Origin of the sequence: Cryobacterium sp. SO1 (genome assembly GCF_004210215.2) — a bacterium.
GTDB lineage: Bacteria > Actinomycetota > Actinomycetes > Actinomycetales > Microbacteriaceae > Cryobacterium.
This window is the reverse complement of sequence record NZ_CP067394.1, coordinates 2783063-2839728: the sequence shown is the minus strand read 5'-3', so window position 1 is coordinate 2839728 and position 56666 is coordinate 2783063. Positions and strand designations below refer to the sequence as shown.

The window sequence follows — 56666 nt, the reverse complement described above, 5'->3', positions numbered from 1 at the left end:
CCCTGCGCGCCCTGGCCCGCGCCACCGAGATCGACTTCGCCGAGCTCGCCGACAACGTGAACACCCTGTTGGCCGAGGTGGAGCACTGCACCGTGGGCGACGTGCTCGCGCGGCATCCGGCCAGCCAGGGTGTGGCCAGCGTCGTGGGTCTGCTCACCCTCGCCGCCACCCAGGGCGCCGCCGCCGACGGCATCGAGACCGTGCGCTGGCACGGCGCCGACGACGTCGCGCGGGCCGCCGACATTCCGACCTACCGTTTCACGGGGAGACTACTGTGACCGAGACCTTCAGCACCGCGACCGGCAGTGCGCCTACCACCGGCAGCGACACGGATGCCGCGCCCGGCCTCTGGACCGGCGACACCGGTGTGATCGGCGAGCAGGCCCGGCGGGCGCTGCTCGAACTGATCAAGGGCCCGTACCTCTCGGGGGTCAAGGCGCCCGCGCTCTGGTCGGCGCTCCTGGCCGACGAGGCCGGCATCCGGTCGAGGCTGCACGAGTTGTTCCTCGAGCTGATCGTGGACCGGGTGGGGGAGTTCGCGTTCGTACGCAACGTGAGCACCGACGAGCTGAAGGTGCCCAGCGCCGTGCGCACGGCCGCGCTCACCTTCCTGGACACCGCGATGCTGCTGGTGCTGCGGCAGATGCTGTTGGCCGGGGAGGGCGACGGCCGGGTGATCGTGGGCCGGGAGGACGTCTTCGAACAGCTGCGCGTCTACCGCACACCGGATCGCGACGAGAGCGACTTCAACAAACGGTTGAACGCCACCTGGCTCAAAATGAAGAACACCCTCCGCGTGATCCACCAGGCCGGCGCCGAGGACCGGGCCGAGATCTCCCCGGTGCTCAGACTCATCGTGGACGCCGACCAGATCGCAGCGGTCGGCGCTGAATACCGGCGCATCGCCGAGACCGGAGGCTCCGGTGTGCTCGGGGATGTCGGTGGTTCCGAGGATGCTGACCCCGCCGGCGCGGACAGCGCCGACACCGACCAGACCGAGGGGATGACCTCATGACGATGCTGGAGATGCCCGGCCTCGACGACACACCGGATACCGCGGAGCAGGGCTCCTCAAACGGCCCCGTCCACGTGGGCCAGTGGCGACTCGCGCGGGTGGAGCTGGTCAACTGGGGCACCTTCGACGGGCACCACCGCATCGACGTGGCCCGCAAGGGCCACCTGTTCACCGGGGCATCCGGCTCGGGCAAGTCCTCGCTGCTCGACGCCATCGGCACCGTGCTCACCCCCGACAAGTGGCTGCGCTTCAACGCCGCCGCGCAGGACTCCAGCAGCCGCAACGACGACCGCACCCTGGTGAGCTACGTGCGCGGCGCTTGGAGCAAGGAGGCCGATGAGAGCCTCGATCGCGCGGTGAGCACCTACCTGCGCACGCGCGCCACCTGGAGCGGCATCCTGCTGCGGTTCGAGAACGACCGGGACGCGCCGGTCACCCTGGTGCGCCTGTTCCACCTGCGGGGGTCCAGCGTCGACAAGGCCGACCTCAAGGACGCCTGCTTCATCGACCGGGTCGACGTGGGCCTGCTCGACTTCCGGGAGCACGTCGCATCCGGCATCGAAGCCCGTCGCATCAAGAGCGCCTGGCCCGACGCCGTGGTCACCACAACGGGCTCGCACGCTCCGTTCTACACCCGGTTGCGGCGTCTGCTCGGCATCGGCAGCCAGAACGCGCTGCAGCTGCTGCACAAGACCCAGTCGGCCAAGAACCTCGGCAGTCTCGATCAGCTGTTCCGCGACTTCATGCTCGACGAACCGGCCACCTTCGCCCGGGCGAAGAACGCCGTGGAACAGTTCGGTGAGCTCAACCAGGCCCACCAGCACGTGGTGGAGCTGCGGAAACAGGCCGAGCACCTCACCCGGCTCGACGCGTCGATCGTCGCCTACGAAGCCGCGGCGGCGAGTACCGCGGAGGCCGAACGGCTCAGCGCCCTGATCGACCCCTTCCAGACCCAGCTGACGTTGCGCCTCGCGTCCGACGAGCGCGGGCTGTTGCTCGCGCAGCAGGCCAGGGCCGCCGACGAATCCCGGCGAGCGGATGCGTCGCGTAACGAAGCCGACGAGACCCTGCGCGTCGCCGAACGGCGGTCGCTCCAGCTCGGCGGCAATGACGCCGCGCAGGCGCAGGAACGGGTCGCCGACGCCGTTTCCGCGGCCGAGCGCACCGCCAAGGACTTCGCCCGGTTCGCAGAGGAGCTGAAGGGGGTGGGCGTTGATCCGGCCCCGCAGACCGGCGAGGAGTTCGCCGAATTCCAGGAGTCGTCGCGGCGGGTGCTGGCGGAATCGCCCCCGGAAGCCGCCCACGACCACGACGACAACCAGCAGTACTTCGACGCGGGCACGGAGCTCGGCACCATCGACCGGGAGCTGACCGAGTTACGCAACCGGCGGAGCAACCTGCCGGCCGCGCTCCTGCAGGCCCGCAAACGCTTGGCCGAAGAACTCGGGGTCACCGAGACGGCCCTGCCCTTCGCGGGAGAACTCATCGAGGTGCTGCCCGCGTTCGCTAACTGGGGCGGTGCCATCGAACGGGTGCTCTTCCCGCTCGCCAGTGCGCTGCTGGTGCGGGACGACCACCTGCAGGAGGTACGCCGGCGCGTTGAAGCCCGCCACCTCGGGGCCCGACTGGTGTTCGAAGCCGTCCCGGCCATCGCCGACGCCCCACGGGCCGCTCGGTCCGAGAATTCTCTGCTGCACCGCATCCGGGTCAGCGACGGGCCCTTCCACGACTGGTTGCTGGCGCGGACCGCGGCCGAGTTCGACGTTTCCTGCGTGGACCACCCGGATGAGCTCAACCGGGTCGAGCGTGGGGTGACCATCGGCGGCCAGATCAAGAAGTCAGCCCGCCGTTACGAGAAGAACGACCGTCACCGCATCGACGACCGCTCCCAGTGGATTCTGGGCGCCGACAACGAGGCCAAGATCGAGCTGCTGCTGGAACGCCGACGCGCGGCGGAACAGCGACGGCTGGAGGCCGGCAGCCGCCTCACCGTGGCGCAGTCCGTGCGCGACGCCGCCACCAAGCGGCGCACCGTCTTCGAGCGTGCCCTGAGCCAGGACTGGACCGAACTCGACCGGGCCGCTGCCGACGAACTGGTGCGCGCGCGGCACCGCCAGTTGCGCGCCCTCACGACCGACAACGTGGAGCTGCAGCACGCACTCGGCGCCGAAGAACAGGCTCGTGAGCACTTCCGCGAGGCCGAGGCCCACGCGCGGACGACGGCGCTCGAACTCAGCCAGGGCGCCGCCACGCTGCGTGAGGTGACCGAGCTCATCCGTGATCTCGACGGCCGTGGTCAGGATGCCCTGCTTCACGAGGCGGATACCGCCGCGTTGGAGACGCGGTACCGCTCGGTGCAACGCAAGATCGACCGTCGCACCATCGGCGACATCGGTCGCAAGGTCAGCGAGGCGCTGTACAAGGAGGCGAACCTCGCCCAAACGATGCTGCGCCGAGCCGAATCGGAGTTCGTCGCCGGTGCCAGCGTTTTCAGGTCCACCTGGCCTGCGGCGACAGCTGACCTCACCACCTCCATTGACGACCGCGGCGGCTACACGGCGCTGCTCGCGGGCATCGTCGAGCGCGGTCTGCCCGAGCACGAGGGCAACTTCCTCAAACTGCTGCGGGACAAGTCACGGGACCTGATCGGACACCTGGCCTCGGACATCCGCGATGCCCCCAAACTCGTCGCCGACCGCATCGAACCGGTCAATTTCTCGCTCGGCCGGTCCCGCTTCGACGTGGAACGGTACCTGCGGATCGACGTGAAGATCCGGCGCGCGCCCGAGGTGCTGCAGTTCATGGCCGACCTCAAGACCGTCGTCGACGGCGCCTGGGGTGAAGACACCCTCGCCGCCGCCGAACAGCGTTTCGCCGTGCTCAACCGGCTGATGCAGCGTCTGGCGTCCACCGACCACGCCGACCTGGCCTGGAGCCGGCGCTGCCTGGACACGCGTCAGCACGTCACCTTCATGGCCAGTGAGATCGACCTGGCCGGCCGGGTCATGAACGTGCACGACTCCAGCGCCGGGCTTTCCGGCGGGCAGCGTCAGAAGCTGGTGATCTTCTGCCTGGCCGCGGCGCTGCGCTACCAGCTCGCCGCCGACGAAGACGATCTGCCCTCGTACGCCACGATCATCCTGGACGAAGCCTTCGACAAGGCCGACAGCAGGTACACCCGCATGGCGATGGACGTGTTCGTGGAGTTCGGCTTCCACATGATCCTGGCCACCCCGGAGAAGCTGCTGCAAACGATTGAACCGTATGTGGGCGGGCTCACCTCGATCACCAACACCACCAGACGGGACTCGCGCACGGCTGCCGTCGTGTACCGGCACGACGTGGGCGCGTGATGGCTGCCGCTCGGGGCATGGTGACCGTCGCCGAGGCTCGCCGGCGGGCTCTGAAAAAGGTGCTCGCGGAGCAACGGGACTGGGCGGCCGTCGGCGGCAGCGAAGCCCGGCTCGAGATCGTGCTGCATCCCCCCACCGAGCGGGCGGCGCTCGCCGACCAGGGCGGGGCCATCGAGTGGGTGCGCACGTGGCAGCAGGCGGATGCCGCCGACGCGGCCCTCAAGGTCGCCTGGGGCGGCCGACAGTGGTCACGGGTGGGCGCGCAGTCCGTGCCCGAACGATGCGTACTCCGGGGCGCGGATGCCATCGCGGCGTTCGCCGGCGGCTCAGCCGGGCGTGACTGGCGGCTGCTGCGCAACCGCGCGGCCGTGCTCCGCGGTGAGTTCTCCGATCGGGCCGCATCCACGGCTGCCCTGGCCGGCGCGGTGCGCACCCAGGCCCGAACCCTGCAGGGGCTCTCCGAGCCCGACTTCGCCACCCTGATCCAGGTGGTGGCCTGGCTCGCCGAGCACCCGGCATCCGGCTGGCGGATTCGGCAGCTGCCGATCCGCGGCATCGACACGAAATGGTTGGAGCGTCATCGGTCGGTGGTGGAGAGCCTGCACGCGGCGGTCAGCGGCCGGCTCTCGCTGGGGTTGCTCGACGCGCCCAACCTGGTGCGGGTGCGGTTTCTCGACCCGGCGCTCCGGCCCGGGGGACTGCGTGACGTGGTGTCGCCGGTCGATGAGCTGGCGGCACTGGATGTGGCGCCGAACGTTGTGTTCGTGTTCGAGAATCTCGAAACCATGTTCTCGATGCCCGACCTGCCGGGAGCCGTGGTCGTGCACGGGAGCGGCTACGGGGTGAACCGGCTCGCGCTGATCCCCTGGATCAGGCACGGTCGTGTGGTCTACTGGGGCGACCTGGACTCGGACGGTTTCTCGATTCTGCATGTCCTGCGCTCGGGCTGTGACGATGTGACGAGTGTGCTCATGGACGAGGACACGCTGCTGGCCTACCGGGACCTGTGGGTGCCGGAACCGAAGGCCGCCGCCGGGACCTATCCGACTCTGACGGACGAAGAGCAGCGTGCGCTCGGTCGCATCCGGTCGGAGGGCGATGTTCGGCTGGAGCAGGAGCGCATTGACTGGCGGTTTGCGTTGGAGCGACTACTCACGGCGGCAGCGGTCGAGCTAGGTGCGGCGACGGTGCGACGCCACTTACTATTGAATGCTCGTCTTACCGAGCGTAATTTGTAAGTCATGAAGACGGTTGTGACGCTCAGCAGCAAGGGCCAATTCACCCTGCCGGCCGCTATGCGGACCGCTCTGGGACTGGAGCGTGGCGCACGGATGGAGGTGACCGTGGACGAGTCCAACCGGTCCATAACCATCTCGCCAGTGCCGGACATCGAGCAGTTGAGTGCCCGTGTCACCGCGTACGCGCAACTCCGGGCGCCAGTGACAGAAGTCGACGCCTATTACCAAGAACACCGGGGGAAAGACACGAAGGCGTGACATTGTCGTCGGGCTCCGTGGACGCGAACATCCTCCTTCGGCTGCTCCTCAACGATGTTCCGGATCAGCACGAGATGGCGCTCCTGCTGCTTCGGGATGGCAACCAGCTGGTTGTGTCCGATACCGCGTTTGTCGAGACGATCTTCGTGTTGGGCCGCGCCTACGGCCTGACTCGGGAGCAGCAGTCGGAGGCTGTGCTTGGCCTGCTCCACCAGCCCGCCATCGGGGGCAACAAGGCACTCTTCGAGCTGGCGTTCGACGACTACGTGAAGCACCCGACACTCTCCTTCGAGGACTGCTACCTCGTCGCCGCCGCCCACATCTCCGGCAACGCGCCGCTGTGGACGTTCGACAAAAAACTGGCATCCCAGACCGACGCCCGGTTGCTCACGGCGGACAACCTGGCCTCAGAATAGTTCCCGCACGGCCCACTCTGCGGCTTACGGAACCACGGGAGTCGCGAACACCGCGAACACGATCGCGCCCGGCCAGCCGCCCACGATGCCCTAGAGGCCGGCCACCCACAGCGGGACCGGCCAGAGCATGATGGCCCCTCACGGCGGCAGCGGTCTTTTCTGTGCGGTGAGCCGCGCGGGCCCCGCACCAGGATCCTGGTGGCGCTGTTTACCCGGCCCATCCACGAGTCGATGAGCGGGGTGCGGTAGCCGGGCCACTACCCGCACCGAGCCAGCCCGCCCGGCGGGTGCATAACTCCTGCATTTTCGGGCCGGCGACCGGCGGATGCCGCGCAATTACGGGCATCCGCGGCTCGCGGCCGGAAAACTGCAGGAGTTGTGCGCGGCCGGGGCTATGACTGGGATCGGCGGGGTGCCGGCGGCGCGCATCCGCGCTGTGAGACTTCACAGAAACCCGCAAGGTGTGTGAGACTGGGCGACTTCTCTTGTCCGTTTACGCGGCATCCGCCTGCCCGCAGGCCGGAAACACGATCTAAAGGACACAATGTCAGACCAGACTTTTCAGCTCATAGCGATTGTTTTGTACTTCGTCGGGATGCTCGCCATCGGCTATTTCGCCTTCCGTCAAACCAAAGACCTCGACGACTACATGCTCGCCGGCCGTGGCCTGAAGCCCGGCACCGCGGCCCTCAGCGCCGGCGCCTCCGACATGTCGGGCTGGCTGCTGCTGGGCCTGCCCGGCGCCATCTACGTATCCGGCCTGGTGGAGGCGTGGATCGCCATCGGCCTCACCATCGGCGCCTGGCTGAACTGGAAGTTCGTGGCCCCCCGGCTGCGCTCGTACACGGCCGTGTCGAACAACTCCATCACCATCCCGAGCTTCTTCGAGAACCGGCTCAAAGACACTTCGAGGCTGCTGCGCGTGGTCTCCGGCGTGATCATCCTGGTGTTCTTCACGTTCTACGTCTCCTCCGGCATGGTCGCCGGCGGGGTGTTCTTTGAGAACTCGTTCGGCTCCACCTTCCTCGCCGGCATGCTCATCGTCGCCGGCGTCACCCTGCTCTACACGCTCTTCGGCGGCTTCCTCGGCGCCACCCTCACCGACGTGGCCCAGGGCCTGCTCATGCTCGCCGCTCTGGTCGTGGTGCCCGTGGTGGCCCTGGGCGAAACCGGCGGCCTCGGCGCCACCATCGACTCCATCCGCGAGGTCGACCCCGACCTGCTCTCCTTCACCGCCGGCGGCTCCGTGCTCGGCGTCATCTCCGCCGCCGCGTGGGGCCTGGGTTATGTGGGCCAGCCGCACATCCTGGTGCGCTTCATGGCGCTGCGCAGCCCCAAGGACGCCAAGGCCGGCCGTCGCATCGGCATCGGCTGGATGATCCTCACCGCGCTCGGCGCCGTCGCCACCGCGCTGATCGGCATCGCGTACTTCCAGCAGAACCCCGACGTCACTCTGGGGAACCCTGAGACGGTGTTCCTGCTGCTCTCGCAGATCCTGTTCCACCCGTTCGTGGCCGGCCTGGTGCTCGCCGCGGTGCTCGCCGCCATCATGAGCACCATCTCGTCGCAGCTGATCGTCTGCTCGTCGGCGCTGGTGGAGGACCTCTACAAGATCGTGGGCAAGAAGGATGCCAGCCCCAAGCAGATGGTCATGCTCGGCCGTCTCGGCGTGCTGCTGGTGGCCCTCGTGGCCGGGCTGATCGCACTCAACCGCGACGCCACCATCCTGGAGCTCGTCGGTTTCGCCTGGGCCGGCTTCGGCGCCGCGTTCGGCCCCGTCGTGCTGCTCTCGCTCTACTGGAAGAAGCTCTCCACCTGGGGCGCCCTGGCCGGCATGGTCACCGGTGCCGTGGTCGTGTTCATCTGGGGCAACTCCCCGCTGAGCGCAACCATGTACGAGATCGTGCCCGGCTTTGCGGCCAGCCTGCTCGTGGCCGTGGTGGTGTCCTTCGCCACCTACAAGCCGTCCGCCGAGATCGACACCGAGTTCGATGCCGCGGTGGAGCAGGCCCGGCAGGACTACACGGAGCCCGAGAAGGTCGCCGTCTAGTTCGGCAGGTGGGCCCCGGCCGGGTTGGCCGGGTTGCCCGGGTTGCCTGGGTTGCCCGCGTGGCCCGTCCGGCGGATGCGGCGTGCTGCGCGGGTCAGGCGCCGATAGGCGGGTGGCACGCCACCCGCGCAGCGGCGCGTTGCCCGCGTATCGCGTGAAAGCGCCACTGGGCGGCGGGCAGAGGTGGCATGCCACCCGGGCACTGCGGCAGCCGCCCGGGCCCAGCGGCAGCCGGATGCGACGTGCTGCGCGGGTCAGGCGCCGCTAGGAGGCCGCTGAACAACTTTGGGTGCGGGTGTCGCTTATTTAAGGCGCGCCTGCGGCGGGTCGGCTCTTGGTCGTTAAGACTGGGGTGATGCAGGGTTGTGATGATGGTCAGCGTGAGATTTACGATGTCGATGCCGTAGCGGGGCACTTGCTTCCGCCTGGATCGGTGTTCGCTTTCCTCGCAGCGCACCGTCGGGAGCTGTTTCCCGATGATGCGTTTGCGGACTTGTTTTCCTCGCAGAACGGCCGCCCGTCAATACCGGCGGACGTGATCGCGTCGGTGATGGTGTTGCAAACACTGCACAACCTTTCCGACAGGGAAGCGGCCGAGGCGTTGACGTATGACCTGCGGTGGAAAGCCGCCTGCGGGTTCGCGCTGACTGAAACCTCTTTCCACCCGACCGTGCTGGTCTATTGGCGCAAACGCTTGGCTGCCAGTGACCGGCCGCACCGCATTTTTGAGGCCGTGACCGCGGTCATTGCCCAGTCCGGAGCATTGTCGGGGCGCAAACGCCGGGCGTTGGACTCAACAATTTTGGAGGATGCGGTTGCCCGGCAGGACACCGTCACGCAGCTGGTCGGACAGATCCGCCGTGTTGGCCGGGAGATCCCCGGCGCGGACGTGAGCGTCGCCGGCTTGACCGGCCATGATTACTCCCAGCCGGGCAAGCCCGACATTGCGTGGGACGACCGCGACGCCCGCGACGAGCTCGTCTCCCGCCTGGTCACCGATGCTCTCGCTCTGCTGGGCAGCATCAACGTCCATATCCTCAACAAGAAGCAGCAGGAAACCGTCGCGCTGCTTGCCTTGGTCGCCGGCCAAGACGTGGAACCCGCCGACGGGTCCGACGGGACCGACGGGCGGTGGCGGATCGCCCGCCGGGTCGCTCCCGACCGGGTGATTTCCACCGTCGATCCTGATGCCCGCCATGCGCACAAGAGCCGCCAGAAAAAGATCGACGGCTATAAAGCCCACGTCAACGCGGAGCCCGACACCGGGTTGGTGACGGCGGCAATGCTCACGAAAGCCTCTGGTTCGCAAAACAGCGACGCGGCTCGCGGCGGCGAGCTGCTCGCGGCCGACGTCAGCATCGGTGAGCAAAACATTGACGTGCTGGGTGATTCGGCCTATGGCAGCGGCGGGCTCCTGACCGAGATTCATGCCGCTGGGCACCGGCCGATCATCAAGCCGATGCCGCTGGGCCGAGCCGTTCCGGGCGGATTCACCATCGATGACTTCACCGTGGATGAAACCCTGCAGACCGTGACCTGCCCGGCCGGGAACGTCCGGTCGCTCAGCCCGAAACGACGGGCCAGTTTTGGTAGTTCGTGCCAGGCCTGCCCGCTGATGGCGCAGTGCACCACCGCGAAGTCCGGCAAGAAGATGCAGATTCATCCGCTGGATCAGGTTCGCCGGGAGCACCGCGTCACCGCTCAGGACCCGGACTTTCAAGCCGTTTATCGCCAGCACCGTCCAATGATTGAACGGACGCTGGCGTGGATGACGCGCGGGGCCCGGCGGGTCCGCTACCGCGGCGTTGCCAAGAACAATGCGGGGTGGGTGATCCGTGCTGCCGCGATCAATCTCAAACGGCTCCTCAACCTCGGTTTGACCAGCCAGAACGGGGTTTGGGCCCTTGGATAACACCCCGACGCACGAGGACCACCTCGGCGCACGGTCCCAGGCGGCAGAGCCGCCCACTACGGCCCCATCGATCAGCCCCGACGCGAGATCCCACCATCGTGGCCGATCGCTCAGTCGACCGCACAAAGCCCCACAGCGGAGCAAAAAAACACTCTAAGAACTCGCCGAGGCAACTGGACCCCTAATATTCAGCGCCCTCCTAGGCGGGTGGCACGCCACCCGCGCAGCGGCGCGTTGCCCGCGTATCGCGTGAAAGCGCCACTGGGCGGCGGGCAGAGGTGGCATGCCACCCGAGCACTGCGGCAGCCGCCCGGGCCCAGCGGCAGCCGGATGCGATGTCCTACGCGGGGCAGGCGCCGCTACGCGGGTGGCGCGCCACCCGCGAAACGGCGCCTTGCCCGCATACCGGGTGAAGGCGCCGCAAGACGGCGGGCGCAGGTGGCACACCACGCCACACCCGCAACCCGCAACCCGCAACCCGCCACCCGACACCCGCGCCCGGGGCTCCGCCAGCCGGATGCGATGTCCTACGCGGGGCAGGCGCCGCTATGCGGGTGGCGCGCCACCCGCGAAACGGCGCCTTGCCCGCATACCGGGTGAAGGCGCCGCAAGACGGCGGGCGCAGGTGGCACACCACGCCACACCCGCAACCCGCAACCCGCCACCCGACACCCGCCACCCGCGCCCGGGGCTCCGGCCGCCGGGTGCGATGGGCTACGCGGGTCAGGCGCCGCTATGCGGGTGGCGCGCCACCCGCGCAACGGCGCCGTGCCCGCATTACGCGAGAAACCGCGCCGGGCGGCAGCTGGCTCAGAGGAGCGGGTGCTTGGTCCACTCCACGAACAGGGCGAACGCCGGGGTGGCGAACACCGCGAAGACGATGAGGTTCACGACCACGCTGCCCCAGAACGCCCGACGGAAGCTGGCCTTCTGCGTCTTGTGCCGCAGGGTCTGCTGGGCGACAATGCCGCCCGGCCAGCCGCCCACGACACCCCAGAGCAGCAGCGTCGTCTCCGAGACGCGCCAGCGGCCCGCGCCGGCCGCGGACTTGTCGGCCGCATAAACGAGGAAGCAGACCAGGCTCGCCACGAGGTAGATACTGGCGACCCACAACGGGATCGGCCAGAGCATGTTGACCACGAGGTAGCCGAGCACGAAGAGGACGATCGGGAGATATCGAGCGGCGCCGGACCGGTTGCGCGAGGCCGGGCGCCGCGACGGCAGCTGCGACGCCGGGGAGCGCTCCCGCTGGCCTGCCGGCCGCTCCCGCTTGCCTGCCGGCCGCTCCCGCTTGCTTGCCGGCCGCTCCCGCTTGCCTGCCGGCCGCTCCCGCTGGCCGGCAGAGCGCATCCGCTGGCCGGCAGGCCGCACCCGGGTGGCCTTGTCCTTGCCGTCGGCCGCGTGCTCCACCTCGAAGGTAAGGTCCTCGCCGAGCCGCGGCCGGGCCGGCCGGGCCGGGAAGGCCGTGATGTGCACGAAAGTCTTGCGGGTGCCTTCGGTGGGGGTGATGAAGCCGAAGCTGCGGTCGTCGTCCCAGGAGGTCAAAGTGCCGTGTACGCGCGCAGTTCGGGAACCCATGGCTCGAGCGTAATGGCCCCCGCACGCGGCCCTTGCCGTTCCGACCGGTCTGGGTATCAATCGGTTACACCGATGCAGGCGAGTCGGCACAACGAGGTCGGGAGTTGCTCATGGTGGGAAAAGGCACACAGGATGCGTCGAAAGGCCGGGGCGCCGCAGAGCAACGCAAGGCCGCGTCGACGCAGGACGCCCCCATCGATCGGCCGGAGAGGATCCGCAACGTGGCCCTGGTCGGCCGCTCCGGTGCGGGCAAGACCATGCTCGCCGAGTCGCTGCTCGCGGCCACCGGCGCCATCACCCGGCTGGGCTCGATCGAGGCCGGCAGCACGGTGAGCGACGCCGACCCGTCCGAGATCAACCAGCAACGCTCGGTCACGCTGGCGGTGCTGCCGCTGACCGTGGGCGAGATCAAGGTGAACCTGCTCGACACCCCGGGCTACGCCGACTTCATCGGCGAGATGCGCGCCGGGCTGCGGGCGGCGGATGCGGCGCTGTTCGTGGTCTCGGCCGTGGACGGCGTCGACGCCTCCACCACCGCGCTCTGGGCGGAGTGCGAGCGGATCGGGATGCCGCGGGCCGTCGTGATCAACCGGGTCGACCATCCGCGGGCCAGGTACGACGCCGTGCTCGCGGCCTGCCGGGAGAGCTTCGGCGCGGGGGTGCTGCCGCTGTATGTGCCCGTGCCGAGCGGCGGGGCCGTCACCGGGTTGCTCGGCCTGCTGACCGGCACGGTGTCGGATGCCGTCGCGGGCGCCGCGCAACGACCGGCGACCGAGGCCGAACTCGTGGACTCCGACGCGGCGCGGGCCACCCTGATCGAGGGCATCATCGCCGAGAGCGAGGACGAGACCCTGTTGGACCGCTACCTCGGCGGCGAGACCATCGCCAGGGACACCCTTACCGCCGACCTGGAGATCGCCGTGGCCCGCGGCAGCTTCTACCCGGTGCTGGCGACCTCCGCCGAGACCGGGGTGGGCCTGGCCGAGCTGCTCGAGCTGCTCACCGGCGCGTTCCCCAGCCCGGTTCAGCGGGCGCTGCCCACGGTGACCGATCTGGACGGCAACCCGGCGGGGCCGCTGGCCTGCGACCCGGCCGGCCCGCTGGTGGGCGAGGTGGTGCGCACCACCATCGACTCGTTCCTGGGCCGGGTCTGCCTGGTGCGCATTTTCTCCGGCACGCTGCGGGAGGACTCCATCGTGCACCTCGGCGGGCACGGGCTCACCGAGCGCGGCCACCAGGATCACGACAGCGACGAACGGATCACCCACCTGCAGTCCCCGCTCGGTGCGACGCTGCATCCGGTGCCGTTCTGCGTGGCTGGCGACATCTGCGCGCTCACCCGGCTCACCGACGCCGAGACCGGCGACACCATCTCCGACAAGGAGAACCCGCTGCTGGTGGCGGCGTGGGAGATGCCGGAGCCGCTGATGCCGGTGGCGGTGCAGGGCGGGACACACAGCGACGACGACGCGCTGGCGAAGAACCTCGGCAAGATCGTGGCCGTCGACCCGACGCTGCGGGTGGAGCGCAACAGCGAGACCCACCAGCTGGTGCTCTGGTGCATGGGGGAGGCGCACGCCGAGGTGGTGCTGGACCGGCTGCGCGCCCAGGGCGTGAGGCTGGAGACCGTGGAGGTGATCACTCCGCTGCGGGAAACCTTCGCCCGGCCGGCCGCGGCGCGGGGCCGGTACGTCAAGCAGTCCGGTGGGCACGGCCAGTTCGGCATCTGCGAGATCGAGGTGGAGCCGCTGCCACGCGGGGGCGGCTTCGAGTTCGTGAACAAGATCGTCGGCGGCGTCATCCCCGGCCACTACGTCGCCTCGGTGGAGAAGGGTGTGCGCGCCCAGATGGAGCGGGGCGTCGGGGCGGGATTCCCGGTCGTGGACATCCGGGTAACTCTGGTGGGCGGCAAGACGCACAGCGTCGACTCCTCGGATGCCGCGTTCCAGGCCGCGGGCGCACTGGCGTTGCGGGAGGCCGCCGCGGCCAGCCGCATCCAGTTGCTGGAGCCGGTCTCGCTGGTGACGATCAGTGTGCCCGACGCCTACGTGGGTCCGGTGATGACCGACCTGTCCACCCGCCGCGGCCACGTGACCGGCACCACCGCGGCGGCCGATGAGCGCACCGAGATCAGCGCCGAGATTCCGGATGCCGAGCTGCTGCGGTACGCGATCGAGCTCCGGGCGCTCACCGCGGGCAGCGGCTGGTTCCGGCGCGGCTACCTGCGGCACGAACCGGTGCCGGCCGACCTGGTGCCGGCGGGGGCGAGTGGGTAGCCGTGCCGGTTGTTGCACAGTCACTGGTCGTTACGCGGGCCAGACGCCGGTGCGCGGGTGGCGCGCCACCCGCGCACTGGCGCGGCACCGGCGCACTGGCGCGGCACCCGCGCACCGCGCCGAGCGCCGACCCGGCGGATCACCGTGGGCGCTTGCTGCCCGGGGCCGTATCGTCTACTCGTGGCGGTGGCCGTACCCGATGAAGCGGCCGGCCCTACGATGGCCCTCGTCGGGGCACCCCGCTTCGGGAGCGCCTGTGAAATGACGGCGGTGACCTGCGACATCGCAGTTTGCACCGACGGCTGTGCGGCGGGCCCGAACCTGAGCGTGGAGAATCCGATCGGCGAGCGTGGACATCAGGGCTGGAGCTGGTGAGCTCGGTGGAGAAGCCCCTGGTGACCACGTCACCTACCGGGTGCGGAGCTGAGCACGGCCGCACTGCACGGCGGGGTTCCTAGTTTCGGGCGGCTCAGTCGCGGGGAGGGCGGCCGGCCCGATCGGCCAGGACCAACGCCAGCACACCGAGGAGCGCGGCGCTGCCCATCCTGAGCAGGCCGTCGAGGCTGAGCAGAACCACGGTGACGAGCATCGGGTCGATGCTGGTGCCGCCGGCGAAGAGCTGGGAGAGCAGCCAGGAGGCGGTCACCGCGCCGACGGCCCAGGCCGGCACCCAATTCCACGGGGCCGGCACCACGCGGGCGCGACCGATCTGCACCACGGCGATGATCGCCAGCAGGAACTGCACAGCAGCATCCGCGTAGGCGAAGACCAGCAGCCCGGTCGTGGCGCTGCCGTCGCTCAGGGCGGTCGTCAGGGTGTCCTGCAACACCTCGCCCAGCAGCAGCCACACGGCCAGGCCGGCCAGGGCGATCGTGCCGAGTGGGCGCCTGGCGGTGACGCTGCCCGCGCCGCCGCGGAGGCCGACGGCGAACACCAGCAGCGCCGCCGACAACAGGGCGGTGCGCAGGATGCCGGAGCCGGGAACGAAGCCGGGTTGCAGCGACGCACCCACCACGACCGATGCCAGCAGCAGGGCTCCACCGGTGAACCAGGCGCGGGTGGTGCCGGAGTGAACGCGGGCGAGGATCGGGGAGTCAGCCATCCGCCGAGCCTAGCTAGATCGTCAGTGGGGATCAATACCCGGCTTCACCGGGGATTACCTCGCGCTAGGCGGGGCAGGCGCCGGTAGGCGGGTGGCGTGCCACCCGCATAGCGGCGCCTGCCCCGCAGACCTCCGTCGGGCGCGGATGCAGCGCCCGTCGCCGGGTCTCGACGGGCTCGACCAGCGGGGTGGCCGGGCCCGTCGGCGACCGTTACCGGCGCGAGACGGCCTCTACCAGCGGGGTGGCGCCGTGCAGGGTGACCTCGCCGACCACTGCGGGCACGATCGGGGTGGAGAGTACCTCGCCGGTGGCCGGATCGGGCTCGAGGCCGAGCACGGTGCCGAGCACCGAGATGGCGGCCGCGGCCGACCAGGCCTGCGGGCGGCAGGCGGCCGGGTAGGCGCCGGCCGCGGTGACAACGGATGCGGCGTCGCCGGAGTGCAGCTCGGGCATCCGGTAGTCGAAGGATTCGGCCGCGGCGAGCAGGCCGGAGATCAGCTCGCCGGCCTCGGCGCCGAAACCGTCGCGGCCGAGGCCGGCGATGGCGATGGCGGTGTCGTGGGTCCAGACCGAGCCGCCGTGGTAACTCACCGGCCAGTAGCCGGCCGAGTCGGTGGACATGGTGCGCAGGCCGTAGCCGGAGTTGAGCTCGGGGGAGACCAGCCGGGCCGCGACGAGGGCGGCCTCCTCGGCGGAGAGCAGGCCGGTGCCGAGCAGGTGGCCGATGTTGCTGGTCACGGTGTCGACCGGGCGTTTGAACGCGTCCAGCGCGACGGCGGGGTAGCGGCCCTCGGGGGAGTCGATCCAGAACGATTCGCGGAACCGGGTCTTGAGCTTCTCCGCCCAGGCCCGCCAGACGTCGCCCCCGGACCGGTTGAACGCGTCGAGCAGGTCGGCGCCGCCGATGGCGGCCTGGTAGGCGTAGGCCTGCACCTCGCAGAGCGCGATGGGGCCGTCGGCGAGGGTGCCGTCGCGCCACTGGATGGAGTCGCCGGAGTCCTTCCAGCCCTGGTTGGCCAGGCCGTGGCCGGTGCTGTCGACGTACTCGAGGAACCCGTCGCCGTCGCTGTCGCCGAAGTCACGCATCCAGGCCAGCGCCGCCTCGAGGTGCGGCAGCAGGGCCTCGACCTCGGTGTCGGCCAGGCCCCAGCGGTGCGCGTCGGCGAGCAGGCAGATCCACAGCGGGGTGGCGTCGACGGTGCCGTAGTACAGCGGTGGCAGCGACACGTCTTCGCCGGGGATGGTGAACGCGGCCGGCCGCAGCTCGTGCATGATCTTGCCGGGCTGTTCGGCGGTCTCGTCGTTGGTCGAAGTGCCCTGCAGCTCGGCGAGGATGCGCAGCGTGGAGCCGGCGAGCTCGGTGCCCAGTGGCAGCAGGAACCGGGCGGCCCAGATCGAGTCCCGGCCGAACAGGGTGAAGAACCACGGGGCGCCGGCGGCGAGGAACGGCTCCTCCGGCCGCGCGGTCGTGGCCATCCGCAGGCCGGAGAGGTCCTCCAGTGCCTTCTGCACCCAGCGGCCCAACCGGGCGTCGCCGGACTGAACCGACACGCCGGCCCACTCGGGCAGCCCGGGGGCGCCCTGCACCACGGTGGAGGTGTGGTCCACGTCGACGCTCCATTGCACGGAGACGCTGCCGCGCGCGGGCACCGTCACGGCCCAGTCGGCGGCGACGCCGTCGGCATCCGTGCCCAGCACGCCGTCGCCGTTCACCTGCACGAGGGCGGCCACAGCGGGCGTGGCCAGGCGGATGCCGGCGGGCGTCTGCTGCACGTCGACCACGGGGATCTCGGGCAGTTCGGCCGCCGGGAACGCGGCCCGGTCGGCCGCACTGGCCAGGCCAGCCTTGACGGTCTGCATGTCGGCGAAATCGGCCGTCAGGCGCACCGACACGGTGGTGTCGACCGGCTCGGCCAGCCCGGACTCGATGGTGATGCGCTCGGTGAGGCGCCCGGCGGTGACCGTTCGGGTGACGTGCAGCCGCAGCCGCGGGTCGGCGGTGCGGTCGTCGAGGTGCCGGAGCAGGGCGTTGAACGTCATCTCGCCGGCGCCGCGGCTGGCCGAGCCGATCGGCTCGCCGGCGGCGCCGCCGACCAGCAGGGTCCACCCGGAGAGGATGCGGGTGTCGGCGTGATACAGACCGTGGATCGGCAGGCTCGTGTGCCCGTTGGAGCCGGACCACGCCTGGGTGGGCGCGGCCAGAACGATGGCGGAATCATGGAGCAGAGGCTGGACGGGGTGGGAAAGCATGAGTGAGGTACGACTCCAGTGGTGTTGTGGTGCGGATCGGGGCAGACGGGAAAGGAGCGGCTACTCCTTCACAGCCCCGTCGGTGGTGTTCATGATGCGTTTCTGGAAGATGAAGAACATCACGGCCACCGGGATGGTCATGATCGCCGCCGCGGCGAGCTTGAGCGGGTACTGGGTGCCCTGGCTGAGTTGCCCGGAGGCAAGCGACGCGACACCCTTGGTGAGCGTGGTCAGTTCGGGTGATTGGGTGGCCACGATGAAGTGCGACAGCTCGTTCCAGGAGCCCTGGAACGACAGGATGATGATGGTCACCAGCGCCGGCCGGGCCATCGGCAGCACGATCGACCAGAACACCCGGAAGGTGCCGGCCCCGTCGATGCGGGCCTGCTCCTCGACGCTGGCGGGGATCGACTCGAAGAAGTTCTTCATGATGAACACGCCGGCGGCATCGGTGAGCAGCGGCACGATCATGGCCACGTAGGTGTCGTAGATGCCCAGCTGGTTGATCACCAGGAACTTGGGGATCAGCAGCACCACACCCGGCACACTCATCACGGCGATGAGCAGCGCGAAGATCACGTTGCGGCCGCGGAAGTGCAGCCGGGCCAGGGCGTAACCGGCCAGGGAGTTGAAGAACACCCGGCCGAGGGTGACGAAGACCGTGACAATGGCGGAGTTCTGGAACCAGACCGGGAAGTCCGAGTTGAGGAACAACCTCTGGTACGCGGCCGTGGACCAGGTCTCCGGGATCAGCGCCATCGGGTTCGAGGCGGCGTCGGCATCCGTTTTGAAGGAGGTGGCGACCTGGATCAGGAACGGGGCGATGTAGATGATCGCGAGCACGATCAACATGGCGTACAGCAGGGACCGGCCGGCGATCAACCGGGTGGGCAGCTGTTCGCGGCCGAGCGACTTGAGCCGCTGGGAGGGCGACTGGGTGCGCACGCGGGTTCTCACGGTGGTGCTCATCTGGAACCTCCGTCGCGTGGGGTCTGCAGGTAGGGGCGCATGCGCCGGGCCGATACCTTGCGCTCAGCAAGAAGCCACCGTTGGAACAGGGTGAAGACCACGATGATGACGAACAGGATGAACGCGATCGCCGCGCCCTGACCCCAGGCCTGATTGGTGAAGGCGCTCTGGTACGAGAGATAGGCCGGGGTGAGCGTGGTCTTGCCCGGCCCGCCCTGGGTGCCGGTATAGATCTGGTCGAAGACCTGCCAGGCGCCGATCAGGCCCAGGGTAAGCACGGTAAACAGGGTCGGCCGCAGCTGGGGGAGGGTGACCCGCCAGAACCGCTGCCACCCGTTGGCGCCGTCCATCATGGCGGCCTCCACGACCTCGCCGCTGAGGTTCTGCAGCGCGGCGATGAACAGCAGCATGAACGTGCCGCCGGTGGTGAACACGGCCATCAGAATGAAGGCGCTCATGGCAACGGATGGCCCGGCGAGCCATTCCCAGAACGAGATGCCGAGGAAGGTGTTGCCGGTCAGTGCGGCCGGGCCGGTCTCAACGCCGAACAGACCGAGGATGTTGTGCAGCACGCCGCTCGGGTCGTTGAACCAGTTCGGTCCGTTGACGCCGATGAACGAGAGGAGCTTGTTGACGGCGCCGGTGGAGCTGAACAGGAACAGCCAGAGCACGGTGATGGCGACGGAGCTGGTGACCGACGGAAAGTAGAACGCGGTGCGGAAGAAGCCGCGGCCGCGCAGGATCTGCCGGTTCACCAGCACCGCCAGGAACAGCGCCAGCATGGTCTGGATGGGCACGACCAGAAGGACGTACCAGGCGTTGTTGCGAAGCGCGGTGCCGAAGTCCTGTTCGGCCAGGCCGCCGCCCCCGAGCAGGACTGAGTAGTTGTCGACGCCCACGAACGACACGGAAGCTGCGAAGGGGCTACCGCGGCCGTTCCAGTCGGAGAAGCTGACCCAGAGGGCCATCAGTACCGGAATGACCAGGAACATGCCCAGCAGGACGATCATCGGGGCCGTGAAGAGCCACCCCGAGGCGGCCTCGCCGCCCCGAATACTGGAGCGGCGAGACGTGCGAACAGGCGTCGACATGGCGGTCTACTTCAGCAGTGCTTCGAGGTTCTTCTGCACGGAGTCCAGGATCGCCTGGGCGTCCCCGGTCTTCAGCGACTCGAGCTGGGCGTTCAGGTCGCTCACGACATCCGCGGAGCCCTGCACGTTGGGCACTCCCTTGGCGTATTCAGCCCCGTCCAGGAACGGCACCAGGGTGGGGTTGGCGCTCTTCCACTCGTCAGCCGCGGACTGGATGGACGGCATCGGGCCGAACTCCTCGGAGAAGGTGAGCTGGGCGTCCTTGCTGGTGAGCTGCTCGACCAGGTCGAGAGCGGCAGCCTGGTTGGGGCTGTCGGCGGCGATACCCCAGCAGTTGGTGAACTGCAGGGTGCCTTGGCCCTCGGGACCTGCCGGAAGTTCGGCGACCGTGTAGTTCACGTCGGGGAAGTCGTTCTTCATCGCGCCCGTGATCCAGTTGCCCTCGATGGTCATGGCGGACAGCTGCTTGCCGAACGCCTCGCCGCCCCAGCCGGCGCCGATTTCGCTGGCGTAGCTCATCACACCGTCGTTCAGCAGCGTCTGTGCGTACTCGAGGCCGGCGACGCTCTCGGCGCTATCGGCGGTCACCTCGGTGCTGTCCTCGTTCATCAGGCTGCCACCGGCCTGGGCCATGAACGCGCCCAGGCGGGCGTACTCGCCACCGATGGCGAGCCCCACCTGGCTGCCGGTGGTGAGGGTTTTGCTCACTGTCGCGAGCTCGTCCCAGGTGGTGGGGATGTCGGCATCCGTGAGCCCGGCCGCAGCCCACAGGTCGGTGTTGATGAGCAGCTGCAGGGTGGAGAAATCCTTCGGGGCGCAGTAGAACTCGCCGTCGTAGGTGAAGGAGCTGACCAGGCTGGGGTAGAAGTCGTCTTTGTTGGCCAGATCGTCGCCGTAGGCGAGCAGCGAGCCGTTCGACGCGTAGCCGGCGAGCGCATCCGTGGAGAGGTAGAAGACGTCGGCGGGCTTCTGCGCGGCGAAGCCCTGGGCGAGCTGCTGGTTGAGGTCGCTGGCGACGCTGACCTTGGCGTCGGTGCCGGATTCTTCGGACCAGGCGGCCACGGCGGCGTTGACGGAGGCGGTCTCGGCGTCGCCGCTGGAGCCGATCAGGATGTTCAGTCCCTGGGAGGAGTCGCTGGTGAGTTCGCCGCCGGCGTCAGCGGTGTCGCCGCCGAAACCGGATCCGGAACTGCACGCGCTGAGGGTGAGGGCGCCGACCACGGTGAGTCCTGCGCCGATCAGCCAGCGGGAGTTGCGTCTTTGCATCTTGGTGCTCCTTCTGTCGCGCATCGGTGCGCTTTGCTTGTGTAGTGGTCACAGTAGCTGAATTAATTTGATCGATCAAATATTTTTTGGATCGATCAAATTCGGCGGTATTTTGTGGGGGCAAACGCGGTACTCTGTGGGGGATCGGTGTTGGATCGATCCATTCTTCGGTGGGGAGGGGGCGGGTATGGCATCCATGCCGACGGTGACGGATGTCGCCCTGGCGGCCGGCGTCTCCCGCCAAACCGTTTCGAACGTGATGAACTCGCCCGGCATCGTGCGCGCCGACACCCGGGAGCGGGTGCAGGCCGCGATCGCCCAGCTGGGCTACCGTCCGCACGCGTCGGCCCGTCGGCTGCGCACCCGGCGCAGCTCCACCATCGGCATCCGTCTCGACCCGATGATCGATGGCATCTCCGGGTCGGTGCTGGACCGGTTTCTGCACGCCCTCACCGAGCAGGCCGACAAGCAGGGGCTGCGCGTGCTGTTGTTCACCGCCACCAGCCCCGAGGACGAGATCACCCAGCTGCAGCGGCTGAACGACGGCGCGGACGTGGACGGTTTTGTGCTCACCTCCACCTTCGCCGGTGACCCGCGCACGAAGTGGTTGATCGAGAACGGGATCTCCTTCGTGACCTTCGGGCGGCCGTGGGGCACCAACGACATGAACGACCCGCAGCACCTGTGGGTGGATGTGGACGGTTGGGCCGGGCTGCACGAGGCGACTCGGGCGGCGCAGGACGCCGGCGCGCGGCGCATCGGTTACATCGGCTGGCCGAGCCCGTCGGGCACCGGCGAGGACCGCCGACGCGGCTGGCGCGATGCGATGCTCGAGCGCGGCAACGTGACCGACGACGACCTGGCACTGCTGGAGGTGGTGTGCGAGGACGGCGTCGCCCAGGGCACCGCGGCCATGCAGGAGCTGCGCCGCACCGCGGGAACGCTGGACGCGGTGCTCTGCGCGAGCGACTCCCTCGCCCTGGGCGCCATGATCGCCAACCCCGAGCGGGTACCGGTCACGGGGTACGACAACACGCCGGTCGCCGCGGCGATCGGCCTCTCCAGCGTCGACCAGTCGGTGGACGAAGTCGCCGCCGGAGTGCTCGAGTTGCTCACCGGCGAGTTCAGCGGGAACGTGCAGGGTGCCCCTGAGTCGGACGAGCCCCGGCACCGGATGGTCAAGCCGCGGCTGGTGGTGCGCGAGTTCGCCGCGATCCCGATGGATGTGCCGGGGCGCGCGTCGGTGTAGCTGCCGCTGCTCTCAGGTCCTGCCGAGCTGCGCGTGTGCTGGGCGGGCGGGTGTTCTGCGCTTCGTGCGGTGTGCGGTGTGCGGTGTGCTTGTGAGGCGTGCGGCGTGCGGCGTGAGGCGTGAGGCGTGAGGCGAGAGGCGTGAGGCGTGCGGGAGAGGCGTGAGGCGTGCGGTGTGCGGGAGAGGCGCCGCTACGCGGGTGGCGCGCCACCCGCCTAACGGCGTGTGCCCCGCCTACCACGGCGTGTGCCCCGCCTACCTCGGCGGGGACCCGTCGTGGGCGGCTCCTCGGGTTGCCGTGCCGTCGCCCGCCGTCGCCCTGGGGGCCCCGTCGTGCCCGCCGGCACGAGGCGCATAACTCCTGTAATTTCGGCGGATGCCGGGTGGCAGGCCCGGAATTCCGGGCATCCGCTGCCGGCTGCCGGGGAATTGCAGGAGTTATGCGCGGCCGGGCGAGGGGACAGTGGCGGGGGCCGGGGCCGGGGCAGGGCGAAGCGAGGCAGGCAGGTCACCGGAAGAGGTCGTCGTAGGCCGCGATCGGCACCAGTCGCTGGGCGAGCAGGCTTTCGTCCTCCGTCACGAGGGCGTCGGCCTGGAGCCTGGTCACGGCGAGGTACTCCGCCGGTCCGATGTCGTCCCAGTCGAGCTCGGTTGCGATTTTCCAGGCGGTTGACCTGGACACCCGGTCGGCCAGCAGGCGGATCTTCAGCCCAGCCAGCACGTCGAGTTGCCGCCGCGCAATGGCGTCCTCGAGGCAGCCGGCGCGCACCTCGCGGTACAGCAAGGACATCACCTGCGAGCGCAGCCCGGATGGTGCCACCAATCGGTGTTGCGGAGCCGGGGGCACGGCGCTCCGAATCAGGCGGAGGGCGACTGGGGCATCGATGGTGAACCGCGTCATGGGTCGATCGTGCCAGGACAAGTGACTCTGGGCCAGAAGATCAGTGCCACCGCACGTCATATCCGCGGCACAATCGCACCGCAATGCCCGCATCCCGCTGCCCGCATCCCGCTGCCCGCATCCCGCTGCCCGCATCCCGCTGCCCGCATCCCGCTGCCCGCATCCCGCGTTACTTCCGGCGTGTTTTGGCAGCGAGCGTGGAGGTGGCGATGGCGGTCACCACCAGACCCGCGCCGATCAGTATCCCCGTGCCGAGGGCCCACAGTCCCGGGGCGGTGGCCAACGGTTTCCAGAGCGCCACACCGACCGCGAGAAAGACCACCCCCGCGACGAGGACGAATGACCCGACCCCGCTCCAGAGTCGAAGGGTGCGCACCGACACGGAGTACCTCCTGACAGTTCCGAACCGAACCCGCAACCATCCGCTCATTCGCGGGTGATTGATAGTCGGCCGAAGTGACGACTTGTGCACCGACGCCGCCCACGGGTAACGTGCAGCTCAGTTGGCACCTCGCCGCCGCCCGCCACCTGCGCTACCGTCGAAGTGATTCACCTTTGATCACCTCCGAGGGATTGCCATGACGCTCACCGCCGCACAGTCCAGCCACGATCCCGAGCCGGACGAACCTGCCGCTGGTGGCGCGGATGTCCCGGCGGCCGGCAGCCTCGAGGCCGCGATCGTGCTGGCCCGGGAGGCCCACGCCGGGCAGGTGAACAGGCTCGGGGTGGACTACATCGAGCATCCGCTGGGCGTCATGGGCCTGGTGCACACGGTGCCGGAGAAGATCGTGGCGGTGCTGCACGACGTGGTGGAGGCCACGCCCATGACGCTCGACGACCTGCGTGCGCGTGGCTTTGCCGAGACTCTGGTGCGGGCCGTGGATGCGTTGACCAAACGTCCCGGCGAACCTCTCGCCGACTCGATGGCACGGGTCGCCGCCGACCCGCTGGCGCTGACCGTGAAGCACGCCGACCTCGCCCACAACGCGAACCCGGCACGCCAGGCCGCGCTGCCGGCGGAGATCAGCGAGCGCCTCACGACCAAGTACGAGGAGTCGGCACGCCTGCTCGGCACCACGCTGGCCGCCGTGCTCGACCGCTGAGCGGGATCCGGGCGGTGTCGGTGGTGCCTGATCGCATGGCAGGCCGAGGCGGTAACCGGCGGACGGGCCGGGTCGGCTACCGGCGTTTGCTCAGCAGCGCCCCAAGGCCGGTCACCGCGGCGACGGCGACGGAGCCGAGTGTGATGACCACGGCGGGGTTGCGCTTGTAGGCCTTGGCGAGCCTGTCGAACGTGTCGGTGGCGAACTTCTGCGCCGAGCCGACCGCAGCGGCGGTGTCGATGTCGCGGAAGGCCGCTGTGGCGGTGGCGACGGTGTCGTCGATGGCCTGGCGCGCCTGGTCGGCGAGGTCCCCGACCTTGCTGGCGGTGTCCTTGGCGACATCCTGGGCAGTGTCGGCGGTGTCCTCGGCGAGGTCCTGGGCCTTGTCGGCGGTGTCCTCGGCGAGGTTGTGGGCATGCTGTGCGGTGTTGTCGGTCATGGGTTTCCTTTCGAGGGGGAGCAAGTGGGGAGTTAGTGCTGAACGGACTTGGTGAGTTTGTTCGCGTTCTTGCGCGCGAGCCTCTTCGTGCGGGTGCGAGCCTTCCTCACGGTCGGGTCGTTCCAGGCCTTCTTGGCGTTGCGGCGAATCTGCTTGTACCGGCCGCGGCCGGCCTTGGCGCCGATGAGGTAGAAGGCGACGGCGATAACGGCGGCAAGGAGGAGGCGAAGAGCGGTCATGGTGGCCTGCTTTCTGTCGGGGAGTCGGCGGCGGGGCGCGCATCGGCCGGGGCTGGGGGGCCACGACGCCGGAGCGAGTGATCGCCATACCTATGAGTGGGGCGAAACGGGCAATTCGTCACGGAATCGCCTATTTCGTCCTCCCAGCGCACTCCCGAACCGGCGCTGCGGTCGCGGGTATCGGCCTCGCGCGGGTCAGGCGCCGCGAGGCGGGTGGCGCGCCACCCGCGCAGCGGCGCGTTGCCCGCATACCGCGGATTCGGCTGCTGAGCGTTCGGCACCGGCCGACCAGCGCGCCTCCGGCAGCCGGTTACCGACCGTGAACGGACCCGAACGAGTGGCAGGCTCGACCAGGTGGCGTTGTCAGAGCAGAATGGCAGCATCCGACGAAGGGAACCGTTGTGGCCTCGAAAGGTAAAACCGTCACGCCCGGCACGAAGTCCGCTCCCGCCTGGACCGACGCATCCAGGCGCCTGCTCACGGTCGGGCCCGGGTTCGACCTCGCCGCGATCGATCCCCGTTCGACGCCCGGCTTCACCGGCAGCAAAACGGATGGTCAGGCAGCCGGCGCCGCGGCCGCGACAGAGCTCTCACATCTGCAGGAGATGCTCTTCGCCAACAGCAGGACGGGCGACCCGCGCAAACTCCTGCTCATCCTTCAGGGCATGGATACCTCAGGCAAGGGCGGCATTGTGCGCCACGTGGTCGGTGCCGTCGATCCGCAGGGCGTGAGCCATGTGGCGTTCAAGGCGCCCACCCCGGCCGAGTTGCGGCACGACTTCCTCTGGCGCATCCGCCGACAGCTGCCCCCTGCCGGGCTGATCGGCGTCTTCGACCGATCGCACTACGAGGATGTGCTGATCGGCCGGGTCAAGCAGCTCGCCCCGCCCGAGGAGATCGAGGAGCGCTACGCCCTGATCAACGCCTTCGAGCAGGAGGTCGTCGACGACGACACCACCGTGATCAAGGTGATGCTGCATATCAGCGCCGAGGAGCAAAGGGAGCGCCTGCTCGAGCGGCTCGACCGGCCCGACAAGTTCTGGAAGTTCCACCCGAGCGACATCGACGACCGCTTGCTCTGGCCCGCCTACCAGGCCGCCTACCAAACGGCGCTCCAGCGCACCTCCATTGCGGCCGCGCCCTGGCACGTCGTGCCTGCGGACCGCAAGTGGTTCGCTCGCCTGGCGGTGCGCGAGCTGCTGCTCAAGGCGCTGAAGGACCTGGAGCTCACCTGGCCGCCCGCAGACTTCGATGTGCCGGCCGAGCGTGCCCGCCTGGCCCTCTCCTGAGCGTTGCTGCTTACAGTGCCGGCCCGCGTCTCATGCACGCCCCTAGCTCGTTGGTCGAGCTTGAGGCCGGGTGCCCTGCCTCGTGAGCGCGCCCGTCTGGTTGGTCGAGCTTGTCGAGACCGGGTGCCCTGCCTCGTGAGCCCGCCCATCCCGTTGGTCGAGCTTGTCGTGACCGGGCGAGCGCCGTAATGCGTTCCGGACTGGCGTGGCCCCGCGAATCCAACGACAATCGCAGCCGAAAGAGGGCACCGTGCCGGTGCTGAGTGCGGGCATCCTGCTGTACCGGTTGCCGGATGCCGCAGAGCCGGAGGTGTGGATCGCGCACATGGGCGGCCCGTTCTGGGCGCGCAAGGATGCCGCATCCTGGTCGATTCCCAAGGGGGAGTACCTGCTTGGGGCAGACCCGTTCGACGCGGCCAGGCGGGAATTCGAGGAGGAGATCGGGGTGCCGGCGCCCGAGACGGACTACCTGCTCCTGGGTGAGTTCCGGCAGCCCTCTGGCAAGGTCGTGACGGTGTTCGCGGCCGAGGCCGACCTGTCCGTGCACCAGGTGGTCAGCAACACCTTCGAGCTGGAGTGGCCCAAGAGGTCCGGCAGGCTCAGAGAGTTTCCCGAGGTGGACGACGCCCGCTGGGTAGGGCTTGCGGAGGCCCGGGTGAAGCTGGTGCGCGGGCAGCTGCCGGTGCTGGACGCCCTGGTTGAGGTGCTGTGCCAGGAGGGGCGGCTGGGGCGGTAGTTCGCGGGTGGCGGTCCGGGCGGGTGGAGTCGCACGCGGCTGCACGCGGCTGCACGTGGCTGCACGCGGCCGCACGTGGCCGTGCGCGCGGGTTCCCCGGGCTTCATGCAGAGGTGGCTGCACGGGCCTCACGCGGGCTGCACGGGGGCTCCCCGGGCCTCATGCGGGCCAGGCGCCGCTTTGCGGGTGGCGCGCCAGCGGCGTAGCGGCGCCTACCCCGCAGATCGCGGCATCCAGCCCGCCGAGCTCGCGAGCGGCGAGCAACCGGCAGCCCGCCGAGCCCGCGAGCGGCGAGCAACAGCCGGCCCGCGAGCCTGCTGAGCCCGCGAGCGGCGAGCAACAGCCGGCCCGCGAGCCTGCTGAGCCCGCGAGCAACGAGCTGCCGGTGCCGTGCGCCCCTCCGCCGGCAATGCCAGAGCCGGCGGCTACCGCACGTCGGTGAGGCCGAACGTCCCGGCCGGGGCGGGGCTGTCGGAGCCGCGAAGAGTACCCTTGGAACAATGACCAGCATCACGGAACCTGATTCACAGATCCAACGGGACGACCACCGGTTCTTCGGACAGCCTCGGGCGCTGGCGAGCATCTTCGGTGTGGAGATGTGGGAACGGTTCTCGTTCTACGGGATGCAAGGCATTCTGCTGCTCTATTTGTACTACTCGGCGGCGGATGGCGGCCTCGGGATTCCGCAGGCCACCGCGGCGGGCATCGTCGGCGCCTACGGCGGCGCGGTGTACCTCTCCACGATCCTGGGCGCCTGGATCGCCGACCGGCTGGCCGGCTCCGAGCGGGTGCTCTACGGCAGCGCGTTCATCATCATGTTCGGCCACATCGGACTGGCCCTGATCCCCGGCGTTGCCGGCGTGGTCGTGGGCCTGATCCTGATCGCGTTGGGCAGCGGTGGCCTCAAGGCCAACGCGACCTCGGTGGTCGGGGCGCTGTACAGCAAGGAAGATCCCCGCCGGGATGCCGGTTTCTCGCTGTTCTACCTGGGCATCAACCTGGGCGCGTTCTTCGGCCCGATCCTCACCGGGCTTCTCCAGTCGACCGTCGGCTTCCACTACGGATTCGGCCTCGCCGCCGTCGGAATGGCGATCGGTCTGACCCAGTACTCGTTCGGGCGCAAGCGGCTGCCCGCCTCGTCCCACGAGATTCCCGATCCGCTGCCGCGCAACCGGTACCTGCCGTACGGGCTGATCGCCGCCGGGGTCGTCGTGATCCTCGTGGTGCTGGTGATCCTCGGCGTGATCACCGCCACGAACCTGGTGACCATCGTAATCGGGGTGACGATCGTCGCATCCGTTGGGTACTTCGTCGTGATCCTGGGCAACCGCAACATCTCGCCGGTGGAGCGGAAGCGTGTGTACGCGTTCATCCCCCTCTTCATCGCGAGTGTGGCCTTCTGGTCGCTCTACCAGCAGCAGTTCACCGTCGTGACGATCTACTCAGACCTGCGACTCGACCGGGGCTTCTTCGGATGGGAGATGCCGGTGTCGTGGGTGCAGTCGATCAACCCGGTCTTCATCATCGTGCTGTCCGGGGTGTTCGCCGCGCTGTGGACCAAGTGGGGCACCAAGCAGCCGTCGACGCCGGTGAAGTTCGCCTTCGGCACCGGCATCATGGGCATGGCGTTCTTGCTGTTCCTGCCGTTCGCCGGGGGCGGGGCGAATTCGACTCCGCTGCTGGCCATGGTCGGCATCCTGTTCGTGTTCACCGTCGCCGAGCTGCTGCTGTCGCCCGTGGGGCTGTCGGTGTCGACCAAGCTCGCTCCCGAGCTGTTCAAGACCCAGATGGTCGCGCTGTTCTTCCTGTCCGTCGCCCTCGGCACCGCGATCTCCGGTGTTCTCGCCGAGTGGTATGCGACGGCGCCCGAACAGGTGTACTTCGGGGTGCTGGGCGGTATCGCGATCGTGCTCGCCATCATCCTGGGTCTGTTCGCCCGGCCGATCGTGCGCCTGATGAGCGGCGTGCGCTAGAGCCTCGGGGTGCCCGCGTCCGGATGCTGCGGGGTCGCGGATGCTGCGGAGTTGCGGTGCGGAGGCACGGCGCCAACGCCGGGGTGCGGGTGCGGGTGCGGCGCCGCTATGCGGGTGCGGCGCCGGTTCGCGGGTGCGGCGCCGGTTCGCGGGTGCGGGTGCGGGTGCGGCGCCGCCAGGCGGGAGTTGCGCCCTTGTGGCGCGGGCCCCGCGTAGCGGCGTGTGCCCCGCGCTTCGGCGTTGTGCAGGTCACGCGCCGGTGTGCGGGTGGCGCGCCTCCCGCATACCGGCGCCTGACCCGCACACCTCCACGGACGTTGGCCGGAGCCGCGACGGATGCCCGAATGAGCTGCCGTCGGTGCCAAGTGAACCCCGGTTGTTCAGCCGAAGTGCGCCGCTGGTGACATAGGCAGGCTGGCAAGCGCTTGCTCGAGCCTCAGCCCCTAGGGTGGGCGCATGGACCAGGACTGGATCGAGCACCGGCGCGGCATGGACGGGGAGCTGCTTGGCTGGATGAGCCCCACCGAGGAGGGCTTCATCGTCATCGACCTTCTCGGTCGGCCACGTACCGATGTCGTGGACTGGTTGACGGCCGAGGAAGCGCTGGAGTCGATGGGCATCGGATACCTCGCCGATCCGTACGAGCTGCGGCTGGATTCCGGCGAGTGGCTCCGGGTGCGAATCACCGAGATCTCCACCGACAAGATCACCGTGAAGAAGGACGACTGGGGCGCGCTCGGTGCTCCGCAGCTCAACTACTCCCTAGCGTTTCCCGCCACCGACGAGCTGCGCGCGCTCCGCTGAAGCCGCCCGCCGGGTCAGGCCAGCCGGTCGACCAGACGCTGCAGGCTCTGCTGCAGACCGAGGAAGCCGGCCTCATCGATTGCGATGGTGGCCTCGTCCAGGTAGACATCCCGGCGGATTTCGAGCATGACCGAGCTGACCCTGGCATCCGTTCGGTAGTGCTTCAGCGGAACGTAGGCGCCGGTGAAGGGGGTGTTGGCGGCCGATTCGAGACCGGCGAAGCTCTCGGTCACGGCCTGCAGCAGCGAGGCGGATGCGTGGAACGGGTCGGATCCGATGCACAGCGGCGCGCGGGCACCACCGCCGTGCAGCTCGTAGGGCAGTTCCCGCCGCGGGTACGAGTGCACATCGATGATCACGGCCCGGCCGTGCTGCGCCAGGGTGGCGTCGACGAGGTCGGTGAACCGGCGCGAATAGCCGGCGAAGTACTCCAGCAACGACGCCTGATCGGCGGCGGACACCCGGCGGATCTCCTGCCCGCGGGAGCCGTGGGTGTAGAGCACCCCCATGCCGACTTCGTTCATCTCCTCGGTCTCGTCGGGGAACCGCTCCACGTCGACCGCGAACCTGGACATCGAGTTGATGACGGCGCTGGCGCCGGTGATCGCCGCGACGAGGGTGTTCGTGTGGTGATCGGTCATGGCATCTTTCTCGGCCTCCAGCTCCGGCAGGGAGATCAGGTACGAGCCCAGCCGTTCCGGCGGGATGATGCGCCCGCCGTGCGGGGCGTGCAGAATCACCGGCGTGCCGGCCGAGTTGTCGATGACCTGAAAGAGCGTGGTCGGGGGCGGCATGGTCACCGGTGCCTCCTGGCAGGGGTCGGGGATAGACGAAGCTGCATCGTGTCGGCAACCACCGACAGAGGGCAGTGACCACGGGGTTCATCCTCGACCGGATGCGGCTCGCCGCGGCCGCCCGGCGGTGCCGGACGTCGCCGCGCGGGCACGGCGCCGGTAGGCGGGTGGCGCGCCGGGGGCATAGCGGCGCCTGCCCCGCCGAACGCCGCACACCCCGCCGAACGCCGCACACCCCGCCTGCGGGGGCGTGCGGCGTCGCGGTGAACCGCTACAGCTCGCCCGCGGCGAGCCACACCGTCGTGTCCGGCGGCAGGTCGTCACCGACCGGGCCGCTGGCGAGCAGGATGCGGCCGGCCGGGAGGGGCGCGGCGACCTCGCCGAAGTTGGTCACGCACAGCCATCCGCCTGGGCGTTCGAACTGCACGACGTCCGCGGCTCCGGGCGCGTGCCAGGTCAGCTGCTCGGCCGACTGCAGCACACGCCGTGCGGCCAGCGCGCTCCGGTAGAAGGACAGGGTCGACGCCGGGTCCACGGACTGCACCTCGGCCGCGTACTCGGAGAACCAGACCGGTTGCGGCAGGTGGGCGCCGCCGGGACCGAAGCCGAAGGAGGGCCCGGTGGCCGTCCACGGCAGCGGCACCCGGCAGCCGTCGCGGCCCTTCTCCTTGCCGGCGGAGCGGAAGAATGCGGGGTCCTGCAGCGCGTCGGCGGGCAGGTCGGCCACCTCGGGCAGGCCGAGCTCCTCGCCCTGGTACAGGTACGCCGAGCCGGGCAGCGCCAGCGCCAGCAGCGTCACGGCCCGGGCCCGGCGCAGGCCCTGCTCGGTGTCGGGTGCCGGCGACGTTCCGCCGGTGAACAGCCAGTCCTGCTGGGCTGTGCCGGCCGGCAGGGCATACCGGGACGCGTGCCGCACCACATCGTGATTGGAGAACACCCAGGTCGACGACGCTCCGGACTGCTCGGCCTCGCGCAGGTTGTCCTCGATGATGCTGCGGAACTCGGCCGCGTTCCACTCCGCCTTGAGCAGGTCGAAGTTGAACGCCTGGCCCAGGCCCTCGGGGCTGGCGTAGCGGGCGCGACGCTCCGCCGGCACCCACGCCTCCGCCACGGCGGTGCGGGGCGGGTCATAGCTGTTGAACAGCGCACGCCATTCCGCGTAGATCTCGTGCACCTCGTTGCGGTCGAACAGGCGGTGTGAGCCGTCGACGGGCATGGCGGCCTGCAGTTCGGCATGGCTGGGCAGCGGCTCGGTGAGGTCCTTGGTCAGGGCGTGCGCCACGTCGATGCGGAACCCGTCCACACCGCGATCGGCCCAGAACGCCAGGGTGCGCAGGAAATCGTCCCGCACCTCCCGGTTGTCCCAGTTGAAGTCGGGCTGTTCGCGGGCGAAGAGGTGCAGGTACCACTGGCCGTCCGCCACCCGGGTCCAGGCCGGTCCGCCGAAGATCGATTCCCAGTCGGTGGGCGGCAACGCGCCGTCGGGCCCGGTGCCGTCACGGAAGATGTAGCGCGCCCGCTCGAGAGATCCGCGCGGAGCGGCGAGGGCCTCGGCGAACCAAGCGTGCAGGTTCGAGGAGTGGTTCGGCACGATGTCCACGACCACCTTGATGCCGGCCGCGTGCAGTGCCGCGGCCATCTCGTCGAACTCGGCAAGGGTGCCGATCCGCGGGTCGACGTTGCGGTAGTCGTCGACGTCGTAGCCGCCGTCGGCCAGGGCGGACGGGTAGAACGGGCTCAGCCACACCGCATCCACGCCGAGCTCCCTGAGGTAGTCGATGCGGGAGATCACGCCGGCGAGGTCGCCGATGCCGTCGCCGTTGGCGTCGGCGAAGCTGCGCGGGTAGATCTGGTAGACCACGGCCTGGCGCCACCAGTTGGCGTCCAGGCTCCGGTCGCTCTGGCTGGTCTGGGAATCGAGGAGGGTCATACGGTCTCGCTTTCTGCTATCGGATAAGAATCGAACGAATGGATGGTCACTTGACGGCTCCGCGCATCACGCCGGAGAGCACCCAGCGCTGCGCGAGCACGTAGACGATCAGCGTGGGCGCCAACGCCATCAGGTAGGACGCGAAGGCCAGGTTGTAGTCGGTGTTGAATTCGCCCTGGAACAGGTTCTGCACCACCGGCAGGGTCTGCAGGGTCGGGTCGGCAATGATCATCTGCGGCAGCAGGAAGTCGTTCCAGGCGCCGAGGAACGCGAAGATCGCGACCGTGGCGTTCATCGGGCCCAGCAGCGGCACGATGATCCGCCAGAAGACCTGCCAGGTGGACGCGCCGTCCAGGCGGGCCGACTCCTCGATCTCGACCGGGATCGAGCGGATGAACGCGATGTAGAGCAGCGAGAAGAACGAGATGCCGCCCAGGACGTGCAGCAGGATGACGCCGACCGGGTTGTCGAGGCCGAGCACCGCGGTCTGCTTGATCAGCGGCAGGATCAGCACCGGGAACGGGATGAACAACGCCGACAACAGGTAGACGTAGGACGCCCGGAAGAACCGGCGCTCCCAGTTGCGGGCGATCGCGAAGGCCACCATCGAACTGGCCAGCACGGCGCCGATCACGCTGAAAACCGTGACGAAGGCGGTGGACATCAGGGCCCGGCCGAAGCCGACCGTGACCCAGGCCGCGGGGAAGTTGGCGAATTCGACCGGGTTCGGCGTTTCCAGGCCCGTTCCACCGGTCTGGGACGGCCCCTTGAGCGCCATCACGACAGTGAAATAGAGCGGGATGAGGATCGTCAACGCGGCCATGAGAAGCACGATGGTGAGCGGCCAGTTGACCTTGTAGCTCTCCTTGGGCGCCTTCAGGGCGCGCCGCGGGGGAGCGGCGGCATCCGTCGGCTGCACCGGAGGGTGGGCGATGGTGGTCGATACGGTCATCAGAGGGACACTCCCCGGCGCTGGATGATGCGGAGTTGGAACAGGGAGATGGCCACCGTGATGATGAAGAACACCACGGCGTTGGCCATCTGGTAGGCGTAGTCGCCGCCGGAGAAGCCCGAGAAGATCTTCATCGCCACCGACTGGGTGGCCGTGCCCGGCCCGCCGCCGGTGAGGGCCACGATGATCTCGTAGGCGCCCAGGTAGCCCTTGAAGCCCAGGATGACATTGATCACCAAGTAGCCCAGGATCAGCGGCAGTGTGATGCTGGCGAACTTGCGGAAACCGCCGGCGCCGTCCAGCTCGGCGGCCTCGTGCACCTCGCCGGGGATGGCCTGCAGGCCGGCCAGGTAGATGATCGTGACCCCGGGAGCCGCCTGCCAGACGGTGACGAAGACGACGGCGATCCAGGCGAACCTCTCGTCCGAGAGGATGCTCGAGGCCAGCGGGGTGACGCCGAGGCTGTCGGCCAGGGCCGGGATGGTGTTGGAGAACAGGTAGGTGAACACGTAGGCCACGACCAGGCCGGAGAGCACCATGGGGATGAAGAACAGGGTGCGCATTCCGGTGCGCCACTTGATCTTCGCGTTCAGCGCCAGCGCCAGCGCCAGGGAGAGCACGTTCACCACCAGGGTGGACACCAGGGCGAAGAAGAAGGTGAACAGGTAGGCCTGCAGGATGGTGGGGTCCTTGAACATGTTCACGTAGTTCAGGGCGCCGATGAACTTCCAGTCGCCGTAGCCGGCGTAGTTCGTGAAGCTGAACAGCACCCCGGTGAGGGCGGGGAACACGATGAACAGGGTGAACAGTGCCAGCACCGGCACGATCATGACCAGGTAGGCGCGGTCGAGGCGGCCGTGCCGCCGGGGCGGGGCGGCTGCCGGCGCGGGACCGGCGTCCCGCGGCGGGGCCTCGAGCAGAGTGGGTAGCGTCACAGAAGACTCCTTCGTCTCAGGGCTGGTCAGTTGTCGGTGCTGGGCGCGAGCCGGTCGGCCACGCGCTGGGTGTCTTCGTCGAGGTTCCGCAGCAACCCCGCTCCGTTGCCGGTTCCGGCGAAATACTGGATGTAGTTCTGGGCGGGAACGGCCGGGGGCATGTAGGTGAACGCGCCCTGGTAGTAGCGACCGGCCTTGAACAGCGGGTCGAGACCGGCGATCTGCGGGTTCGCCTGCGGCGGCGCATCCGTCAACGGCGAGAACGCCGCATGGTCGGTGTTGAAGGCCTCGACCACCTCGGGCTGCATCAGGAACTCGACGAACCTGCGGGCCTCGGCCGGATGCTCCGTGGTGCGCAGGATCGACAGGGCCGAGTCCACGTTGACGCGGGCCTTGGTATCGGCCGGATCGTTCGTCATCGGCAGGGCGAAGGTGCCGATCTGCAGGTCGGGGTTGATGCCGTTGATCTCGGACAGCGCCCACGGACCCTGGAAGTACATGGCAGCCTCACCGTGGGCGAAGGCGGCGTTGCCGTCGGGGTACGACCGGGTGGCGGCGCCCTTCTGGGTGTAGGAGAGGATGGTTTTCATCTTCTCCACGGCGGGCGCGAAGGTCTTCGTATAGGACCGTGTGACCGGGTCGGCGCCGTCTTCGGGCGGCGCGTAGAACGCGGCCACGTCTACCAGCCCGCCGGTGGTGTAGTCGAACAGGCCCTGCGCCAGCGTCCAGCTGTCCTTGTAGGTGCCGTAGACCGGGGTGACGCCGTTTGCCGCGAAGACCTCGCAGGCGGCGACGAATTCGCCCCAGGTGGTCGGGACCTCCACCCCGAACTGGTCGAAGAGGGCCTCGTTGTAGATCACCCCGGCGCCGGCGAGGGAGAACGGCAGGGCGCTGACCTCGGTGCCGTTGTACTGTCCCCAGGAGTTGACCAGCTCTTGCGCGGCCGGGTCGACCCGGTCGGCCGCCTCCAGGTCGGACAGGTCGGCGTAGATGCCCTTGGCGGCGAAGTCGGCCGAGGCGTAGGCCCAACCGCGGGTGGTGACGTCCGGCGGGGTGCCGCGGATCAGGCCGGGCACCAGCGCGGCCTCGCTGTTGCCCTGGACGACCCGGATGTCGGGATTCTCCTCCTCGAATCGCTGCACCAGGTCGGCGAAGTATTCCACGGCCTCGGGCTTGTTCTGCATGAACTGGATCGTCACGACGTCGGAGCCGGCGGTGGCGCATCCGCTCAGCGCCAGGCCGGAAACCAGCGTCACGGCCAGCACGGCGGCCGTGCGGCGGCGGCGCACGGTGCGTCGGCGCCGAGGCTCTGCCGCGGGGCTGTGAGGTGTGGTTGGCGAGGGGTCAGGCAGCATTCGAGCTCCTTTGCTCATTTATATAGATCAAATATTTAATGCCTGATGTATTATCCCTACATGCCCGATGAAAGGTCAAGCGATGAGTCCTGACGTCTCGTCGTCACCGCAGGTGCTGCGCCGGGCCAACCGTCTTGCCCTCCTCGACCGGCTGCGGCGGAACGGGGCGATGACCGGCACCGACCTGATGAACGCCACCGGGCTCACCCGCGCCACAGTCCACGGGGTGTGCGACGACCTGATCGACCTGGGCTGGGTGATCGTGGTGGTGCCCGGCCCCGGCCCCGACGCCGGCCCGGTGCCGAAGGGCCGTCCGGCCCGGGTGTACGAGTTCAACGCCCGCGGCGGGGTGGTGTTGGGCATCGACATGGGCTACCACCGGGTCACGGTGCTGGTCACCGACATGCGTGGGAACACCCTGGCCCAGCACGTTGAACGCTTCGACGAGTCCGACACCTCGGCGCCCACCCGCATCGGCACCATCGACCGGTGTGCGCGGCTGGCCCTCGCCGCAGCAGCAACAGCTCCCGGCGCCGTGCTGGCGGTGGGGGTGGGCGTGGCCGCGCCCATCGACGCGCTGGGGCGCACGGTGCCGGGGAACCCATTCTGGACGATCATGAACGTGGACATCGGCCACGCCTTCGGTGAACGCTACGGCTGGCCCGTTGTGGTGGACAACGACGCGAACCTCGCCGCCCTCGCCGAGCGCTGGCGCGGCCACTGCACCGGCTCGGAAGACTTCGCGGTGATCCTGGCCGGGGAACGACTGGGTTCCGGGCTCGTGGTGGGCGGCCGGGTGCTGCACGGCAGCCAGGGCGCCGCCGGGGAGATGGCCTACCTCGCGTCGACCGAGGGGGTCGGCGGCGCCGAGGGTATCGCCATGCTCGCCGTCGAGTGGGGCGCCGCGGAGGTGCAGCGGAGGATGGCCGCCGCGGAGGCTGACCGAGGCATCCTGGTCCGGCTCAGCGGAGGGCTGCCGTCGGCGGTGACCGCCGAGATGGTCTTCGAGGCGGCGAAGGCGGGGGATGCGGCGGCGCTGGCCATCCTGGACCGGCTCGGCGAGCGGTTCGCGCGGGTCATCGCCACCCTGTCCACCCTGGTGAACCCCGAAATCGTGGTGCTCGCCGGCGCGATTGCCAAGGCCAGTCGGGTCCTGATCCCCACCATCGAGCAGCACCTGCCGGTGCACACGCTGATGCCGCCGCGGGTTTTCGCCTCCGCCCTGGGCAGCGAGATCGTCTCCATCGGTGCCGTGCGCACGGCGCTGGACTACACCGAGGTGCACGCGTTGGAGCTGTCCCTGGCCGCGGCGACCGTGCCCACGGGCTCGAAGGCGCCGGCCGGGCGGGTCTGACCGGGTGGCGGCGATGGGGTCGTTCAGCGAGCGGGAAGTCGCTGCGCGGGTAAGGCGCCGTTAGGCGGGTGGCGCGCCAGGGGCAGAGCGGCGCCTGCCCCGCCTGACGCCGAGATCCGGCCCGTGGGCAGGTCGCGGTACGAGCGGTACCGGGCGGCGCTGGTCACGTAGGCGCTGGTGGAGTCAGCAGCCGGGGCTACCAGCCGGATGCTGCCGGGAACAGGATCTGCAGCAGGTACGGCCAGAGCAGCGTGAGGGCCAGCGCCACGGGGACCAGGACCACCACGAGCATGCCCAGCGCGAAAGAATAGCTGAGCATCACGGCCAGCAGCTGCAACCCGACGAACGCTACGGGCTCACCGCGCACCTCGTGCACGTCGTCGAAGATTCTCAGGCCGTCGTCGGCTGCGGTGTGCGGCACGGCGTTGTTCGGCGCTTCCACGTGCGGAACCGTCGAGTGCTGCTCTGGCGCGTTGTGCTCTGTCGTGTCCATCTGTACCCCCGGGGTGAAGACTACCGGTGCATGAAGTGGTGCGGTCGGTTCGACAAGTGACCCGCGGCCGGGTGCGATGTGGCGCCTACGGTACCCCCGGCGTGGGCGCCGTGCAACCGGCGGATGCGCGGCGGGTCCGGCGCCGGCAGGTCTAGCGGGCCCAGGATTCGCTGGCGTAGCGTGGATCGGGAGGCGCCGGCGCTCGAGGAGGAGCTGAGATGGCCGTCAGGGAGGCTTTCACTGCCGAGGAATGGCAGGCCGTGGGGGCCGCGCTGTTTCTGGTGGGGGCGTCGCCGCAGGGGCCGATGGGTGTTCTGACGGAGATGCTGGCCGTGGAGAAGGCGGTGGTGATGGAGGCACATCAGCCGGACGGGCTGCCCATCGTGAAGGAGATCGAGGCCGATCTGGAGGCGAAGGTGCTCACTCGCGACCTGGGGGTGATCGACGGCGCCGCCGACGAGCAGGCCCGGGTACTGGGGGAGTTGGCGCGGGCGCTGGCCCTGGTCCAGGCGCAAGCCCCCGGCCTGGACTCGGCGTTCCGGGCCTGGTTGTTCAGGGTGGCCGAGCATGTTGTGCGCCGGGCCGTCGAGAGCGCTCCGCCGGGAGCCGGGGGCAGGCAGCTCACCCGGCACGAGGCCACGGCGCTGCAGACCCTGGCCTGGATGCTCGGAGTTCCGCAGTGATCCGCATCCGGCGCCGGCGGTGACCCGCGCGCGGGTATACCGTCGAGGCATGCGCAGGCCACCTCCGATCGACCGGGTGAGCGCCGACGATCTCATGTCGCTGGTCGCCGAACACGGCTCCACCCCGATGCAGGTCGGAGCGGTGCTGTGGCTCGACACGACGAACGGCCTCGACCCGCAGACCGTGATCGAGCAGCTCGGCCAACGGGTCGCCCTGGTGCCCCGGCTGCGGCAACGACTGCTGTCGGTGCCACTCGGATGCGGCCGGCCGATCTGGCAGGACGACGCCGGCTTCGACATCAACCGGCACGTGAGGGTGGTCGAGCCCGTTCTCGCCGGCGAGGAGGCCGTGCTCAGGCTGGCCGCCGACCGGCTGGGCACTCCGCTGCCGCGCGACCGGCCGCTCTGGGCGGCCATCCTGGTCACCGCGCCCGGCGGCGCCCAGGCGGCCCTGATCATCGTCTTCCACCACGTGCTCGCCGACGGGATCGGGGGACTGGCCGTCTTGGGCGCTCTCGCCGACGGCGCGGCACCGGCCGAACCCGGCCCCTTTCCCCGGCCGCGGCCGACGAATGGCCGAATCGCCGCCGACATGGCTCGGCTGCGGCTGCGCGCCGTGGCTAAGCTGCCCCGCGGGGTGCTGCGGCTCGTCGCCGCGGCGCGACAGCTGCGCGGGGTGGGCCACCCTCCGACCGGCCCTGCCGGCACCGCCCCCAGCTCCCGCACCGCGCCCAGCTCCCGCACCGCCCCCGCCGGCAGTGCCCGCTCCGGCAGTGCCCGCGCCGGCAGTGCCCGCGCCGGCAGTGCCCGCGCCGGCAGTGCCCCCGCCGGCAGTGCCCGCTCCGGCAGTGCCCGCTCTGGCCGGCTGCCCCGCAGCACGCTCAACCTGCCGACGGGGCCGCGGCGCCGGTTCGTGAGCATCCGGGTGGACCTGGCTGAGGCCCTGGCCGTGGCCCGTGCCGAGCGGGCCACCGTGAACGACCTGCTGCTGGTGGCCATCGCTGGGGCGCTGCGCCGGTTGCTCGAGGTCCGCGGCGAGCGGCTCGACGAGGTCGTCGTGTCCGTGCCGTTCTCCGCACGACAGCAGACCACCGCCGGGCAACTCGGCAACCAGAGCGGCGTCATCCCGCTGCGGATCCCCGCGGCCGGCGACGCCCGGTCCAGGCTCGGCCAGGTGGCGGCGCTGACCCGCACGGCCAAGCAGAGCGCGCGCGGCGCATCCACGGCCCTGATCGGCCCGCTGTTCAGGCTGTTGGCGCGGGTGGGGCTCTACCAGCGGTTCATCGAACGGCAACGGCTGATCCACACGTTCACGAGCAATCTGCGCGGGCCGGCGGTGCCGCTGACGATCTTCGGCGCTCCGATCACGGCGATACTGCCGCTGAGCCCGTGCACCGGCAACGTGACAATCGCCTTCGCGGCGCTGTCCTACGCGGGCACGCTGGCCATCACCGTGGTGGCCGACCCGGATGCCTGCCCCGATCTCGACGTCGTGCCGTCGGCGCTCGCGGCGGAGTTCATGGCCTTCGGGCGGGGCGTGCTCCGGGCCGGGGCCGGCTAGACGGTGCCGAGCTCGATGAGCTTGGCGCGCACCTCGGCGTCGCTGGGCTCCACCATATGGGTGTCGTCGGCGAACACGATCACGGGGATCTGGGTGCGGCCGCTGATGGCCTTGGCCCGGTCGGCACCGTCGGCCACGGTTTCCAGGTCCACATAGTCGTACGCCACACCGAGGCCGTCGAGCAACTTCTTCGACCGGCGGCAATCGCGGCACCACTCGGCGCCGAACATCGTGATTGCGGTGGGCACGGCGGGTAGGGCGGATGCGGCGGGAGAGGTCATTCGTCGAGTTTAGGCGCGACGTGGCTGAGCGGATGCTGGGCACCGGGGTCCGCACCGGCCCGCCCGGGCACCCGCCCAGAATAATCCCCTGACCAGAGCAGATCTGTGCTTGAATCAGCCAACGATTCCCCGAAGGAGCACCCGATGAAGAGCCCGAGCATCGTTGTTCTCGGTCTGGTGGTCAGTGTCGGGCTGTGTGTCGGTTCCACCGGGTACCTGATTGCCGTCGGCCTGCGCATGGACGCCCTGACCGCATTCGCCACCCCGGCCGAGATGTATCTGGGCGGCAGCGGGCTGCTATCCGGTGTGCTGGGGCTGGCGATGTTCCTCGGCCTGATGCTGCGGCCCGCCGTGCCGGTGCGCGCGGAGATCCAACCCGACGGCGAGACGCGGTAGCGCGGTTACGGGGTCGGTGTGGGGCTGAGGTCCGGTTCGTCCGCTGGTACGTCATCCGCGGCCCTGCGGTGCACCCGGGTGGCCAGCACCGGGGCGAAGAACACCACGAGCAGGCCGGCCACCGGCACGATCAGCAGCCCATAGCGCAGCTGGGAGAGGTCGGCGATGGCGCCGATGACGGGCGGCGAGAACAGGAAACCCAGCCGCAGCAGCCAGGCGACGATGGTGAGCCCGGTGCCGGCCCGGAAGCCGGGCAGCTCGTCGGCGGCGTGCATCGCGGCGGGGATCAGGGTGGCGACGCCGAAGCCGGCCAGGCCGAACCCCACGACGGTGCCCGGAATGGACGGGAAGACCAGCGCGGTGCCCATGCCCAGGAACACGATCGCCCCGCCGGTGCGGGCGACGGCGCGCTGGCCGAACCTGTCGACGAGGCCGTCGCCGAGCAGCCGGCCGATGAACTGCATGCCCTGCAGGGCGATGAAGCCGAGGCCGGCCACGAGAGCGGATGCGCCGAGCGCGTCGGAGAGGTAGATGGCCGACCAGGACGCGCCGGCGTCTTCGACGACGGCGCCGGAGGCGGCGATCACCACAAGCGCCCCGAGCACCAGCCACTTGGCCCACCGGCCGACTGAGCGGGCGGGGGCGCCGGCGGTGTGCTGCACCGGGGCGGTGGCCTCGGGTTCGAGGGGCTCCGGCCCGGCGAGCAGGAACCGGTAGCTGTACAGGGCGAACAGGCTGAAGGTGACGGCGGACACGATGAGATGCTGGCCGCGCGGAATGTCGAGCTGCGCGGCCGCAGCGCCGAGGAGGCCGCCGGTGACCGCGCCGATGCTCCAAACCGCGTGGAAGGAGTTGAGGATGGAGCGTTTGTAAAGCCGCTGCACGCGCAGGCCGTGCGAGTTCTGGGCGACGTCGGTGATCGAGTCCATCGCCCCGGCCAGGAAGATCCCGGCGGCCAGGGCCGCCCAGCTGGGCGCGATCCCCGCCAGGATCAGGCCGACCGCGGTGAGCATCGTCGAGACCACGGCCACCCGGGAGGAGCGGAACCGGCGGATGAGCATTCCGGCGGCGAGTCCGGCGAGCAGGGCGCCGAGCGGGAACGCGGCGACGGCGAAGCCGAACTCGGCGTTGCTGAGCCCGAGCTCGGACTTGATCGCGGGATACCGGGGGATCAGATTGGCGAAGAGGGCGCCGTTCGTGAAAAACAGCACGGCCACGGCGAAACGGGCACGGCGCACGGCCACGTCGGGGCGTTCCACGGTGCGAGCGGGAGGCGTCATTGCGTCAACGGACTCTCTGATGGTGAGGTGATGGGTGATCGTGGGCGGTCCGCCGATTCGGCGGGTGCGATGCACGGGCTTCAAGCTTGGCATGGATGCCGTCGGTGACGCACTCGGGCGGGTGCGCGTGGGCATCCGCTTCGTGCGCGTGCGGCGACGGATTCACGCACGAGTGCCGGCACGGCGGCATGAGCGGAGGGTGCGTTGGTGGCCCGTGTTGTTCCCGCCGGCGCGTGTTGCTCCCGGTGGCCCGTGTTGCTCCCGGTGGCACGTGTTGTTACCAGTGCCGCGGGAACCAACTAGTGCCGCGGGAACCAACTAGTGCCGCGGGCATGAACGAGTGCCGCGGCAGCGGATGCACCACCGGCCACCGCCACCACCAACCGCCACCGGCCACCGGCCACCGCCACCATCAACCGCCACCGCCCGCGCCACCGCCGCAGCGGCCGGCTCAGCGGAGGGGCAGCTCGAAGATGGTTTCCAGGCCGTCCTCGTCGTCCCACTGCTCGCCCACCTCGACGAAACCGAACTGGGCGATGAGGGCCCGCGAGGGCAGGTTGTCCGGGCTGATGGTGGCCCGAACGACCGTGACCGTGGGTTCGAGGCCGGCGCGGTGAAGCAGCGCGGTGAGCGCGGCGCGCGCGTAGCCCTGCCGGCGGTAGGCCGCATCCACGGCGTAGCCCACCTCGACCATGCCGGTGGCGTCGGGAGCGCCGTGGTAGCCGGACTGGCCGACGGCGAGGCGCCGGGTGGGGTCGTAGATCACCCGGGTGATCCAGCTCGCGTCCTCCGGCGTTGTGGCAAGCTGGCGGCTGCGGTGCCGCCAGGTGTTGGCGCTGGCCGGTTCCACAAAGAACGGACTCAACTCCACCGCGGCCTGCTCATTGGCCAGTTCCAGGTCATCCTCGGCGAGGGCGTCGATGGTGACCGCGCTCAGCTGAACGAGGTGCACCATCGGCTCAACGGTGGATGGCCACGGGGCGTCAAGCGGGGAATTCGGGATGATGTGTCCTTCGGGACGGTATCGGGTGGAGCGAGGTGGGCGGGGGGGCACCTGGCTTGAGGTTACCGCGCACCGGGCGGAATCGCCGACGAATGCCCGGAGGCAGCGCGCCCCGGCCGGGCCTTCCCCGGAACGGATGGGTTGCTTATGCTGGCAGCGTCGTGCACCGGCCGCCGACGACGGGTGGCCGCCGCCGGCAGTGGGAGGAGCGACCGGATGCACGAGAAACCGCCCCTGCCGTTGGGCCCCGCGGTGCCGGGCCTGACCGCCTGCGTGGCGGGCACCGGTGGTTTCGGGTGCAGAGCATTATGCACGGGCCGGATGCGCGAACCGGTATGACCGATTTCGACGTGGACCTTCTTGTCGTGGGAGCCGGCACCACCGGGCTGGCCCTGGCCCTGGAGGCCGTGGACCACGGCGCCGTGGTGCGGGTCGTCGAGCGCCGGCCGGCGCCGTTCCAGCCGTCGCGGGCCGTGGTGATGCATCCGCGCACCCTCGAACTTCTGCGCCCGTTGGGGGTGACGGATGCCCTGCTCGAGCTCGGCGTGACCTCGCCGTCGATGCGGCTGCACCTGCGCACGCGGGTGGTGCCGGTATCGATCGAGCAGCTCGCCCTGGCCGGCACCGCCTTCCCGCACCTGCTGCTGATCCGGCAGGCGGACGTGGAGGCGGTGCTGGCTTCGGCGCTCGCCGAGCGCGGGGTGGTGGTGGAACGCGGCACCGAGGTGGTGCGGCTGGCGCGGTTGGGCCAGGGCGGCGCCCGGTCGGTGCTGCGGACCGCGGACGGCGGGCCGGACGAGGACGTGCTGTGCCGGTTCCTGGTCGGCTGCGACGGACCGGCGAGCCTGGTGCGCCGTTCGGTGGGTGGCTTTCTCGGCGGCGACTACAACGAGGAGGTGGTGCTCGCCGACGTGGAGCTGGGGCCCGCCGGCGGCGAATCGCGCCGGGTGGCGCCGGTGATGCTCGAGAAGGGGGTCGCGCACGTGGTCCTTGCGCGGCGCGGGCTGGTGTTCCTGTTCAACGTGGGCGAGCGGGCCCGTTGGCGGATGCTCGCTACCCGGCGGGCGGGCGAGGACCGGCAGCCGCTTGGCCAACCGGGGCCGCCCGTGCCGCAGGAGCAGTTGCAGGGGCTGGTTGACGAGGCCGGGTTGCCGGCGCAGATCACCGAGGTGGCCTGGTCGGCTCGGGTGCGGCTGCAGCACCGGATCGCCAGCAGGTTCAGCCGCGGACCGCTGTTCGTCGCCGGCGACGCCGCCCATGTGCATTCGCCGGCGGGGGCGCAGGGCATGAACGCCGGCATCCACGACGCCGTGAACCTCGGCTGGAAGCTGGCCTTCGCCGCCGCGGCCGGCCGGCGACCGGTCCCGGCGCCGGGCGCGGATGACGGCGCCGGGCTGTCGGCCGCCCGGCCCGGCTCGGCGCTGCTGGACTCCTACGCCCTTGAGCGCCGCCCCGCCGACCGGGCCGTGTTGCGCCTGACGCACGCCATGTACTGGGCCGAGGCGAGCCTGCATCCGCTGGCCCAGCTCGGCCGGGCGGTGCTGGTGCCGGTGGTGGCCCCACTGCTGCCCTGGCTTATCCGGCAGCGCCGGCTCACTGCGGCCGGCGTGCGCACCCTCGCGCAGTTCCGGTTGCGCTACACGCACAGCCCGCTGTCGATGGACCTGCGCGCGTCGCTCACCCCGGTGCAGGGCGGGCTGGCCCGGCGGGGGTTGCGGCCGGGATCGCGGGTGGCCGACACCCTGGTGCGCTGCGAGGGCCGCCGGGTTCGCCTGCACGCGTTGCTCGCGCGGCCGGGCGTGCACATCCTGCTGCAGGCCGACGCACGACCGGTGCCCGAACGGATGCTCGGTCCGCTGGTGCACAGCTACCGGCTTGACGACCGGCCAGGCACCGGCATGCTCGTCGTGCGGCCGGACGGCTACGCGGCGCTGCGGGCACCGGTGCTTGACGAGTTGCACCTGGCGGCGTGGCTGCGCATGGTGGGGCTGCCCGTGCGCTGAGCGATCGATAGTCAGCTACGGACCGGTGCTTAGCAGGGTTCGAGCCGGAAGATCGGATGGTCAGCCGGATCCGGCAGCTCGGAGAGGAACGGACCCGCGCGCCGGCCCAGCTTCTCCAGATAGTCCGCGGCGACCTCGTCGTGCTCGAGCCCGCGCAGTTCGGTGGCCCGATACGGGTGGCGGCGCCAGGCGACGCGTAGCTCGCAGCGTCCGGCGACCCGGAGGTTGCGCACCCATTGGGTCTGGCCACGACCGGCGATCACGTACCGGTGGCCCTGATAGCGAAACGGTGCCACCGGGGTGCTGATCTCCCGGCCGCTCAGGCGCCCCCGCACGATGAGGGTGGGAGCCCCGCAGGCCCGGGCGACGGGGTTGACGACGTGCAACATGAAGCGGCTGGGCGGCAGGTAACCGTCGCGGCGGGTGGGCGTGCTCGTCAAGGTGGGCCTCCCGATCGGTGTCGTCCGTGAGGTGGGCATCCGCCTCACGCCAGACACGGTACTGCCGCGGTCGTGCCTGCGAAAGGTGCCCGTGCAGCCTGGCCGCACCCCGCGCGAAACCGCGTGATCGGGGGTATAACTCCTGCAGGGCTATGTGCCGACGGCGGTCAGCCGCGGAGAACCGGGGCGCATTCCGTTGTCACATGCGTATTCTCGCTGTGCTTCGATTTTCCAATCCAGCCGGGCTGGGTTCTGGTTCAGCGCGAGACCGAGTCCGCCGCGAGCCACGCCCGAACGACTCCGACGGCCGCGTCCCGTTTACCGGCCAGGTCGGCGAGATCGGTGACGAGCAGGCTCGCCCGAATGTCGGAGTGCCAGGTGAGCAGGCCGTACGGGTCGCCGACGAAAGCGGATGCTGCAGCCCTGTTCTCGGCGGTCGTGGCGCCGCGGTGCAGCACCAGGCGCACGCCATTCTTGCCCTGCGCGCTGATGGTGGCCTGATCGACCCCGCCGACCACGTAGCTGGGGGAGTTCCACTTGATGTGCTCCCGTGCGCCGGGACCGGCCTCGAGCACGAGTTGCCGGAGCGCTTCGATCACCGGGAGGCGCTCGGCGGGCTGGGCGGCGAGGAACTCCTCAACGGAGCGGTAACGATCGACCATGACGGGAGCGTACCGCGCCCGGCGCCGGCGCCGCATCCGCTCGGCTGGTCGGTCGTCGGTCGTCGGTCGTCGGTCGTCGGTCGTGGGGCGTGGGGCGTGGGGCGCGAGGAGGGCGAGGGCGCCGGGAAGCGAGGGTGTGAGGTGTGCAGGGCGCGGGGGCGTGAGGTGTGCGCAGAGCGAGCGTGAGGTGCGCGCAGAGCGAGCGTGAGGTGTGCGGGGCGCGAGGTGTGCGGGGTAGGCGCCGCTATGCCGGTGGCGCGCCACCCGCCTAGCGGCGCGGCACCCGCCTAGCAACGCAGACCCGCCAAGCCGCACTCGCGCGGCGCCCCACATAGGTCGCAGACGCGCCCGCCCGGCCGCCACCGATCCCGCCCGGGCCGCCACCGATCCCGCCCGGGCCGCCACCGATCCCGCCCGGGCCGGCCGAAACGGATTCACCGTCACCGCCCGCGCAATTGACGCCAGCGCCGCCAGACTGTAGACACGAGTGAAGGCCGGACCGGCCCGCGCGACCGTCCGCCGGTCTGTCCGCAATACCTGGAGGACTCATGTCCGAATCGTTCAGCCTCATCCTTGGCATCATCCTGGTGGTCGCAGCCATCGCGATCTCCGTGTTCCTCTACCTCGTCTCGCGGCGAAGCCGCTCGGCACCGTTGTCGAACCGGGAGCGGGCCGAGCAGGCCGCCCGCAGCGCGACCGAAGCGGCCCAGGGGCCGAACATCCGCAACACCGGCCGGGGCGCCGGACTGTAACACTCTCGGCTTTCGCGACGAAGGGACCCCCATGAAATACCTACGCCTGGGCACCACCGGCCTCGAGGTGTCGGCGATCACGCTGGGCTGCATGAGTTTTGGCAACCCGATGCGCGGCAACCACGCCTGGACCCTGCCGGAGGAGACCAGCCGGCCGCTGATCCAGCAGGCGCTGGAGGCCGGTATCACCTCCTTCGACACCGCCAACGTGTATTCCGACGGCAGCAGCGAGGAAATCCTGGGCCGGGCGCTGCGGGACTTCAGCACCAGGGACGCGTACGTGCTGGCCACCAAGGTGCACGGCCGGATGCGGCCGGGCCCGAACGGCGCCGGACTCTCCCGGCGCGCCATCCTGGCCGAGATCGACCACAGCCTCACCCGGCTGGGCACCGACCACGTGGATCTGTACCAGATTCACCGCTGGGACCCGCTGACCTCGATCGCGGAGACCATGGCGGCGCTGCACGATGTGGTCAAGGCCGGCAAGGCCCGCTACATCGGCGCCTCGTCGATGTACGCCTGGCAGTTCGCGAAGGCCCAGTACACCGCCGACCTGGCCGGCTCAACCCGCTTCGTGTCGATGCAGGACCAATACAACCTGCTCAACCGCGAGGAGGAACGCGAGATGCATCCGTTCTGCCTCGACCAGGGCGTCGGCGTGCTGCCGTGGAGCCCGCTGGCGCGCGGCAAGCTCACCCGCGACTGGGACGACACCACCGCCCGCTCCCAAACCGACACCTTCGGCCAGACCCTTTACAAGCAGCGGGAAGAGGGCGACCGCGAGATCGCCGAGGCCGTCGCGCAGGTCGCCGCCGAGCGCGGGGTGCCGCGAGCGCAGGTGGCGCTGGCCTGGGTGCGCCAGCAGCCGGCGGTGACCTCGCCGATCGTGGGCGCGACGCAAGCCCACCACCTCACGGATGCCGTCGCCTCCGTCGATCTCACCCTCACCGACGACGAACTCGCCCGGCTTGTTGTCCCGTATCGCCCGCACGCTCCCGAAGGGTTCTGAGCCGGGCAGTCGAGCGCAGCCGGTACGCGCCGCGGGGCGGATGTCGGTGGCGCGGTTTAGCCTGACGTCAACTACTCATCAACCCTCGTGCCGAGAAAACGGAGCAGATCATGAGGGTATTGGTGGCCACCTCGGCGACCCAGGGCGCGCGGGCAAGCGATTCGACCGGATGCGTGGAGGGGGAGCTTGTCTGGCTGCGGGATGTGTGCCCGGCCAGCCGGCGCCGCCCCGACGGTCCGTGCCCGTGCGGGCGATCGTTCGCGGGTATGAGCTCGAACAAGAACACCACGACCGCGCTGGTGCGGGAGATCGTCGGTCTCACCCGCACCGAATACGAAGCGGCGCTGACCGCGAGCTTCGATCTGCAGGATTGGTGCAAATGCTGCACCAGCCGGCCGGTCGCACACGTCATTGACGAGCTCATCGCCCTGGCCGGCGTGTTCCCCGCCGGCGCCGTTCTCGAGCGCCGCGTCGATTCTCTGAACGTGAGGGGTTCACTAGGCTCGGAGGCGTGACTCGTTTTCTGAAAGTCCTGTCCGGCCTGGTTATCGCTTCCGTGCTGGCGCTCGGCGCCCCGGTGGCGGCGATGGCCGTTGCGCCGGGCTCTCTGGGGGTGGCCGGTGGGACGGCGACGGCGGTTTCGGCGGGCTCTGCGGTTCCTGCGAACGTGGCGGGTTTGTCCGCCCGGTCGAGCCTGGCCGGCAGCGCCCGCGCCGCCGTGCCCGCGGACACTTCGGACTTCACTTTCGCGTCGTACGCGGGGGAGTACTACCTCGACCGGGACTCGATCGGGCACTCCACGCTGCGCACCGTGGAGAGATTCGTGGCGGAGTTCCCCGATTTCGACCAGAACCGGGGGATCATCCGGGCAATCCCGAACGACTACGACGGCGTGCCGCTGAACACGAGCGTCGAATCGGTCACCGATGCCGCGGGCGACCCGGTCTACTTCGAGACCGAGGTCAGCAACGGCTTCACCGAACTCGCGCTCGGCACCGACGAATTCGTGCGCGGCACCCAGACCTATGTCATCAGCTACACCCAGCAGAACGTCGTGCGCGCCTTCGCGGACACCAACGACGACGAGCTCTACTGGGACACCAACGGCACCGGCTTCGACCAGCCGTTCGGCTCCGTCACCGCCCGGGTGCACGTCGCCCCGGCCATCGCCCCCTTCCTCACCGGCAACAGTGCCTGCTACACCGGCGCCCAGGGCGAAAGCGGCGCCTGCCAGATCGTGCAGGAGGCCGACCCCGATGCCGCAGTGCCGGATACCGCAGCCCCCGAGGCCGCAACCGGGCAGCTGTTCACCGCTGAAGCCACCAACCTGGGCCCGGGCGAGAACCTCACGGTGGCCATCGGCTTCACCGCCGGCACCTTCGTGCAGGTGCCCGCCCAGGCGCAGCCCGACAGCAACACGGCGCCAGGCTTCGGCCCCGCGGCGGTCCTCGGCGGGTTTCCGTTCGGCCTTCTCGGCATCGCCCTGCTCGGCGGGGTGTTCGCGCTCGCCCGGGTCTTCGTGCGCCCCCGCGACCCTAAGCCTGGCACCATCATCGCCCAGTACAGCGTGCCGCAGGGGTACAACCTTCTCGAGGCCGCCGACCTCATCGGTCGCACCCGCAGCGCCATGGCCGCGCAGATCGTGAGTTTCGCGGTGCGCGGCAAGGTGCGCATCCTCGATTACCCGGTGAGCGCCACGGGCGGCGATTACACGTTGCAGCTGCTGGCTGTGGATGGTGTCGACGACCAGGAGCTCGCCGTGCTCGCCACGCTCTTCCCCGGCCTGGCCGAGGGGGCAGTCTGCGAACTCGGGGTCACCAACGATGCGCTCGCCCGTGGGCTGGCCGCCGCGACGGCCGATGCCACGGTGCGCAACACCGCCCGTGGCTGTCGGGCCCGGCCAGCCCTGACCCGCACCCGAATCCGCGTGCTGATCGGCCTCGCGGCGGTTGTTGTGTTCGTGGTGGCGGTTCTCGCGATCGCCAACCCACCATCGGTCTGGTGGTCCCCGTTGCTGCTCCTTGCCGCGGCCACCGTGATCGTCGGTGTCGCCGTGTCACGTCGCCCGGTGCTGCTCAGCGCGGCCGGCGTCGAGCGCCGCGACTACCTCACCGGCATGAAGGTCTACCTCGACCTCGCCGAGGCCGACAGGTTCCGCATGCTTCAGAGCCCGGAGGGCGCGCTGCGCGTCACGGTGCCGCGAACGGTCCCAGGAGCGCAGCCCGCCGCAGCCGGCACGCAGGCCGCCGCATCCGGCGCATCCGCCGCCGGCACCGTGGAACGGGTGAAGCTCTACGAGAAGCTGCTGCCCTATGCGGTGCTCTGGGGCGTCGAACGGGAGTGGGCGGCTGAGCTCGCGGTGTACTACGAGCAGGACGCCACCCCGCCGGGCTGGTTCGTATCGCAGAACGCATTCAGCGGCATCTATCTGGCCTCGGCGCTCAACGGGATCGTCAACTCGGTGCACACGACCGAAACGCCCACGCCCCCGCCGTCCACCTGGTCGGGCAGCGGCGGCGGGAGCTTCTCGGGCGGATCCTTCGGCGGCGGCTTCTCCGGCGGCGGCGGTGGAGGCGGCGGTGGTGGTGGCCGCTAGAGCGGCTTGACCATCTCGATCTCCATGGCACTGGAGTCCAGAACGTACTGCACGCGGTGCCCGGTCTCGGTGAAACCGCGGCGCAGGTAGGCGGCGCGGGCGCGGGAGTTGTCCTCGTGCACGTGCAGGGTCAGACGGTCACCCTCGCCGCGGGCCCAGTCCTGGATCGCGGCCAGCAGGGCGTCGAAGACTCCGGCCTCGTGGCCGCGGTGGTCCGGCGACACGTAGACCCCCACCAGCAGCGCGCCGGCGGTCGCATCCGGCACATACCCGCCCATGGTGCCCACCCAGCGTCCCGCGGGGTCGATCGCGGCCAGGGCGATGCCGTGTTCGGCGGTGCCGCGGGCGGCGCGCATCCGCCACTCACTGTCGGAGTGGCCGAGGGCATCCTGCAGGGTCTCGCCGAACGCGATCGGGGTGTCCCGCAGCATCTCGAGGCGCAGCTGGCGCACCTCTCGCCAATCGTCCACCTGCGTGGCGCGGATGCGGAACCCCTCTGTATCCATCCGCCGAGCTTACCCAGTTGCCCGGCTCGGATCCTCGCGGAGGTCACCGTGCCGTCGTCGTCGTGCACCACTCCTGCAATCCCGAGCCACCGTCGACCATGGCCCCGCAATCACGCGGCGGTCCTGCGGCCGGCCGAGATCCAGCAGGAGTTATGCCACCCCGCGGGTGCTGACCGGGCGGGTGCTGGGGTAGCGGAACGAGAGCAGGTCGGGCAGGTCGAGCACCGAAGCGACCCGACGGGTCTCGGGCACACCGTCCCGCGGGTCGGCGGCCACGAGCACGGCCTCCATGCCGTGCGCCCGCGGACCGTCGAAGTCCGCTTCCCAGGTGTCGCCGACGAAGATCACGCGGGCCGGGTCAGCATCCGCCCGGGCGAGCGCTGCCTGGTAGATCGCCGTATGCGGCTTACGAAAGCCCACCTCGAGCGACGTCACGACATGGGAGATGAGGTCGGTGGCGCCCATGGCCGCCAGCTGACGGGGCACGACGGATGCGCTGTGCGTGTTCGACACGATCGTGAGGGTGAAGGTCTGGCCCAGTTCCTTGAGGGTGTCGGCCATGCCGGGAATCAGCACCACCCCGCGCTCCCAGTCCGCCATGTTGCTCTGAGCGCCCTCGGCGATTTCGGTGGCATCGGGTTCGCGGCCGAGCAGTTGCACGATGGCCCGATGCGACAACTGGTCCATGGTGAATTCGCGGTGGTCGGAGTCGGATTCAGTATTGAGCTGGTGGAAGGCCTCCAGCCAGGCATCCGCGGTCTGCTGCTCGGTGCCGCGGGCGCCGAAGGCACACATGCTCGCGTGCGTGTCGGCGTAGCCCTGTCCGGCGCGGGAGTCCGCGTAGTTGACCAGGGTGCCGAAGAAGTCGAGGAACAGATGACGCATGATCACAGCTTGGCAGGGTATCGGGTCGCGTCAGGGCAGCGACCCGGTGTAGCGGTCGCAGGTTTCGTAGCGAGTCGTTCGGGGAGGGCGCCGTTGTGCGGGAGTGAGGCGTTCGGCGGGGCAGGCGCCGTTGTGCGGGTGGGGCGGCGTTCGGCGGGGCAAGCGCCGGTAGGCGGGTGGCGCGCCAGGGGCATAGCGGCGCGTGCCCCGCACATCGCGGGCGGGGGCCGTTGTGCGGGTGGGGCGCCGGTAGGCGGGTGGGGCGCCGGTAGGCGGGTGGGGCGCCGTTGTGCGGGTGGGGCGCCGGTAGGCGGGTGGGGCGCCGTTGTGCGGGTGGCGCGCCAGGGGCATAGCGGCGCGTGCCCCGCACATCGCGGGCGGGGGCCGTTGTGCGGGTGGGGCGCCGTTGTGCGGGTGGCGCGCCAGGGGCATAGCGGCGCGTGCCCCGCACATCGCGGGCGGGGGCCGTTGTGCGGGTGGGGGGCCGGTGTGCGGGTGGGGCGCGACGCCGAGACATTCGGGCACGTGCCCGCACCCGGTACCAGCGACGCGGATGACGCCCGCGAGCGCACTGCACAGTTCCGCCGGGCCATCAGAGGGTCCGGCGTCGCCGCCGCGAACCCGCAGCTCGCCGGACACAGCAACCTCCTCGCGATCCAGCCGCAGTCGCCCGGACTGGCCGAGCGCACCTGGTGGGGCTCCGGCACCCGGGCCACCGCGAGGCGCACCGGCGAGCAGGGCATGAACCTGATGAGTTCGACCCTGCTCACCGAAGACACCGGCGCCGCCTTCGGCGCCCTGCAGGCCGAGCAGATCGCGATCTTCCGGCAGGCCTGGGCGGATGCCGGTCACCCCGGCACCCCGCGGGTGTCGGTGAGCCGCAGCATCATGCCCCTGATCACCGAGCAGGACCGGCGTCACTTCGGCCTGCGCGCCCAGGCCGGCAACCATGACCAGGTGGGCCACCTCGACGGCGGTCTGGCCCGGTTCGGCACGAGCTACATCGGCGAACCCGACGTTCTCGTTGAGCAGCTGGCCCAGGATGCCGCGGTGCGGGCCGCCGATACCGTGCCGCTCACCGTGCGGAACCAACTCGGCGTGGGCTACAACGCACAGCTGCTCGATTCGGTGCTCCGCTTCGTGGCCCCCGGCCGCGGCTGGCGGCGATCGGCGCGGCTGTGAGCCGCCGATGAGCACGCTCGAAGCCGTCGTGGAAGCGCACAACGTGCCAGTGAAAATCACCCGCGAAGCGGGGGGTGCCTGGAGCGTGCGTTGGCCTCGGTGGCCGCTGGGACGCTGCTAGGTTCGGGTATACGAGCAGTTTGGGGACTGAGCCGTGAACGCATCAGGCGTACCGTCGAAGCACCTCCCGCAGAGTCGGGCGGGCGGTGCGCTCAGCCTGTCGGCCGGCGCCCCCGCCGAGCACGGTGACGCCCGATGAGCGCGCCCGATGACCAGCTCGCCCCGCTCCCGGCCGGCGCCACGGTGCCGTCCGAACCGCCCGCATCAGATGCCGTGCGCGCCGGCGCCGACGTGATGGCGGACGGAATCGCCGACCTGAGCCTGGCCGACGGCGGGCGTGACCTGGACCTGCCAAGCGGTTTCGTTGAAATCGCCGACCTGCCGGTGCCGACCAGCGACGCCGAGCTGCACCAGCAGCCGCCCGTCGACGGGGCCGGGTTTGCCCGACGCCCCACGATCGACACGATTCTCGACGAGTGCGCCAAGGCCAACCAGGACGGCCAACACCATGCTGGCGCCGCCCAGGCCGAGCAGGTGCTCGCCGACCCCTTCATCACGCCCGCCCAGGAGGCCCGCGCCCGGCAGTTGCTCTCCGGCCACCGGCTGCGGTTGGGCGAGTTCGAGGCATCCGTGCGGCACGGGCTCCTGGCCCTTGAGTACCTCAGCGCCAGCGGGGACCTGGTCGGTCAGTCGAAGGTGCACTGCATCCTCGCCCTGGCCTTTCACGAGACGGCGCTGGAGGAACCCGCCCTCAGCCACGTGCTCGGTGCCCTGGCGGCCGCGCGGGCCAGCGGCAGTCGCACCGCGGAGTTCTGGGCGCTGTCGCGCTCGTCGATGGTGCACCAGGCCCTCGGCGACGCTGACCGCAGCATCGAGCTGGGCCGGCAGGCGCTGGCCCTGGCCGACACCATCGACGACCCCGAGGCCGCGTTCGCCGCGCGGAACAACCTGGGCGACAGCTACCTGGAGATCGCCAGGGCGCACCGGGCGAAGGAAGAGGACGCATCGGTGGCCCTGCGCGACGGGATCGCCGTCACCCGTGCCGCGGTGACGCAGGCGGTTGAGCAGCGGCACGCGTTCTACGAGACGATCGCCCGCACCAACCTGGTCGGGCTGCTGATCGAGCGCGGCGAATACGCCGAAGCGCGCCGGCAGGCCGGCCGTTCCAAGACCATCGCGATCACCAACGGCTACCGCAATCTCGCCGTCAACAACGACGCCCAGCTGGCCGAGGTCGCCCGGGCCGAAGGCCGAGTGGACCTGGCCTGCGCCATGATGGAAGCCCAGGTCGCCGACCCGTCGGTGGCCGAGGATGCGGCGCTGAACGTGAAGCTGCACCGCGCGCTCTACCAGATGCACCAGGCCGCCGGCCGATTCGAGCAGGCCCTTGAACACCACGAACAGCTGCACGTGCTGATGCTCGGGCTCACCAGGCAGACCGCCGGGCTGCAGTCGCGGATGCTGATCAACTCGCTGGAGATCGAGCAGGCCCGGCACGAGGCCCAGCGCTCGCAGCTCGAGGCCGAGATGCAGCGGATCCGGGCCGAGGAACTCGACAAGCAGGCGCACTCCGACCCGCTCACCCGGCTGCCCAACCGCCGGGCCCTCGACCGGCAGCTGCCCGAGATGATGTCCTCGGCCAGGGAGCGCTCCGAACCGCTCTGCGCGGTGATGGTGGACATGGACCATTTCAAGCAGGTCAACGACGAGCACGGCCACGCCACCGGCGACCGGGTGCTCACCACCATGGCCACGATCCTCGGCAACACTACCCGCGACACCGACCTTGCGGTGCGGGTCGGCGGCGAAGAGTTCCTGCTGGTGCTGGGCAACACCACCATCGACCAGGCCGTGCAGATCTGCGAACGCCTGCTCGGCGAGGTGCGCAACCACCCCTGGGGGGTGGTCACCGCGGGGCTGCACTGCACCGCCAGCGTGGGCGTCGCCCTGCTCAAACCCGACGAAAGCGTCTCGCGTTGGCTCGGCCGCGCCGACGCCGCCCTGTACGAGGCCAAGGCGTCCGGCCGTAACCGGGTCGAACTCGCCGGGTCACGGGCCTGAACAGCCTCGCAGACGCACCGGCTCAGGGCAGCAGCACAATCTTTCCCACATGAGCGGATGCTTCCAACCGGCGATGCGCATCCGCCGCGTCGGCGAAGGTGAACCGACTGTCGATCACCGGCACGAGAGCGCCGGATTCGAGCCACGGCCACACCCGGGTGAGCAGGTCGGCCATGATGGCCGCCTTCTCCACGGCCGGCCGGGCCCGCAGGGTGGTGCCCCAGAACCGGCCGCGTTTCTGCATCAGGTGGAACGGGTTGAAGACGGCGTCTTCGCCGCTCTGGTTGGCGATCACCATGATGGTGCCGCCCAGGGCCAGCGCCGCCACGTTGCGGGCCGCGTAGGAGCCGCCCATGATGTCCAGGATCACGTCGGCACCGTGCCCGTCGGTGGCGGCGAGCACCTCGGCCACAAAATCCTGTTCCCGGTAGTTGATCAGCACGTTGGCACCGAGCTGACCGCAGGCCGCCAGCTTCTCGGCGGAGCCGGCGGTGACCAGAACCCGGGCGCCGGCCAGCCGGGCCAGCTGGATGGCGGTGGTGCCGATGCCGCTGGCGCCGCCGTGCACGAGCAGGGTCTGGCCGGCCACGAGGCCAGCGCTCATGAAGACGTTCGACCACACCGTGGCCAGCGCCTCCGGCAGCGCGGCGGCGTCGGCCAGGTCGACGTTGTCGGGAACGGGCAGGGCGAGGTCCTGGTGCACCACGGCCTCGGTGGCGTAGCCGCCGCCGGCCAGCAGCGCGCAGACCCTGTCGCCGACCGTGAACCGGGTGACGGCGATCCCGGTCTCGGTGACGATGCCCGACACCTCTAGGCCCGGCCATTGCGGCGCACCCGCCGGCGACGGGTAGTGGCCCAGGCGCTGCTGCACATCGGCCCGGTTCACGCCGGCGCCGACCACTTCGATCCGGATGTCGCCGGCGCCGACGACCAGGTCCGCAACGGTGTCGAGGGTGAGGGCGTCCGGGCCGCCTGAGGTGTGGACCACGAGTGCACGCATAGCGCCATCTTAGAAGCGTGCCCGGTGAGCTGCTCGGTCAGCCGGGGGCCTAGCCGACGATCCAGTCCAGGTTCTGTCCGTGCGGGCCGCACCGTGCCACCGGCCGGCCGTCCAGGGACACCGTGAAATCACCGGGCACGGGCGGCTGCGGCAGCAGGGCGTCGACCTGGGGCAGCACGCCGGCGCCGTCCAGCGAGATCCAGCGGCCCAGTCCGGTCACGGTGCGCGCGAAGGCCGTGCGCTGCTCGGGCGCCAGGTAGACCAGGACCGCGGGGCTGACGATGACCAGCGGCACCCCGGCCGGGGCGAGCGCCACCAGCGACTGAAGGTCCACGACGGCGTCCCCGCGCGCGAGCAGCGGCGGATCCCGGCGGGCGATCGCCAGCGCCGCATCCAGCCGGCCGCGGCGCTCGGTCTGCTCGGGCCAGACCAGGGTCTGAAGCCAGCGCACGTCGTCGGGGTCGTTCACGTCCAGCGGGTTCAGGTCGAGCCCGGCCCGCCAGACGACCTCCGGCGGATGCGCCGGCAGCGGCACCGGCCCGGTGGTGCCGGCCGTCAGCAGCACCGAGCTGGGGCCGTCCACCGGATCCACCCGGCAACCGGAATAGTCATAGCTGTACCGGTCGGGGTACAGGCAGAGCCCCGCGCTGGCGCCGACCTCGAGCAGGGCCAGCTCGGGGCCGATCCCGGCGAGGACCGGCATGATCGCGGTGAGCCGGCGCGGCTCGTTGGTCTGGGTGGAGCGCAGCCGGGCCTGGGCGGCCACGGCCGGCCAGTGCTCGACGAGCCAGCGGCGGAAGCCCGGGTACCCCGTCAGCGGCGCGCCGAGCAGGCGCGCACAGGCGAACACCAGGTTCGGCTGGCGTTTGGGCCGCGGCAGCGTGACGATCAGGCCCAGCACCTCTGCGTCGTTTTCGACACCGTTGGCCCACTCGGCGTAGAGCGCGGATTGCCCCGGAGTCTCGAGCAGCCGGAAACGTCGGTA

The 56666-nt window shown here is 70.0% G+C and carries 51 protein-coding genes (2 of these 51 running past the window's edge); 26 read left to right on the top strand and 25 right to left on the bottom strand.

The genetic code is table 11. The features are described from left to right. The 8 genes from BJQ95_RS13385 to BJQ95_RS13350 all read left to right on the top strand — a co-directional run. Positions 1-278 carry the end of a DUF3375 domain-containing protein gene (locus BJQ95_RS13385; RefSeq protein WP_130178731.1) on the top strand. Its footprint begins 1174 nt before the window's first position, so 278 of the gene's 1452 nt are visible here — the last part of the coding sequence; the start codon falls outside the window, past its left edge; it ends in the stop codon at positions 276-278. Further along, positions 275-1015: a DUF4194 domain-containing protein gene (locus BJQ95_RS13380; RefSeq protein ID WP_130178732.1), complete on the top strand. Its 741-nt coding sequence runs from the start codon at positions 275-277 to the stop codon at positions 1013-1015. Before BJQ95_RS13385 ends, BJQ95_RS13380 begins: the two co-directional genes overlap by 4 nt. Further along, complete coding sequence (locus tag BJQ95_RS13375) at positions 1012-4368, top strand: ATP-binding protein (RefSeq protein ID WP_130178733.1); 3357 nt, start codon at positions 1012-1014, stop codon at positions 4366-4368. The genes BJQ95_RS13380 and BJQ95_RS13375 overlap by 4 nt, the downstream gene beginning before the upstream one ends. Beyond that, positions 4368-5606, top strand: a complete 1239-nt coding sequence (locus BJQ95_RS13370; protein WP_130178734.1) for a Wadjet anti-phage system protein JetD domain-containing protein — start codon at positions 4368-4370, stop codon at positions 5604-5606. Before BJQ95_RS13375 ends, BJQ95_RS13370 begins: the two co-directional genes overlap by 1 nt. A gap of 3 nt (positions 5607-5609) precedes the next feature. Next, positions 5610-5864 carry an AbrB/MazE/SpoVT family DNA-binding domain-containing protein gene (locus BJQ95_RS13365; protein ID WP_165385003.1) on the top strand — a complete coding sequence of 85 codons (255 nt, stop codon included), beginning with the start codon at positions 5610-5612 and terminating at the stop codon, positions 5862-5864. Continuing rightward, positions 5861-6280 (top strand): PIN domain-containing protein, encoded by a 420-nt coding sequence (locus tag BJQ95_RS13360; RefSeq protein ID WP_165385004.1) that lies wholly within the window; start codon positions 5861-5863, stop codon positions 6278-6280. Before BJQ95_RS13365 ends, BJQ95_RS13360 begins: the two co-directional genes overlap by 4 nt. A 544-nt stretch (positions 6281-6824) precedes the next feature. Beyond that, on the top strand, positions 6825-8330 hold the full coding sequence (gene putP / locus BJQ95_RS13355) for a sodium/proline symporter PutP (RefSeq protein ID WP_130178736.1): 1506 nt from the start codon (positions 6825-6827) through the stop codon (positions 8328-8330). Between the two features lie 355 nt (positions 8331-8685). Then, positions 8686-10242, top strand: a complete 1557-nt coding sequence (locus BJQ95_RS13350; RefSeq protein ID WP_256041382.1) for an IS1182 family transposase — start codon at positions 8686-8688, stop codon at positions 10240-10242. Between the two features lie 810 nt (positions 10243-11052). Here the strand turns inward: BJQ95_RS13350 and BJQ95_RS13345 are convergent. Then, positions 11053-11820, bottom strand: a complete 768-nt coding sequence (locus BJQ95_RS13345; protein ID WP_130177579.1) for a DUF1294 domain-containing protein — start codon at positions 11818-11820, stop codon at positions 11053-11055. Between the two features lie 110 nt (positions 11821-11930). Here BJQ95_RS13345 and BJQ95_RS13340 point away from each other — a divergent pair, with 110 nt between their 5' ends. Continuing rightward, positions 11931-14096 (top strand): elongation factor G-like protein EF-G2, encoded by a 2166-nt coding sequence (locus BJQ95_RS13340; RefSeq protein WP_130177578.1) that lies wholly within the window; start codon positions 11931-11933, stop codon positions 14094-14096. Between the two features lie 469 nt (positions 14097-14565). Here the strand turns inward: BJQ95_RS13340 and BJQ95_RS13335 are convergent, their stop codons facing one another. From BJQ95_RS13335 to BJQ95_RS13315, 5 genes are all read right to left on the bottom strand, one after another. Continuing rightward, on the bottom strand, positions 14566-15198 hold the full coding sequence (locus tag BJQ95_RS13335) for a hypothetical protein (RefSeq protein WP_130177577.1): 633 nt from the start codon (positions 15196-15198) through the stop codon (positions 14566-14568). Between the two features lie 211 nt (positions 15199-15409). After that, entirely contained in the window at positions 15410-17449 is a 2040-nt protein-coding gene (locus tag BJQ95_RS13330) for a glycogen debranching N-terminal domain-containing protein (protein WP_130177576.1), read from the bottom strand. Positions 17450-17509: 60 nt separating this feature from the next. Next, positions 17510-18301: a carbohydrate ABC transporter permease gene (locus BJQ95_RS13325; protein WP_240694722.1), complete on the bottom strand. Its 792-nt coding sequence runs from the start codon at positions 18299-18301 to the stop codon at positions 17510-17512. A 113-nt stretch (positions 18302-18414) separates the two neighbouring features. Beyond that, positions 18415-19509, bottom strand: coding sequence for a carbohydrate ABC transporter permease (locus BJQ95_RS13320; protein WP_130177574.1), 1095 nt, complete (start codon positions 19507-19509; stop codon positions 18415-18417). A 6-nt stretch (positions 19510-19515) separates the two neighbouring features. Next, entirely contained in the window at positions 19516-20775 is a 1260-nt protein-coding gene (locus BJQ95_RS13315; RefSeq protein ID WP_130177573.1) for an extracellular solute-binding protein, read from the bottom strand. Positions 20776-20962: 187 nt separating this feature from the next. On the opposite strand from BJQ95_RS13315, the gene BJQ95_RS13310 reads away from it, so the two are divergent. Further along, entirely contained in the window at positions 20963-22024 is a 1062-nt protein-coding gene (locus BJQ95_RS13310) for a LacI family DNA-binding transcriptional regulator (protein WP_256041381.1), read from the top strand. 508 nt (positions 22025-22532) lie between these two features. Here BJQ95_RS13310 and BJQ95_RS13305 read toward each other — a convergent pair. Next, the gene (locus tag BJQ95_RS13305; RefSeq protein ID WP_130177917.1) at positions 22533-22925 is read right to left on the bottom strand and encodes a hypothetical protein; all 393 of its coding nucleotides are present in this window, start codon (positions 22923-22925) and stop codon (positions 22533-22535) included. 169 nt (positions 22926-23094) lie between these two features. Continuing rightward, positions 23095-23307 (bottom strand): hypothetical protein, encoded by a 213-nt coding sequence (locus tag BJQ95_RS13300; protein WP_130177916.1) that lies wholly within the window; start codon positions 23305-23307, stop codon positions 23095-23097. Between the two features lie 196 nt (positions 23308-23503). Between BJQ95_RS13300 and BJQ95_RS13295 the strand changes: the two genes are divergently transcribed. Next, positions 23504-24028: a bifunctional (p)ppGpp synthetase/guanosine-3',5'-bis(diphosphate) 3'-pyrophosphohydrolase gene (locus BJQ95_RS13295; protein WP_130177915.1), complete on the top strand. Its 525-nt coding sequence runs from the start codon at positions 23504-23506 to the stop codon at positions 24026-24028. 76 nt (positions 24029-24104) lie between these two features. Here the strand turns inward: BJQ95_RS13295 and BJQ95_RS13290 are convergent, their stop codons facing one another. Continuing rightward, complete coding sequence (locus BJQ95_RS13290; protein ID WP_165384940.1) at positions 24105-24467, bottom strand: hypothetical protein; 363 nt, start codon at positions 24465-24467, stop codon at positions 24105-24107. A gap of 32 nt (positions 24468-24499) precedes the next feature. After that, positions 24500-24706: a hypothetical protein gene (locus BJQ95_RS13285; RefSeq protein ID WP_130177914.1), complete on the bottom strand. Its 207-nt coding sequence runs from the start codon at positions 24704-24706 to the stop codon at positions 24500-24502. Between the two features lie 401 nt (positions 24707-25107). On the opposite strand from BJQ95_RS13285, the gene BJQ95_RS13280 reads away from it, so the two are divergent. From BJQ95_RS13280 to BJQ95_RS13265, 4 genes are all read left to right on the top strand, one after another. Continuing rightward, positions 25108-25995, top strand: a complete 888-nt coding sequence (locus BJQ95_RS13280) for a PPK2 family polyphosphate kinase (RefSeq protein ID WP_205750126.1) — start codon at positions 25108-25110, stop codon at positions 25993-25995. Positions 25996-26245: 250 nt separating this feature from the next. After that, a complete protein-coding gene (locus BJQ95_RS13275; protein WP_130177913.1) occupies positions 26246-26731 on the top strand; it encodes an NUDIX domain-containing protein in 486 nt (161 codons plus the stop codon). A 500-nt stretch (positions 26732-27231) separates the two neighbouring features. Next, positions 27232-28704, top strand: coding sequence for a peptide MFS transporter (locus BJQ95_RS13270; protein WP_130177912.1), 1473 nt, complete (start codon positions 27232-27234; stop codon positions 28702-28704). Positions 28705-29160: 456 nt separating this feature from the next. Continuing rightward, entirely contained in the window at positions 29161-29508 is a 348-nt protein-coding gene (locus BJQ95_RS13265; RefSeq protein WP_130177910.1) for a hypothetical protein, read from the top strand. A gap of 14 nt (positions 29509-29522) precedes the next feature. Here the strand turns inward: BJQ95_RS13265 and BJQ95_RS13260 are convergent, their stop codons facing one another. From BJQ95_RS13260 to BJQ95_RS13240, 5 genes are all read right to left on the bottom strand, one after another. Continuing rightward, complete coding sequence (locus tag BJQ95_RS13260; protein WP_240694761.1) at positions 29523-30302, bottom strand: N-formylglutamate amidohydrolase; 780 nt, start codon at positions 30300-30302, stop codon at positions 29523-29525. Between the two features lie 271 nt (positions 30303-30573). Beyond that, on the bottom strand, positions 30574-32232 hold the full coding sequence (locus tag BJQ95_RS13255; protein ID WP_130177908.1) for an alpha-amylase family glycosyl hydrolase: 1659 nt from the start codon (positions 32230-32232) through the stop codon (positions 30574-30576). A gap of 46 nt (positions 32233-32278) precedes the next feature. Next, positions 32279-33184 carry a carbohydrate ABC transporter permease gene (locus BJQ95_RS13250; protein ID WP_130177907.1) on the bottom strand — a complete coding sequence of 302 codons (906 nt, stop codon included), beginning with the start codon at positions 33182-33184 and terminating at the stop codon, positions 32279-32281. Next, entirely contained in the window at positions 33184-34119 is a 936-nt protein-coding gene (locus tag BJQ95_RS13245) for a carbohydrate ABC transporter permease (RefSeq protein ID WP_240694760.1), read from the bottom strand. The genes BJQ95_RS13250 and BJQ95_RS13245 overlap by 1 nt, the downstream gene beginning before the upstream one ends. A gap of 26 nt (positions 34120-34145) precedes the next feature. After that, on the bottom strand, positions 34146-35474 hold the full coding sequence (locus tag BJQ95_RS13240) for an ABC transporter substrate-binding protein (RefSeq protein ID WP_165384939.1): 1329 nt from the start codon (positions 35472-35474) through the stop codon (positions 34146-34148). A gap of 82 nt (positions 35475-35556) precedes the next feature. Here BJQ95_RS13240 and BJQ95_RS13235 point away from each other — a divergent pair, with 82 nt between their 5' ends. Next, on the top strand, positions 35557-36828 hold the full coding sequence (locus BJQ95_RS13235) for an ROK family protein (RefSeq protein ID WP_130177905.1): 1272 nt from the start codon (positions 35557-35559) through the stop codon (positions 36826-36828). A 196-nt stretch (positions 36829-37024) separates the two neighbouring features. Here BJQ95_RS13235 and BJQ95_RS13230 read toward each other — a convergent pair whose 3' ends face one another. Continuing rightward, complete coding sequence (locus BJQ95_RS13230) at positions 37025-37321, bottom strand: hypothetical protein (protein WP_130177904.1); 297 nt, start codon at positions 37319-37321, stop codon at positions 37025-37027. A gap of 218 nt (positions 37322-37539) precedes the next feature. Here BJQ95_RS13230 and BJQ95_RS13225 point away from each other — a divergent pair, with 218 nt between their 5' ends. After that, complete coding sequence (locus BJQ95_RS13225; protein WP_130177902.1) at positions 37540-38004, top strand: hypothetical protein; 465 nt, start codon at positions 37540-37542, stop codon at positions 38002-38004. Positions 38005-38053: 49 nt separating this feature from the next. Beyond that, positions 38054-39565, top strand: a complete 1512-nt coding sequence (locus BJQ95_RS13220; protein WP_256041380.1) for a wax ester/triacylglycerol synthase domain-containing protein — start codon at positions 38054-38056, stop codon at positions 39563-39565. On the opposite strand, the gene BJQ95_RS13215 is transcribed toward BJQ95_RS13220, so the two are convergent. Beyond that, positions 39562-39846 (bottom strand): glutaredoxin domain-containing protein, encoded by a 285-nt coding sequence (locus BJQ95_RS13215; RefSeq protein WP_130178880.1) that lies wholly within the window; start codon positions 39844-39846, stop codon positions 39562-39564. The two genes, BJQ95_RS13220 and BJQ95_RS13215, sit on opposite strands and share 4 nt — an antisense overlap. A gap of 144 nt (positions 39847-39990) precedes the next feature. On the opposite strand from BJQ95_RS13215, the gene BJQ95_RS13210 reads away from it, so the two are divergent. Next, entirely contained in the window at positions 39991-40242 is a 252-nt protein-coding gene (locus tag BJQ95_RS13210; RefSeq protein ID WP_130178879.1) for a hypothetical protein, read from the top strand. A 5-nt stretch (positions 40243-40247) separates the two neighbouring features. On the opposite strand, the gene BJQ95_RS13205 is transcribed toward BJQ95_RS13210, so the two are convergent. Then, on the bottom strand, positions 40248-41522 hold the full coding sequence (locus BJQ95_RS13205) for an MFS transporter (RefSeq protein ID WP_130178878.1): 1275 nt from the start codon (positions 41520-41522) through the stop codon (positions 40248-40250). Positions 41523-41973: 451 nt separating this feature from the next. Then, on the bottom strand, positions 41974-42477 hold the full coding sequence (locus BJQ95_RS13200; RefSeq protein WP_130178877.1) for a GNAT family N-acetyltransferase: 504 nt from the start codon (positions 42475-42477) through the stop codon (positions 41974-41976). 383 nt (positions 42478-42860) lie between these two features. On the opposite strand from BJQ95_RS13200, the gene BJQ95_RS13195 reads away from it, so the two are divergent. After that, on the top strand, positions 42861-44528 hold the full coding sequence (locus BJQ95_RS13195; protein ID WP_130178876.1) for an FAD-dependent monooxygenase: 1668 nt from the start codon (positions 42861-42863) through the stop codon (positions 44526-44528). A gap of 29 nt (positions 44529-44557) precedes the next feature. Here the strand turns inward: BJQ95_RS13195 and BJQ95_RS13190 are convergent, their stop codons facing one another. Together BJQ95_RS13190 and BJQ95_RS13185 are read right to left on the bottom strand one after the other, a co-directional pair. Then, positions 44558-44968, bottom strand: a complete 411-nt coding sequence (locus tag BJQ95_RS13190; protein ID WP_205750220.1) for a nitroreductase/quinone reductase family protein — start codon at positions 44966-44968, stop codon at positions 44558-44560. Between the two features lie 257 nt (positions 44969-45225). Next, on the bottom strand, positions 45226-45630 hold the full coding sequence (locus tag BJQ95_RS13185; RefSeq protein WP_165385010.1) for a DUF1801 domain-containing protein: 405 nt from the start codon (positions 45628-45630) through the stop codon (positions 45226-45228). A gap of 548 nt (positions 45631-46178) precedes the next feature. On the opposite strand from BJQ95_RS13185, the gene BJQ95_RS13180 reads away from it, so the two are divergent. The 4 genes from BJQ95_RS13180 to BJQ95_RS13165 all read left to right on the top strand — a co-directional run bounded on the left by BJQ95_RS13180 (position 46179) and on the right by BJQ95_RS13165 (position 49987). Further along, on the top strand, positions 46179-46382 hold the full coding sequence (locus tag BJQ95_RS13180; protein ID WP_130178874.1) for a hypothetical protein: 204 nt from the start codon (positions 46179-46181) through the stop codon (positions 46380-46382). A gap of 31 nt (positions 46383-46413) precedes the next feature. Continuing rightward, the gene (locus BJQ95_RS13175) at positions 46414-47391 is read left to right on the top strand and encodes an aldo/keto reductase (protein WP_130178873.1); all 978 of its coding nucleotides are present in this window, start codon (positions 46414-46416) and stop codon (positions 47389-47391) included. A gap of 266 nt (positions 47392-47657) precedes the next feature. After that, entirely contained in the window at positions 47658-47906 is a 249-nt protein-coding gene (locus tag BJQ95_RS13170) for a hypothetical protein (protein WP_205750219.1), read from the top strand. After that, positions 47903-49987 (top strand): DUF2207 domain-containing protein, encoded by a 2085-nt coding sequence (locus BJQ95_RS13165; protein WP_130178871.1) that lies wholly within the window; start codon positions 47903-47905, stop codon positions 49985-49987. Before BJQ95_RS13170 ends, BJQ95_RS13165 begins: the two co-directional genes overlap by 4 nt. Here the strand turns inward: BJQ95_RS13165 and BJQ95_RS13160 are convergent. Then, positions 49984-50493: a GNAT family N-acetyltransferase gene (locus tag BJQ95_RS13160; protein WP_130178870.1), complete on the bottom strand. Its 510-nt coding sequence runs from the start codon at positions 50491-50493 to the stop codon at positions 49984-49986. The genes BJQ95_RS13165 and BJQ95_RS13160 overlap by 4 nt on opposite strands. 150 nt (positions 50494-50643) lie before the next feature. Further along, complete coding sequence (locus tag BJQ95_RS13155; RefSeq protein ID WP_130178869.1) at positions 50644-51378, bottom strand: HAD family hydrolase; 735 nt, start codon at positions 51376-51378, stop codon at positions 50644-50646. A 525-nt stretch (positions 51379-51903) separates the two neighbouring features. Between BJQ95_RS13155 and BJQ95_RS13150 the strand changes: the two genes are divergently transcribed. Next, on the top strand, positions 51904-52560 hold the full coding sequence (locus BJQ95_RS13150; protein ID WP_130176458.1) for an LLM class flavin-dependent oxidoreductase: 657 nt from the start codon (positions 51904-51906) through the stop codon (positions 52558-52560). Positions 52561-52815: 255 nt separating this feature from the next. Continuing rightward, a complete protein-coding gene (locus BJQ95_RS13145) occupies positions 52816-54681 on the top strand; it encodes a diguanylate cyclase (protein WP_130176457.1) in 1866 nt (621 codons plus the stop codon). Positions 54682-54703: 22 nt separating this feature from the next. Here BJQ95_RS13145 and BJQ95_RS13140 read toward each other — a convergent pair whose 3' ends face one another. Then, positions 54704-55681, bottom strand: coding sequence for an NAD(P)H-quinone oxidoreductase (locus tag BJQ95_RS13140; RefSeq protein ID WP_130176456.1), 978 nt, complete (start codon positions 55679-55681; stop codon positions 54704-54706). A gap of 49 nt (positions 55682-55730) precedes the next feature. Continuing rightward, positions 55731-56666, bottom strand: partial view of a DUF2332 domain-containing protein gene (locus BJQ95_RS13135; RefSeq protein ID WP_130176455.1) — the 3' portion only. The gene runs 66 nt beyond the window's last position; 936 of the gene's 1002 nt are visible here — the last part of the coding sequence; its start codon lies beyond the right edge, outside the window; its stop codon occupies positions 55731-55733.

Bases quoted from the DNA above. Each gene is read 5' to 3' on its own strand.
- BJQ95_RS13375 (WP_130178733.1), top strand. From the start codon at position 1,012: ATGACGATGCTGGAGATGCCCGGCCTCGACGACACACCGGATACCGCG.
- BJQ95_RS13370 (WP_130178734.1), top strand. From the start codon at position 4,368: ATGGCTGCCGCTCGGGGCATGGTGACCGTCGCCGAGGCTCGCCGGCGG.
- BJQ95_RS13365 (WP_165385003.1), top strand. From the start codon at position 5,610: ATGAAGACGGTTGTGACGCTCAGCAGCAAGGGCCAATTCACCCTGCCG.
- putP (WP_130178736.1), top strand. From the start codon at position 6,825: ATGTCAGACCAGACTTTTCAGCTCATAGCGATTGTTTTGTACTTCGTC.
- BJQ95_RS13350 (WP_256041382.1), top strand. From the start codon at position 8,686: ATGCAGGGTTGTGATGATGGTCAGCGTGAGATTTACGATGTCGATGCC.
- BJQ95_RS13345 (WP_130177579.1), bottom strand. From the start codon at position 11,820: ATGGGTTCCCGAACTGCGCGCGTACACGGCACTTTGACCTCCTGGGAC.
- BJQ95_RS13340 (WP_130177578.1), top strand. From the start codon at position 11,931: ATGGTGGGAAAAGGCACACAGGATGCGTCGAAAGGCCGGGGCGCCGCA.
- BJQ95_RS13335 (WP_130177577.1), bottom strand. From the start codon at position 15,198: ATGGCTGACTCCCCGATCCTCGCCCGCGTTCACTCCGGCACCACCCGC.
- BJQ95_RS13330 (WP_130177576.1), bottom strand. From the start codon at position 17,449: ATGCTTTCCCACCCCGTCCAGCCTCTGCTCCATGATTCCGCCATCGTT.
- BJQ95_RS13325 (WP_240694722.1), bottom strand. From the start codon at position 18,301: ATGTTGATCGTGCTCGCGATCATCTACATCGCCCCGTTCCTGATCCAG.
- BJQ95_RS13320 (WP_130177574.1), bottom strand. From the start codon at position 19,509: ATGTCGACGCCTGTTCGCACGTCTCGCCGCTCCAGTATTCGGGGCGGC.
- BJQ95_RS13315 (WP_130177573.1), bottom strand. From the start codon at position 20,775: ATGCAAAGACGCAACTCCCGCTGGCTGATCGGCGCAGGACTCACCGTG.
- BJQ95_RS13310 (WP_256041381.1), top strand. From the start codon at position 20,963: ATGGCATCCATGCCGACGGTGACGGATGTCGCCCTGGCGGCCGGCGTC.
- BJQ95_RS13305 (WP_130177917.1), bottom strand. From the start codon at position 22,925: ATGACGCGGTTCACCATCGATGCCCCAGTCGCCCTCCGCCTGATTCGG.
- BJQ95_RS13295 (WP_130177915.1), top strand. From the start codon at position 23,504: ATGACGCTCACCGCCGCACAGTCCAGCCACGATCCCGAGCCGGACGAA.
- BJQ95_RS13290 (WP_165384940.1), bottom strand. From the start codon at position 24,467: ATGACCGACAACACCGCACAGCATGCCCACAACCTCGCCGAGGACACC.
- BJQ95_RS13285 (WP_130177914.1), bottom strand. From the start codon at position 24,706: ATGACCGCTCTTCGCCTCCTCCTTGCCGCCGTTATCGCCGTCGCCTTC.
- BJQ95_RS13270 (WP_130177912.1), top strand. From the start codon at position 27,232: ATGACCAGCATCACGGAACCTGATTCACAGATCCAACGGGACGACCAC.
- BJQ95_RS13265 (WP_130177910.1), top strand. From the start codon at position 29,161: ATGGACCAGGACTGGATCGAGCACCGGCGCGGCATGGACGGGGAGCTG.
- BJQ95_RS13260 (WP_240694761.1), bottom strand. From the start codon at position 30,302: ATGCCGCCCCCGACCACGCTCTTTCAGGTCATCGACAACTCGGCCGGC.
- BJQ95_RS13255 (WP_130177908.1), bottom strand. From the start codon at position 32,232: ATGACCCTCCTCGATTCCCAGACCAGCCAGAGCGACCGGAGCCTGGAC.
- BJQ95_RS13250 (WP_130177907.1), bottom strand. From the start codon at position 33,184: ATGACCGTATCGACCACCATCGCCCACCCTCCGGTGCAGCCGACGGAT.
- BJQ95_RS13240 (WP_165384939.1), bottom strand. From the start codon at position 35,474: ATGCTGCCTGACCCCTCGCCAACCACACCTCACAGCCCCGCGGCAGAG.
- BJQ95_RS13235 (WP_130177905.1), top strand. From the start codon at position 35,557: ATGAGTCCTGACGTCTCGTCGTCACCGCAGGTGCTGCGCCGGGCCAAC.
- BJQ95_RS13230 (WP_130177904.1), bottom strand. From the start codon at position 37,321: ATGGACACGACAGAGCACAACGCGCCAGAGCAGCACTCGACGGTTCCG.
- BJQ95_RS13225 (WP_130177902.1), top strand. From the start codon at position 37,540: ATGGCCGTCAGGGAGGCTTTCACTGCCGAGGAATGGCAGGCCGTGGGG.
- BJQ95_RS13220 (WP_256041380.1), top strand. From the start codon at position 38,054: ATGCGCAGGCCACCTCCGATCGACCGGGTGAGCGCCGACGATCTCATG.
- BJQ95_RS13215 (WP_130178880.1), bottom strand. From the start codon at position 39,846: ATGACCTCTCCCGCCGCATCCGCCCTACCCGCCGTGCCCACCGCAATC.
- BJQ95_RS13210 (WP_130178879.1), top strand. From the start codon at position 39,991: ATGAAGAGCCCGAGCATCGTTGTTCTCGGTCTGGTGGTCAGTGTCGGG.
- BJQ95_RS13205 (WP_130178878.1), bottom strand. From the start codon at position 41,522: ATGACGCCTCCCGCTCGCACCGTGGAACGCCCCGACGTGGCCGTGCGC.
- BJQ95_RS13200 (WP_130178877.1), bottom strand. From the start codon at position 42,477: ATGGTGCACCTCGTTCAGCTGAGCGCGGTCACCATCGACGCCCTCGCC.
- BJQ95_RS13195 (WP_130178876.1), top strand. From the start codon at position 42,861: ATGACCGATTTCGACGTGGACCTTCTTGTCGTGGGAGCCGGCACCACC.
- BJQ95_RS13185 (WP_165385010.1), bottom strand. From the start codon at position 45,630: ATGGTCGATCGTTACCGCTCCGTTGAGGAGTTCCTCGCCGCCCAGCCC.
- BJQ95_RS13180 (WP_130178874.1), top strand. From the start codon at position 46,179: ATGTCCGAATCGTTCAGCCTCATCCTTGGCATCATCCTGGTGGTCGCA.
- BJQ95_RS13175 (WP_130178873.1), top strand. From the start codon at position 46,414: ATGAAATACCTACGCCTGGGCACCACCGGCCTCGAGGTGTCGGCGATC.
- BJQ95_RS13170 (WP_205750219.1), top strand. From the start codon at position 47,658: ATGAGCTCGAACAAGAACACCACGACCGCGCTGGTGCGGGAGATCGTC.
- BJQ95_RS13160 (WP_130178870.1), bottom strand. From the start codon at position 50,493: ATGGATACAGAGGGGTTCCGCATCCGCGCCACGCAGGTGGACGATTGG.
- BJQ95_RS13155 (WP_130178869.1), bottom strand. From the start codon at position 51,378: ATGCGTCATCTGTTCCTCGACTTCTTCGGCACCCTGGTCAACTACGCG.
- BJQ95_RS13145 (WP_130176457.1), top strand. From the start codon at position 52,816: ATGAGCGCGCCCGATGACCAGCTCGCCCCGCTCCCGGCCGGCGCCACG.
- BJQ95_RS13140 (WP_130176456.1), bottom strand. From the start codon at position 55,681: ATGCGTGCACTCGTGGTCCACACCTCAGGCGGCCCGGACGCCCTCACC.